This is a genomic window from Marinicella rhabdoformis, assembly GCF_009671245.1.
Taxonomy (GTDB): domain Bacteria; phylum Pseudomonadota; class Gammaproteobacteria; order Xanthomonadales; family Marinicellaceae; genus Marinicella; species Marinicella rhabdoformis.
Genome location: NZ_VTFS01000001.1, coordinates 403,699 through 461,369 on the forward strand (window position 1 = coordinate 403,699; position 57,671 = coordinate 461,369).

Genomic DNA, 57,671 nt, shown 5'->3' on the forward strand with positions numbered 1-57,671 from the left:
TCACGACCATCTGTTGCCGTTACCCTGCATTTAATTTGGCTGGGCAATTGAACACCTTGTGTAGCTTGACCTGGCCAATTGGGTAACCATTGACCTGAAAAGTCTTTGTATTCGCATCGCCAGTATTTGACTTCCTGCATGGCTTGTTGCTGCCAGGCTTGACTGTTTTGCTTTTGAACCAATGGCCTTTGTGCTCTAAACATTTGGCCATTTCGAACATACCATGCCACTTGAATGACATCACCCAAAGCTTCGGTTTCATTGTCAGTTACTGAAGGCAACAAAGCTTGCTCAAACCGAATCAATTCAAAACGCAAACCATCACCAGTAAAATCGCTGTCAGTAACTGCTAAACCTGTTGATCTGCTGCTAACAGCTAAGGAAACATCTCTACTGATTTGGGTCAACACCAAATTAACCTGCTGAAGTTGACGAGACTTTTCAGTGACACGCGTTGAGGCTTCTGTCATTGCTTTGGTGCCTACAAAACCCATGCCTGCCATGATGGAAAGTATGGCTGTCGCAATCAGCAGTTCTAACAATGTCATGCCAAATTGGTTATTCCAACGTTTCATAAGGATTTAAATCCCACCAACTGAGCCAAAGCATGGCTCACTTTATTATCATCACCGACTTTGAGTGTTATTTTGGCTATGCGTGGATTTTCTGTGTTTTCAACATCAGCCAACCAATACCAACGTTGGTCATTGAATAATTGCTCCCCTTGATGCCGGCCTGTGGTTAATCCATTCGCCTGATACAATCCCATCAAGGCTTGATCCGCCACGTGATACGCAGCGCTTCGTTGTTCGAGTTGTGTGACTGTTTCGGCACTGACCTGCCCCGTTCTTACCAATGCAGCCAATGCAATACCAAGAACCAGTAATGCAATCAGCACTTCAAGTAAAGTAAACCCTTGACTACGATTCATCCAACCACCCTGCTTTAATCTGATTGGGTTGAGCGCTTGTTATTTGGTACTGTGAAGTAGAGTCGGATGCTGAATCTGCTTTTAACAGCAGCTCGAAAGCAGTTATCTGTCCGGTGTTATAACAAATAACATGCGGTTCTGCCGCTAATTCGTTTGCCATTTTTTGTGGCTTTCCAGCAATAAACAACTCCCACATAAAGTCTTCATCTAAGGCTTTATATGGCCATTGTTTGTCGTTGACCACGAACCACTGTTGTTTCCTGTAAGTCAATAGCTGGTGAGCATTTTGACTGAACGCCATCGCAAAAGGCCTGTTTTCAAACACCGCTTTTTCGCACATGTAATGCAATTGCTTAATTAAGTCTTGGGATTGGTCTTTCATCCTATTTTCATAAGATTGACCGCCTAATAGCTGTACTCCCGTGGCTGTCAAAACTGCCAGTATCACTACAACCAACAACAATTCTAACAAAGTAAAACCAGATGTTTTTTTAAGTTCAGCTGACATTTCTTGCTTAATCAGGTTTATTACCAGTTTCCAATGTCGGCATCAATGCCTTCACCACCCGGTTGACCATCTTGCCCAAGTGAATAGATATCAATGGCTGCCCTGTTGCCCGGGTTAAGGTATTGATAGTCGTTACCCCAAGGATCTTTAGGCAGCTTCTGAATATAACCATTGGGGTTCCAGTTTTTAGCTTCTGGTGTACCGGATGGCTTTTGTACCAAAGCTTGTAATCCTTGCGATGATGACGGGTATGAAAAATTATCCATTTTATAAATACTCAACGCTGTATTCAAAGATGACACATCTGTTTTCGCTTTAGCAATTCTGGCTTGATCAGGCTTATCCATGAATTGGGGTACCACAGCAACGGCTAAAATACTTAAAATGACCACCACAATCAAGATTTCCATCAAAGTGAAGCCGGCTTGTTGTTTTTTGTTTTTTTGCATATCTATTTGTTTTAATGAATGAGATTGATTATATTCTTATTTTTATTTGAACACCAAACAAGCTTTGAGAATTTCCAGAATACATTTACCTGTCCTGTCTTCTACTGTTGATGACACCTTAACCATCTCAGGAGAAAAAGCCCATTACTTACGCAATGTTTTACGCATAAAAAAGGGTCATCAATTGGTTTTCTTTACACATGATGGTGTTGAATACCATGCTGAAGTGAGTGAAATTCAACGCCATGATGTTTTCATCTCAAATATCAAGCAAAATAAAAACCCAACTCAGCCTTCAACAATCAATGCCACCATTATTCAAGGCATCAGTTCAGGGGACAGAATGGATTATACGGTTCAAAAATCCGCAGAACTTGGGGCATCTGTATTAATCCCGGTTTTAACCACCTATTGCAGCCAAAAGATTCCAAATAACAAACACCAAAAAAAACAAGCACATTGGCAGTCAGTAGCCAACAGCGCCTGTGAACAATCAGGCCGTTGTGACTTATTAGAAATCAAGCCGATTGCTCGTTTGCAAGATGTCATTACTGCGCATGCCGATAACGGTATTTTTCTGGAGCCAACGACCCCAACCACTTTAAGTAATTTACCCGCAAAGCTTCAAAAGCATTTTTCCGTATTTATTGGACCAGAAGGCGGATTTTCTGATGAAGAGATTAAACTTTTCCAAAACAATGGCTTGACTGGCATACAACTTGGAAAAAGAATTTTAAGAACTGAAACGGCTGCTCCAGTGATATTGGCAGCCTTTCATACTTTATTTGGTGACTTCACATAACTGATTATTGTGTAACAACAATCAAACTTTGCTCTAAGTAGTTCATATTAGGTATATCTGCAGTCTCTTCATGAATTGAAACCAAAGACGCAATGGCGTTATGGTTTATGGTTTTGTCCTCATGTAACTGCATATCGCCTCGAGATACCACTTGTAACTTAGGAATACCGCGAGATAACACAGCGAAATATGCCAGTTTTTCTGGTGTATTTATACACTTCAAAACGGCAACATTGAAACTTTTATCTAAACGCTCAATTTTCTTTCCACCCGTCAAAACAGCAAAATCAACAACCGGTAAATCCCAACCACGCCAAGTGACTTTACCCAAGACCCATTCATCAACATTTTCGTATGGCTCAAGATCACGCAAACTCATGACTTCCGCAACCATGGCATTTGGTAACAACAATTTTCTGTCTTCTTCTACCGGCACCAAAACCGCTCTGATCTCATTTTCCATAACTCATTTACCTATAAATTCTGTTTAATATATTTTGCCATTGCTTCTGGGTCACCGTCAAATTGTGAATAATTTTTCTGACGAACCTCTTCGGCTATTGCTGAAACCACACAGCTCTCTTCAGATTGAGTAATCACAATACCACCGTTCTCATGGATGTTTATTGCACCTTTGACCCCATCGCTGGCCATTCCACTAAAAACAGCCATATTCAATTGTTTAAGCTGATCTATCATATCCATACAGGCGTCATCAATGCAGGGCGTTGTTAACCTGTTAGGGTTAAAATCTTTCACACCTATTGTCCCATCACTTTCAATCACCAAGCTTTCATCAACTGGCATCAAAATGGCGTGACCTGGTTTAATCATTTCACCAATTTGTGGAACCTGAACGGGTATTTGACCATTTTTATTCAATTGATTTTCCATCATATGAACAAATTCAGAATCCATATGCTGCACAATAACAAACAATAAGGGTTCACTACCGTCAAACGATTTCAAAAACCGCACCAAAGATTCCGGTCCACCAATTGATGCTGCCAAAATCCAAATTTTTTTAATACCTAAAGCATTCAAATTAAGCTGTTTTTCATCAACTGTATCTGAAGTCCTGCTTTCTGGCAAAATATTGTTTTTGCTATCTATCTTATGCAGTAAGTGTCTGATCCATCGATTCTTATTCCAGCCCACCAATTCATTAGAAATTAAAGTGTCATTGATAATGATGTCAGCATCATTCTCCGCAAGATAGTCTAATAATTGCCCCACTTCATCATCATTTTGATTACTGTGGATGTTAACAACCAACTTTATATCATCCACTTCTTGAGCCAACACATCAGCTGGCTCAAGATTTATGACATCATATCCTGCACGCTCTAATTGTTTGGCCAAAAACATAACGGAAGGCTGTTGCAATCCGAAATGTACCAAACCCACTTTGTCATTTTTCGACATCTTCTAAATCAAGTAAGTCATTGATGTTTTCTATCAATTCAATTTCTTGATACGGCTTACCTAAGTACCTTTCAACACCGATCTCCTTCGCACGATCTTTGTGTTTTTGACCTGTACGAGAGGTAATCATAATAATTGGAATGTCCTTAAACTTATCTGACTGCTTCATTTGAGTGGCTAATTCAAATCCATCCATTCTTGGCATTTCAATATCTAATAGCATCAAATCAGGCACCTGTTCTTGTAGTTTGTTTAAAGCATCTAATCCATCTTTCGCGGTCATGACTTCAAAGTCATTTCTTGTCAACATCCTTTCACCAGCGCGGCGCATGGTAATAGAGTCATCTACCACCATGACAGTAATGGTTTCATCAACCTCCGCCTCTTCAACAAGTTCAATTCCTTGCTCTTCCATCGATTTGATTTTTTGAACGTACGATCTGTGCATTGGAATGATGTCAAGAATCAACACAACTGCACCATCTCCAAGAATCGTTGCGCCAAAAATACCTGGCACACTGGCCACTTGGGTTCCTACACCCTTCACTACGATTTCTCTACCACCATAAGTTTGATCAACTCGCAATGCCACACCTTGATCACCCGATTTAATCATAACCAAGGGGACCTGACCACCTTCTACAACTGCCTCAGAATCAACTGACAACAATTTATTCAACTCTTGAATGCGGTATTGGTCACCAGCATAATCATAATCTAAATCACCCTCTTCTAAGCGGCGTTTGAATTCGTCGAAATTCATACGAATCAAACCTTCTACACCAGAAGCTGGGATGGCATACCTGTGATCTGCTACTTGTACTACGATAGCTTGAGTCAATGCCAAGGTATAAGGCAATCTAATGACAAATGTCGTGCCTACGCCTGGTTTCGAAATGATTTCAATACCACCCCCCAACCTTTTGATTTCATTGCTGACCACGTCCATTCCAACACCACGGCCTGCAAGCTTGGTAACTTCATCCGCGGCTGAAAGACCTGAATGTGTGATTAACTCAGCCACTTCTTGATCAGAAATTTCTGAATTAGGATCAATAATTCCACGTTCAATTGCTTTTGCTTTAACGACTGCCGTATTGATACCCGCACCGTCATCAGAAACGGTCACAACCACCTCAGTTGCCTCTCGGCTTAATGCAATTTCAATATTTCCTTGTTCTGGTTTTCCAGCTTTCTTACGGTCTTTTTCAATGCCATGCGCCATTGAATTTCTAATCATATGCTCTAACGGTGCTTGCATACCTTCAAGCACTGTTTTATCCATTTCACCTTCGGCACCTTTTACTGACAATTTAGCTTTAATACCTAAATCAGTTGATGCCGTTCTTAGTACACGCCTTAGTCTAGGTATCAATGAGTTAAAGGTAACCAAACGTGTTTCCATCAATCCTTCTTGTAACTCTGTGTTTACACGCGATTGCTGTAATAACAATGTTTCTGACGATCTAGCAGATTCTTGCAGATAGTTTTGAATGTTACTTAAATCCGAAACTGATTCGGCCAAAGAACGAGACAATTGTTGAATGGTTGAAAATTGGTCTAATTCAAGTGGGTCAAAATCCTCTTCTAGTTCATCACCTTCATGTTGGTATGTAGAAATAATTTGCGCTTCAGTTTCATGTTCTAGCTCACGTAGTAAGCGTCGAACCCTTTCAACTGTATTCTCAAGCTCATCAATATTCAGTTTAAGCTCTGCAGACTGCTGTTCCATTCGTGATCGGTAAATACTTACCTCACCAGCAAAATTCACCAATTTATCAAGCAACTCTGAATTAACTTTAATTTGCCCACCTGAAAGCACATTTGATTTCTTCTTAGGCGCTTGATCAACTGATTCACTGTCCTCTGAATCTGGTGTTGATTCAATAGGGGTAACATTTTGATTCAATGGATCAAAAAACTCTTTATCTAATTGAGACTCTTCTTTAATTGCTGTACCTTCATCTGAAAGAATTTTTTCTAACATTTCAGATTCTTTCTCGATACTCGTTAATTGTCCATAGTCTTCAGAGGTTACCATGCCATGTAATTTGTCCATTACTGATGACATCATTTCATGCTGTGGTGTTGTAACAGCAATTTCTTTTTCAGCAATAGACTCAAATAATGATTCTAATTGATGAGATAAATCACCAATTTGATTCAAACCAGCCATCCTCGCACCACCCTTTAGGGTATGCAAGTCACGCTGCAATGCTTGAATTACACCCATATCTTCTGGTTTTTCTTCAAGCTCCGTTAACAAGTGTTCTGCGCGATCAAATATTTCAGTTGCTTCTTCAGTCAAGATTTCTAACAATTCATAATCAAAATCTGACTGCTGTACCTCCTCTTCCTGCCTGTCTTCATAAGGGGATACGGACTTTTCTTCTTCAACTGTCTTGGCTTCTTCTGCTATTTCTTCAACAGCATTGTCTTCTGGCTCAACCACACCTTCAGAAGCTTCTAAATCAGATTCTTGTACATCATCAATGACACTTTCTTCTAATGAATCTACAACCTCTTCTGTTGTTGGTTGTGCCTTGAGCTCTATAATCCGCTCAGCAAAATAATCACCTATGCTTTGATCAGCTACAAATTCTCCAGTCGCTAAATCTGACATGACTTTCTTGGCTTGTTCAGTTGCCAGTTCAACCTGAACCATATCATCTTCTGAAAACGGCTTGTCTTTTTCACTCAAGATAATGGCCATTTTTTCCAATGGCGTCGCCATGTGTGTAATGGCATTGACTTCAGCCATACTTGCCGCGCCGTTCAGGGTGTGAACCACTCGAATCAAATCTTCAGTAACTTCAGGATTTTTGGAATCTACAAATTCTTGTAGTAAAGTCAGATGTCCACCTACTTCATTTTGTAAAATTTCAACAAATACTGGATCTACTTTTAAATCATCAGATTCCTGGTCAATTTCAATCTCTTTAAGTGGCATTGCGGTAGCAGATTCATCAGCTGACTCAAGCTCTTCAGAAGTGGTTTCTTCTGTAATCAAATTATCAGATTCATCACCTTCTACTAAAAACTCTTCTAGATCCAATGACAGCTCTTCATCTTCTGAATCGTCTTCAGCAACAGGTTCTTCAACTTGCTCTGCCTCTTCAGCGTCCAATGTGAACTCTTCTAAATCTAATGACAGCTCTTCATCTTCTGAATCGTCTTCAGCAACAGGTTCTTCAACTTGCTCTGCCTCTTCAGCATCCAATGTGAACTCTTCTAAATCCAATGACAGCTCTTCATCTTCTGAATCGTCTTCAGCAACAGGTTCTTCTGCTTCCTCTGCTTTTTCTTCTGCATCCAATGAGAACTCTTCTAGATCCAATGACAGCTCTTCATCTTCTGAATCGTCTTCAGCAACAGGTTCTTCAACTTCCTCTGCTTTTTCTTCAGCATCCAATGAGAACTCTTCTAAATCCAATGACAGCTCTTCATCTTCTGAATCAACTTCAGCAGCAGGTTCTTCAACTTCCTCTGCTTTTTCTTCAGCATCCAATGAGAACTCTTCTAAATCCAATGACAGCTCCTCATCTTCTGAATCGTCTTCAGCAACAGGTTCTTCAACTTGCTCTGCCTCTTCAGCATCCAATGAGAACTCTTCTAGATCCAATGACAGCTCTTCATCTTCTGAATCATCTTCAGCAACAGATTCTTCAACTTGCTCTGCCTCTTCAGCATCCAATGTGAACTCTTCTAGATCCAATGACAGTTCCTCATCTTCTGAATCGTTTTCAGCAACAGGTTCTTCAACTTGCTCTGCCTCTTCAGCATCCAATGAGAACTCTTCTAAATCCAATGACAGCTCTTCATCTTCTGAATCGTCTTCAGCAACAGGTTCTTCAACTTGCTCTGCCTCTTCAGCATCCAATGAGAACTCTTCTAGATCCAATGACAGCTCTTCATCTTCTGAATCGTCTTCAGCAACAGAGTCTTCTGTTTCCTCTGCTTTTTCTTCTGCATCCAATGAGAACTCTTCTAAATCCAATGACAGCTCCTCATCTTCTGAAGATTCATCAGACCTTTCTTCCAAATTAGCAGCTACGCTTTCTTCTGAAACTTCTGACTCACCTTCATCTAAAACAGCATCTTCAGGAGTAACCACATCATCTGTCATTTCATCTGTAGCTGGTTGTTCCACTGGTCTTGCTACATATTCTGGTACTTCAGTAGCTCCACCCGCAACTTTATTTGCATTTTCTAATACATAATCATATTGAGCTGGAATTGCAGATTCTGATTTCAAAGCTTCAAACATGTCAGCTGCCAAAACCACACCAGCTTCCATCATTGAAGTTAATCCAGCACTTTCTGCTATTCCGCCTTCAATAAATCGATTGCACATATTCTCCAGTTGCCAGCCAAATTCACCAACTAATTCGGCGCCTACCATTCGACCACTGCCTTTCAAAGTATGGAAAATACGTCTCATCTCCCCTAATTCATCAGTATGACTTTCAGGATCTAATTTCCAAGATTTGTATTTACCTTGTAGGTTTGACAACTCCTCCTCAAACTCTTCTAAAAAGATTTCTTTAAACTCTTCATCTACGTCATCGCCAAACAAAACTTTGCGCTCATCTGAAACTGACTGTGCAGCCTCATTTATTTGCGCTTCACTTTCTTCTTCAGCTTGGCTGTCTTCAGAAGTAGCCTTGTTTTCTTTATGGTCTTCAGTTACTTCATCAACTAATTTGGAATCTGTTGTATCAGTTTCATTTGTACCAGATTCTGTATCATCAGCTTTGATTGTTTCTTCTGTTTCATGACCTTCAGTAGCAAATGCTTGTAATTTCTCAACTTGTTGCGCTACCTTCTCTAATAAATTAGTTTGAATAGAGTTACCTTGGTCAAGGTTTTCCAAATAATATTCAAATGTTGAAATTGTTGTTGCCAACTGATCCAGCTCAACTGCGGAAGGTGTGGCTTTCTTTTGAATGATTTGTGTTTTTACAAACTCTATTAGTTTGTACAACTGATTGCTTGCTTCATCGAGCTGAAGTATTTTCAATGCACCGGCTATATCTTGTAAAAGCTTAGGATTGTCATTGATTTGAACTTTATCCCATGGCGACTCAATATAGGCGACAAAGTTAGCTTTAATTTGTTGTAAATTAACAATCGACTCTTTAGCCAATTGTTTTAAGATGGCCATTTGCTCTGTTTTAGGAACACTGTGATCACCTTCCTCATCACCAGAAACTGAAGGCGTGCCTCCTAACGACTGAATGTGGTCACCTAGTTGAGACTCAAGCATCAACAATGATTTGGCCACATCTAACAACTGCTCGTCTGTAGGCCTGGTATTTTCATCTACTGCAGTTTTCAGTGTTGATTGATGTAACAGGACGCTTTCTCTGGCCACACCCAATCCAAGAATACCTAAAGTATCAGCAATTTTTTGCAATGTATCCTGTAATGGAACCAACTGCTCTGAACTGGCAGATTTGTTTCTTATGTATAAGTCTAATGACTCTTGTACTACAAGTATGTCGTCATTGATGGCTTCAGAAACGGTTTGAAGCAAATCTTTATTTTTGCCAGACAAACTGCCTTCTGCATGTTTAATTTCTTCTTCATCAGGAATAAACTGCTCTAATTCAAAGAAATTTTTCACTTCACTGATTAACCGACCTTGACCACTACCTGAAGCAATAAAGTACAAAAGGTTTTTAGTGATGGGGTTAGTTTTTGATGGCGACAGGTTGGGTTGAACAATCAAATCATGAAGCATTGAGTCAACTTGTCCAGCCACTTGCTTAACTGAAATAGAATCTTCAACCACCCTTGCACGCAAACCTTCTATAACTGCTGAGTAAACCCAGAACAATTGTTTTAAGTGCAGCGGACTGACCACCGTCTGTAATTTCGTTATCAGTAACTGAATGTTAGATAAGGCTTTATCCCCGTTGATCTGCTTTATCCAATTAAGTAGCGATATTTGATAAACAGTCCTGATTTTTGTCAAGGCAGCTTTCAATTGACTCCCTGTCATTGAGAAATCACCTTCCATCAGTCGATCAGGCACACCTAAGGTCAAATTGGGGTTAAACAACGCGCTTTCTGATAAAAGCTTTTTACTTCTCACAGCCCGCAAATCATTGACCAAAGGAAGCAAAACAATAGGGACATCTTTATGACCTAATTCTATACGCTCCAAATAATCTGGCAGCCGTAGTATACTTTGTAACAGAATATCGTATGCAGCATCTTTGTCCTTGATGTTTCCATCAATCAAGTCCTTTGCTACAAATTCCATTTCTTCTGCAACCATCGCGGCACCGTACAATTCAACCATTTTCAATGTACCTTGCACTTGGTGCAAATAGGTCACACAAAACTGTAATTGATTGGTGTCCTCAGAATCTTCCACATAAGCTTTAAGCGCTTCTTTGGCACGATTCAAGGTTTCGTCGAGTTCTGATTTAACCCAGGTTAATGTTGAAAAATCTATTTGATCTGTACTACTCATATTTATTTTAGTCTAAATGCTAATGTTCTGCTTTTGTTGACACGTGCCATTTTTTTGTGTGCCCAAGCATTGATTTCAGTTTGCCCTATGACCAACAAACCATCTTTATGTAAATAATTCACCAAACCATCTAAAATTTGCTCTCTGACTGCTTTGTCAAAATACATCAATACATTCTGACAATAAATCACATCGTATTTTATATTTGAGGGTTTGTTCACATCTAATAAATTAAATACCCCAAATGCCATCCTTTTCTTTATATGATCTTTTATCACAAACATTTCATCACTTAACTCCGTGATGTGTTTGTGGTATTTTTCATCGACATTAGAAAGCTTGTCTTTGGTATAAATGGCTTGATTGGCGATGGCAACAGCAGGACTGCTGACATCAGTTCCAGTCACGCCAAAATGCGCTTCTTTCACACTCTCTGAGCAAATATTCTGCGCCATCATTGCCAATGAATAAGCTTCTTCACCGGTGGCACAACTGACACTCCAAATTTTATACCTTAATGGCTTGGTACTTTTATTGATTTTATTTTTCAGGTCTTCACTGACCAAGTCAAACGAAGGTTTATGACGGTAAAACGACGTTTCGTGTACTGTGAGTCGGTCTACCAATTGTGACCATTCCAAGTTACCTTCGATACCAGAATTGATAAAGTTCCAGTAGGCGTCATACTCTGTGTAGCCTACTTCACGCATTCTTGACCATATTTTGGACTGTAAAAACAACTTTCTTTGCTCAGGAACAATGATGCCTAAACGGTGTTCCAACAAATCCGCCCAACGCCGATATTCAGCAGCCGACAAAGGCGGAATTTTAAGAAATGGTTTGTTGCTATACATTTTATACACGTGGGCTCAAAGTCACCTAATTAAAAGAATTCATCATCTGGCAACTTAAAGTCTTCTACTGATTTACGCAGCTCCGTTGCCAATTCTACCAAGTTACCAATAGATTCAGCTGTTTGTTGTGTACCAGCAGATGTCTGAGTTGTAATTTCTTGAATCACGTTCATGGTTCCAGAAATGTTGGTAGCCGCAACTGACTGTTGTCGCGCTGCTTCTGAAATGTTTTGAATCAATTCAGCCAAATCGTTAGATACCGTTTCAATCTCAATCAAAGCCTCACCGGCATCCTCTGCTTTTCGTGCACCACCCACCACTTCTGACGTGGTTTGTTCCATTGACTTAACGGCCTCATTTGTATCGGTTTGAATCGTTTGTACAATACCCTCAATTTGTCTTGTCGCACTTGAGGCACGCTCTGCAAGCTGTTGTACCTCATCGGCAACAACCGCAAAACCACGTCCAGACTCACCTGACGATGCCGCTTGAATCGCAGCATTCAATGCCAGGATGTTCGTTTGCTCCGCAATGTCGTTAATCAATTCAACGATATTACCAATTTCTTGAGATGACTCACCCAGTCGTTTAATACGCTTAGATGTGTCTTGAATTTGTGAACGAATGTTGTTCATGCCTTTAATTGTGTCACGTACAACCTCTGCACCGTTATGTGCAATCAATACCGATCTTTGTGCTACGTCGGCAGATTCTAAAGAGTTCTTTGATACTTCATCAATAGAAACGGCGATTTCATTAATTGCAGCTGAAGCATTGGTAATCTGTGTTGCTTGGTGCTCAGAGGCTTCAGCCAAATGCATCGCGGTTGCCTGCGCTTCTTGAGCCGCAGACGCCACACCAACTGATGCATCATTAATCGTTTTCACCAATGAACGAAGCGCTTCAATCGCGAAGTTAACCGAGTCAGCGATGGCACCCGTAATATCTTCCGAAACCGTCGCGTTTACTGTCAAGTCACCATCGGCCAAGTCAGCCATCTCATCAAGTAATCGCAAAATCGCTTGTTGATTACGTTCATTTTGATCTTGTGCAATCGCGGCACGAACCCTGTCATTCTTAGACAATGTACGGAAAATCCAAATCAACCATAAAAAGAGTGCCAAAGCGATGGCGTAGCCAACATTCTCTGATGGCAAATTAGGTCTATTGTCTTCAGAAGCCAGTTGTTCACGCAACACTTCAGTGTCTTCAACAAATGTTTCAATATCTACTTCAATGTCATCCGCTGCTGTTTGTGCATCAAACAACTCCATAGCATTCAGTACCGAAGCAATATCTGCTTGAATGCTGTCAAATGCATTAAAAACACGACCCAAGGCTTCCAATGCCTGTTCATCTGTTACTGCATCAATCTGTTCTGAACCATTAAACATGCCATTCATGACATTTTCAAACATGCGTGCATCCCTGTCCAGAGCATCAGCTGCTTGAATAGAGGCGGCACCACCTTTCAAAATTTCACTCATGCGTCGCAACATTCTATCGGCCAACACCAACTGTTGCGAAGCCAAATATATTTGACTTCTGTCGCCTCTGATGGCAACCAACCTTTTAACCACCGCATCTGAACTGGCTTGTAGCAAAGGTATTTCTTTAGCAAACTTATCTGAAATTGCAGTCAACTCTTGAATTCGGTCTCGCTGTTCCAAAATGGTCAAAGCATTGGTGTTAATTTCACTCCAACGCGTTCTCATGTCATCCAACCTTGGGTTCAAATCTGTTGGAATGGCTGGAAAATCAGAGTTGCCGTTCGTCAAGTCATTAATTGCACCATCAACAATCCGTCGGTCTGTTGAAAGTGAGTCAAACGCGTCAACATCACCAATAGAAGCACTTTTAGCATATTGTGCCAGTTGCTGTGCTTTAATTGTTATGCGGTCTGTGACCTGTATATGTCCTGATCGGTTTGAATCTACGATATTCAGCCAAGCAGAATGACCAAAAAACGCAAAGACCAAAACCACCAGAACAATCAGCTGCCACATGGGCAGCGTCCGGGTTCTTTGGTCCATATCCACTGAAGAACTGCTCATAAAAATCTACCTCTTTATATTTATCTTACCTGATGCATTTTGGAAATTCGCATCATGAACCAAGCGATTAACCAAAAATACATTCCAATTTACGTCTTCTACATTGAAGAATTTCTCACAATAAGTCAGCAAGTTTTGCTTATTGCTGTCCTCTTGAGCAATGTCTTGCCACATTTTTTGCTGAAAATGTCTTTGGCCAAACACTTCATCTACCACCAAACCTGCCTGTCCACCTGGTTGATCTATAATCAACATTCGGCTGTGCTTTGTGATGCGCGAAGGCTCCCCAAACAAATATTGTTTTAAGTCAATCGCAGGAATCAAGTTACTCCTGATATTAACCAAGCCCAAAACCCAAGCATCAATTCCAGGAATTCTGATGAGTTCGGGTAAAATAACAACCTCGTTGATGTAATCAACTTCAGAAACCAACAGGTCATTTCCTACTTTGAATCCAATCCCAGACCAATCTTCAACTGACTCATCATTCGAACTGCCACCCAAAGCGTGCGCCACACTGCGTCGCTCGTATTCAAGTAACAATTCAAATGGTTTAATGATTTGCTTACTCATGGCATTCAATCTCGTTTGACGTGAGCCTCAATGGCTTCAATCAACTCTTCTTTGGTGAAAGGCTTTGTTAAATACTCTTCAGCACCTACCACCCGACCTTTTGCTTTATCAAACAATCCATCTTTACTTGATAACATGATTACAGGCGTGTTTTTATGCTCACTATTCATTTTAATTAATGCACATGTTTTATAACCATCTAAACGAGGCATCATGATGTCAACAAAAATAATATTGGGCTCAAGATCTGATATTTGAGAAAGGGCTTCATATCCATTGTCTACTGTAATGACTTCGCACCCCTCTTTTTTAAGCAAAGTTTCAGCGGTTCGGCGGATGGTTTTACTATCGTCTATCACCATCACTTTTAAACCTTCTAAATTCATAATTTCTCCACGTGAATTTGTTATTCCGGTGTTAATTGCTATTCACAACATTCATTAAATTACACTCCTAAGTGTGTCATTATCAAGAAAATAACTCATTTTTAACATGAATACAAACTTAAATTGAAAAATAAGCGAAATTTATAAATAAATCACTCATTCAGACCAAAGCACACATCGGGATTAATGCAGCATGACCCTCACACCTAACCCCTTTAAGTTAGGCCTTTACGGGTCAATTGTCAATTATTAAAATACCTCCATTCACATATCACTTCTAACAAACAGACAATTAAATCAAAAGACATGGTTTATTTGCTACCACTGTCTGCATATAATAACCCCAATCCCTTAGCCACCAAACATATGACTAAAAGCGCCTTTATCATGGATCCAATCGACTCCATTAACACAAGCAAAGACTCAACTTTTGCCATGATGCTTGAAGCACAAAAAAGGCAGCATGAAATCCACTACATCACCCAAACTGACCTTTTTTGTCAGCAAGGCTTAGCTCAAGCCTTCAGCACAACAATAAAAATCACAGATAACAAACATGATTATTATGAAGTATTGAATAAGCAGCGTGTCAACTTAGGTGAAATGGATTATATTTTCATGAGAAAAGACCCGCCATTTGACATGGAGTATGTCATGGACACATATGTGCTTGATTTGGCTGAGCGCCAAGGTGCCAGAGTCATTAATAGACCTCAAGCTTTACGTGATGCCAATGAAAAATTTTTTACTGAAATGTTCCCCGATGTTACACCAGATAACATCATATCTAGAAACAGCAATCTACTCAAATCAGCCATCATGGAACTCGGAGAAGTGATTGTCAAACCCATGGATGGCATGGGTGGCAACTCCATTTTCAAAACATCCAAAGATGATAAAAACCTGAATGTTATTTTGGAAACAGTCACACAAAACAATAGCCGAACCACCATGGTCCAAAGGTACATCAAAGAGATTGCCGCCGGCGACAAGCGCATATTGATGATTAATGGAGAGGCCGTCCCTTATGCTTTAGCACGCATTCCATCCGATCAGGATTTCAGAGGCAACTTGGCTAAAGGCGGTACAGGCAAGGGCCTGACCTTATCTGAAGGCGACATTAAAATATGTCAAACTGTCGGTCCACTTTTAAAAAACATGGGCATCATGTTCGCTGGCATTGATGTGATAGGTAACTACCTTACAGAAGTTAATGTAACCAGTCCCACTTGTATCCGAGAACTTGATGCACTTTATGACCTCAACATTGCAGGTCAATTATTCGACTGTCTGGAAGAAACCAATAAATGACTGCTAACATCAGCACAAAAGACCGTAATGTAATGACCTTTACATTTGCCTGCATGCTGTTGGCCGTGATTATTTTGGGCATCACCTTTCGACACAACCAAGGTCAACAAGAAATTTTGCACAGTATGGATGTCATCTTGACCAAAAAAGCCAACACGCTTACACCAGAAGAAGCGGATTTTTTGGCCCAAGATAATCAAATGGGCGGAGGCACCGAAGATGAAAAAGTTCGCCCCCAAAATATTGCCACAGCAACCTCACCTACAGAAACAGGGCTTTCACAACAAGAAACCCCTGAGTTAAAGAAACATAAAAAAAGTCAAGAACAGCAAGCATTGATTACTCAACAACAATCTGAAATCAAGATCAAAGCACCCACAGAATCATCAGAAAAGAAAGAACAGAAAAAAGACGACACCAAAGAATCGCCTGCGCAACGCTTAGCTCGGATTGAAAATGAACTGGCAAAAAAACTGGAAAAATATGCCAAAAAACCCCGCAGCAAATACATTTCAAGTAATACAAAAGCTTATGAGTATGCGCCTTACATTTCAAAATGGGTTAAAAAAATTGAACGAACTGGTGACTTAAATTATCCAGAACAAGCCAAAAAAGCCAACTTTCAAGGCAGTGTTATGCTCTCAGTAGGCATCAAAAAAGATGGCACCATTCATGAAATCAAAGTCATCAAAGCTTCACCCCATCAATTCCTAAACGAAGCCGCCAAACACATTGTCGAAATGGCACAACCTTTTGACCCACTCCCCAAGACCAAAGAGCGCGTAGACATACTATACATCACCAGAACTTGGCAATTTTTACCTGGACACCTGCTGCGCCACAAATAAATACATTTGATCAGCGCTGTCAGACACTTATCATTTAAAATCAGTTAAAATTTGGCCATGAACTTGATCAACCAATTTTTAATAGCCACCCCCGACATGGCTGACGAACGCTTCAAAAATGCAGTCATCTTGATTTGTGACCACAATGAAGATGGTGCCATGGGCCTCAACATCAACCAACCCAGCGACGTCACTTTTGAAGACATATTAAGCAGTTTAAGCATAGAGAACTTAAGCCATCAGAAGTTTCCAAAGGTCCATGAAGGTGGCCCGGTCAACTCTGAATGTGGCTTCATACTCCATAAAAACCAGTCGATGTATACCAGCTCCATTTCAGTCAGTGACCAGCTGGCACTCACCACATCTAAGGACGTCATTCGAGCCATTGCCAATAAAATGGTTTCTGAACAATGGCTGATGGCATTGGGCTGTGCCACTTGGACTGCCGGACAGTTGGAACAAGAAATCGCAGACAATGCATGGCTTACTTGCCCTGCAGATGAACGCATAATCTTTAACCAATCTGATAATAAATGGGCAAGTGCATTAGACATCCTTGGTATCAAGGCACACCAATTGACTTCCGAGGTGGGCCATGCCTGAAGTTTATTTGGGCATAGATTTCGGTAGCAAAAGAATTGGCTTGGCTTTGGGTAACTCGTTCACTGGAGCCGCCAGGGCATTGTCCGTTTTACCTAATAATGGTGACTTATATAATGCATTAGCAAAAACAATCAAAGAATGGCAAGTCACCCAGATAATCTTGGGTCTGCCTTTAGATATGGACGGTGAAGAACAAGAAATTACACGCCAAGTCAAAAACTTTGCCCGAAAAATTAAACACCACACCCAGCTGCCTTTGAACTTTGTAGATGAAAGACTGACTTCCTTTGAAGCTGAAAGGCAATTCAAATCACTCCGACAAAACAGCCAAGCCAAAGCCAAAAACAAAGACCAAATAGATGCCATGGCAGCTCAAATTATCTTGCAGTCCTTTTTAGACCAAAACTGATACCAATTCATGAAACATTTATTCGACATCAAACAGCTCAACACAAAAGCATTAGAAGCACTTTTTGAAACCGCTGACAAAATTAAAAACACACCCATCACCGAGACAAAAAAGTGGCTGACGGGTAAAACTGCTATGGCTTTATTTTTTGAAAACTCTACAAGAACTTTGGTGTCTTTTCAATTGGCAGCACAAAGGCTGGGCATGGATTTTTGCGCCTTAAACTTAGCCCAATCATCTACTCAAAAAGGAGAAACACTGAAAGACACGCTTTTGACGCTTGATGCCATGCAAACTGATGCCTTTATTATTCGCCACAGCGAAAATAACACACAAAAAAAAGCAGCAGGGTGGTTAGATAACCACTCTCAAGCCAGCGTCATCAATGCCGGCGACGGAACGAACCAGCACCCCACTCAAGGCCTGCTTGACCTGTACACCATTCGCCACCACAAAGGTGAATTTAATAAACTTAAAGTCAGCGTCATAGGCGACATCAAACATTCAAGGGTGGCAGGCTCATTGGTGGACGGCCTCCATATCCTTGGCAACCGAAACACATGGATTTATGCCCCCGATGCTTTGCTACCAGAGTCAAGCCCTGCAAATAAAGCCGCATCCATGAATCAGGCACTGCAAGATGCTGATGTGGTGGTTATGCTGCGCATTCAAAAGGAGCGCATCAGACAATTGGACAGTGACACTTTAGACAATTGGCACGATAATTTTGGCCTCAATGCCAGCAACATCAAACTGGCTAAAAGAGACGTCATGGTCATGCACCCAGGCCCCATGAATCGCGGGGTAGAAATCAGCTCTGAAGTGGCGGATGGGCCACAATCTGTTATTTTAGAACAGGTCCAAAACGGTGTTTTGATGCGGTCGGCATTGCTTTATCATTTACTCAACTCGCAGCAATAAGTAACTGGATCCACATCACCAACAACAATAAGCAAGACAACACAAATACCATAAAACGGTGGTTTACATTGTTATATGTGATATGAATGACACTGTGTATCAACCGCATACCCACATACACCCATGCCAAGTTCAGCAACAGGTCATCTTGGATTTGCAACACCATAATCACCAAACACCACAAATAAAATAAAACAGGTATTTCCAGCAAATTACTGAAATTACGGTCCATTTGCTGCAAACGCGGTGACAACTGTGCTTTGCCTTCCATCAATACAAAAGATTTGATGGAAACCTGCCGCCCCTTGATTGCACGCACACGACCTATACCCATCGCAAACAAAACCACAAAGGTCAAAATGACCAAAGTCACCATTGGATATATCAATTCAATCATCAATCAGCCCACCAAAATAAATCATGCTATCAAAACTCTAATCCCTTGTCCAAAACCTTGCTACAATAAAAATGCTAATAAAGACGTTAAATATCAAATCACGGAGTTAATTATGAATTACAAAATCATCACATTGTGCTTGGCAGCGACCACCATTTCCGCTTGTAGCAGCACATGTACAGAAGAAGACTTACAAGCCAAAGCCATGGAGTTGGCTGAAAAAGTACAAAAGATTGCAGCTTCAGGTGACATGAATAAGTTGATGGCCTTCTCACAAAAATCCATGAAAATCTCAAAAGCAGCTGAAGCAGGTGATGACATCCAAGCCGCTTGTGAAGCCGCCGACGAATTACTTTCCGAATTAGACTAAAAACTCAGCCACAATCTGTTTTTAGGTTGTGGCAAATCTTCTATTCAACACACACTTTATAAGCTGCCAACTGCTCATAAAAGGGTAAACAAGCATCAGCAATCGCCTGTTCTTCAGCCGTCAATGTGTTTTCTTTGGGCTTGTACTCTGAAAAACCCGTTGATTCAATCACACGGTTATACCAATGTGATGCCCAAACGCCATCAGAATCTCGATAGCCTTTTGGCCAAGCCAGCATGTTATTATCAAATGGAACACCCAACAACCCGCACAGCTTTTTCATCATAACTTCCGGTTGCATCAATATGTCTTTTGACTCCATCACTGGTGCCACCACCCCCATATTATTTTTGATCCAGTTGAACAACTTGACTTGCTGTGGATAACCCAAATCTTCAGGCGTCGCCCTGGGATGCTTACGCAAATAGGAAGACAGCACATCATTGGGATGGCGTATTAAAAAAGCATGTCGCATACCCGCCAAAAAATCCAACTCAATCTCTGGCATCAAATGATGACTCATGTGCTTTTGATAATAAATACCCACACCTTCAAATTCCTCTTCGCTCAAGGACTTGGCCACAGGCTGCCAATCTGCACCTTGGTCTGCAATGATCTCTTTCCAAGCGGCATGTTTTTTGCCCGTTGTTGCCAAATAAGGTCCATAAAACGGCTCATCAACCACCACTGTATCTTTGCGGTTTTCCCACGAACGCATCATGGCTGTTGAAATATTCCTTGGCCCCGACCACATGGCAATCCGAATCATGCGCCAGCCTCTGATTTAATCAATGCCAAATACAAATCCTGCAATCGAACAATCATGTCACGTGAACCCGTACCAATGATGCGCCCATCAACCTCATTCACCGGCGTCACACCCGCAAAAGTACCGGTAACAAAACATTCATCCGCACCATAGACATCGAACAAAGAAAAATTCTTTTGTTTCACTGTGATGCCGTTGTCTTCACACACTTCAATGATTTTTGACCGCGTGATGCCGCCCAAACAAAAATCGCCAGTTGAAGTCCACACCTCACCTTGGGTTACGATGAAAAAGTGGGTTGAATTACAGGTAGCAACAAAACCATGCGGATCGAGCATCAGCGCCTCATCGGCTCCCGCTTTGGCCGCTTGTATACAGCCCTGAATGCAATTAATCTTAGAATGTGAGTTCATCTTCTGATCCTGCACATCAGGATAACCGCGACGCACATGGGTGGTGAATAATTTGATACCACCTTCAATTTTCCTCGGCGACGGGTTCTTGTACTCAGGAATGATAACAATGGTGCTGCCAGGGATGGTACAACGCGGGTCTTGGTAAGGCGTGATTTTTTCACCACGAGTTACCATCAAACGAATGTGCACGCCATCTGTCATGTCATTGGCTTGCAAAGTAGTCATCAAACGCTCAGTCAAAGCCGCTGGTGTCAAACCAATATCCAAATCCAAAGACTTGGCACCTTGAAACAAACGTCGCAAGTGGTCTTTCAAAAACACTACCACGCCATGGTGCAAACGCAAACCTTCCCAAACACCATCACCCAAAATAAAACCACTGTCGAAAACAGAAACCACCGCCTTCTCACGCGGAAATAATTCACCATTGATGTTAATTAAGATGTTCCTGTTGCGCTCATCTTCAATGTATTCGTGTGTGCCTTTGGCCATATCATTCACCACAAAAGCAGTGATTGTATCAATTTTCTCACGGCTATCTTAAATTCAATTCATTAAAATTATAACTCAATATGACAATTGTAAAGAATGAGCAATTCCCTTGAATCCAAGAATCTCTATATAAAAAATATATAATCTTTAGGTTTCAAATGTTCAGCATGCAAATAATACAGACATAAATACTTTTTGCAGGAAACAAAGATGCCCACACCGTTTGAAATTTTAAAAGACCCAGTGTCACTGGGGCTCATCACTGTTTTTTTTGCATTAGTTTTGATTGAGTCTATATCGCCAGCCCGCTCATTACCTAAGGTTAAACACTGGCGAACAAAGTGCTTGCTCGGCTTTGTTTGCTACTTCTTTCTGGCAAGCTACTTACCTTTACTTTGGGACCATCATTTATCTTTTTTACAGATTTTTGATTTAAGTGATATGAATCAGTGGTTGATGCTCATGTCATCCATTTTGGTGTTTGAATTGTTTATTTATGTTTGGCATCGATTCATGCATAAAAGCAATCGTCTTTGGTTAAGTTTTCATCAATTACACCACAGTGCCGAACGCGTTGATACATTTGGGGCATATTTTTTCAGTCCGCTTGACATGGCAGGCTTCACTTTTATTGGTAGCTTAAGCTTGTCAGTATTTGTTGGTCTTGACCCGCAAGTCATCACTTTATTCCTTTTTATCACTACATTTCTGGCTATCTTTCAGCACACCAATATAAATACACCTGTGTGGCTGGGTTACATCATCCAACGCCCAGAAAGCCATTCAGTTCATCACCAAAAAGGTGTCCATGCACACAATTATTCAGACTTGCCAATATTTGACATTTTGTTTGGAACATTTAAAAACCCTAAAGACTTTCAATCTGAAAATGGCTTTTATCCAGGGGCATCTACCCGTATTGGTGATATGCTGACAGGTAAAGACATCAGCCGACCCTCACAAAAGACTTAAGGGATGATGGATCGCCAAGTTCTGAGCAAAGAACATATGACTTTTAAATTGAGTCAATTTCATTTACCACTCAATAAAAAAGCGCGCAAGATTGGAAGACCTCAATTTGACCGCAAGATTTATTGCTCCAAGGCAATTTTCTGGGTAGAATGCTTGTTTTTAAAACAAACGTTTGAATTATGGCCAATATACTTTTCCCCATTAAAGAAGTTCAATTTGTTGCAGACGAGGTTTTGGATTTAACCCGCCATTACCAAAAATTAGGCGTTCATGAAGAAATTGACGCCGAGACTTTTGTAACCATTGTTGAAGAAGCTTCTAAATTCTTGCATGAAAATGCAGGTCCTTTGAACCGCAATGCAGATGAGCAAGGCTGTACCCATGAGGGCAACACAGTCACCGCACCTGACGGTTTCAAACAATTATACAAAGACTATTGTGAATCAGGCTGGGCCTCTTTAGATGGCGATCCAGAATATGGCGGTCAAGGCTTGAGCTATTGGTTGCAATTGATCTTGGGTGAGATGAACACCTATTACTGCCCTGGCTGGTCTAACTACCCAGGTTTGACCCATGGTGTTCGCGAATTGGTAGAAAAATTCTCAAACGATGACCAACGCGCCATGTTCTTACCTAAATTAACTACTGGTCAATGGTCTGGCACCATGTGCTTGACGGAGCCACATTGTGGTACCGATTTAGGCTTGGTCAATACCGCTGCACAACCCAATGGTGATGGCTCTTATGATGTTACTGGCACAAAAATATTCATCACATCGGGTGAACATGACCTGTGTGACAACATCGTTCATTTGGTTTTAGCACGCTTACCTGATGCACCGAAAGGCACCAAAGGCATTTCACTGTTCTTGGTACCTAAATTCATGGTCAATGAAGACCAATCTTTAGGCGAACGCAATACCCTAGGGGCTGCCAGCATTGAGCATAAAATGGGCTTGAATGGTTCGGCCACCTGTGTAATGAACTTCGATGCCGCCAAAGGATTTTTGATTGGTAATGCCAACGAAGGTTTGAAACTGATGTTCACCATGATGAATGGTGCCCGTTTGAACACCGGCATCCAAGGTTTGGCCGCGACACAAGCGTCATACTTAAATGCTTTGGACTATGCCAATGAGCGTTTGCAAATGCGCGCAGCCACAGGCCCTGCCTACCCAAATAAAGCCGCTGACCCCATCATTGTCCACCCTGATGTGCGCCGCATGTTGTTGACCCAAAAATCTTTTGCTGAAGGCAACCGTGCCATGGCTTATTTTGTTGCGCAACAGATTGAGATCATCAAACACAGCAAAGACGAAGGTGAACAAAAGAAAGCCGAAGCCTTGCTGGCCTTCATGACGCCCATCATCAAAGCGTTTTTGACTGAAGTGGCATTAGAAGCAACCAACCACGGCATCCAAGTATTCGGAGGCCACGGTTACATTCGTGAACACGGTCAAGAACAGTGGGCACGTGATGCCAAAATTTTCACATTGTATGAAGGCACCACAGGCATCCAAGCACTGGATTTAACTGGCCGTAAATTGTTGATGATGCAAAAAGGCCAAATCGGCCCTGTATTGGACATGATTCAAGATTTTATCGATAATTCAGGTGCTGAATTGGCACCGCAATTACAGGTATATATTGACCTTTGGAAAGAAACCACTGAAGGCATCGTGGCTGCTGCCATGAAAAACCCAAATGAAGTAGGCGCTGCATCTGTGGATTACCTGATGATGTCCGGCTATGTGATTCTTGCATTTTTCCAAGCCCAATTGCATAATGCTGCTAAGCAAGCCAAAGGTCAACTGGGTGCAGATTTCTATCAAGGCAAGGTCAAATCAGCCGAATTTTACTTTGCTAAAATCCTGCCCAGATGCCACAGTCACAAAGCAAGCATTGAGACTGGCGCAGCACCTTTGATGGACATCAATGCGGCAGAATTTTAATGATATAATTTGAATATAAATACAAGAAATATCAGCGGGAAATTTAAAGCCTTGAGCACATGGCTCTTGGCTTTGCTCATTTTGGCTTTGTGGACACATTTTATTTTGTTTCCACAAGGTCAAAGCAGCGGATTTGAACCTGCCATCGCACCCACCACCCGCAGCAATTCAGCACTTAATCGGCCAAAACCTTCGACTTATCATTTATTTGGTTCATCAGAAATCACAGAAACGTCACTGAATTACCTTGACACTGAAAGTCAGTTAAATTTGATCCTCACGGGCATCATGTCCAGCGAGGATAAAAATTCAGGCATGGCCTATATCAAAACGACCAAAGGTGAAGAAAAGAAATTTAAAGTGGGCGATGATGTTTTTGGACTTGCCAAATTAACAGAAGTACACGAAGGTTATTTGATTTTAAGCCGTGGTGCTAAGAAAGAGCGTTTGTCACTGCATAAAGGTGTCGGCATCAATACCGACCGCAGACCAGCCAGCAGAAAGAATAAGCCTGAAACCGCTGATGAAATCAAAGCCAACAACATCAGAAATTTTGTCAAAAATTCAGGTGACTGGCAACAAACACTCAACCAACAAAAATTCGACCCAAACAAAATCAACAACATTGTTAAAAACCTCAATGTGATGCAAAACAACCAAGGCCAAATCACTGGACTTCGAGTTGCATCAATGAGTCAAAATAGCGCCTTATTGAAACAAGGCCTGAAAAAAAATGACCAAATTGTAGCGGTCAACGGCACTGCCATAAGCAGTCAAAATTTACTTAATTTGCGCAGCCAATTAGAACAAGCGGGCAATGCACAAGTGACAGTGATGCGAAATGGTCGTAAAATAAACCTCAACGTCAACTTATCTGAGCTTCAATAATGAGAACCACCACCTCGATTAAAGTCAGGCTGGCCATGTGCCTGTGCCTTTTCTTCAGCTTGTCACTTCAAGCTGACAATCACATGCACACGCTGAATTTACAAGACACTGACATCCGTTTATTGGTAGAAACCGTCAGTGACATCACAGGCAAAAACTTTGTTTTGGATCCAGAAGTTGATGGCAAAATCACAGTCATTTCAGGACAGCCTGTTCCAGAAGATAAAATTTATGATTTGTTCCTGTCGATACTCAGTGTCAATGGTTTCACAACAGAAACACAAGGCGACACCATAAAAATCATACCGGTTGGTAAGAGTAATCCACTTGCTGGCTTGAGCGGAAACCATCCTGATCAATTGATGACCAAAATATTCCGCATCAAGCACATCCCAGTGACTGAAGTGGAACAAATGCTCAAGTCAATGAACAACAAAGCCAAATTAATTGCCAACAAAGACGCCAACTTACTGATCGTTTCAGACAAAGCGGCCAGCGTTTCTAAAATGGAGCAATTGATTCAAAGTTTAGACAAGAAGTCTGACACCTCGATTGAACTGATTCCATTGCAATATGCCGATGCCCAAGATGTGGCTGAAACCTTGACTGGCTTATTGGAAAGCAGTAATGGCCTCGGACCACAGTCTAAAATTGTTCCAGATGCCAGAACCAATTCAGTCATCATCAATGCCAACCCGTCGTTAAAAAGCCGCATCATGACCATCATTGCGCAATTAGATAAGCCATTAGATACCAACACCCAGTCGCAAGTGATTTACTTGAAATATGCTTCTGCAGAAAAATTGGTGCCTATCATGGAAACCTTGGCTAAACGTGGCGAGTCCGCTGAAAAAGATGAAGTCAGCATCCAAGCCCATGCTGAAACCAATTCTCTCGTCATCAACGCCCCCCCTGCCGTATTTCGAAACATCCAAAGTGCCATTGATCAATTAGACATCAGACGACAACAGGTGTTGATTGAAGCCATCATTGCTGAGGTATCTGTGGACAATTCAAAAGAACTCGGCGTAGATTGGTATGCACCGATTGGTGGAGACGGTGACAACGGTATCGTTGGTGGTTCTTTTACAGGCAGTACCGCACCGAACTTAACTTCTGACGATCCCTTGAATGTTTTTGGCAGCTTACTGGCTGGTGGTTTAAATTTAGGTTATTTGAATTTTGGCACCAACAGTGATGGAGAACAAACCCTTAATTTTGGAGGCTTGCTTAAAGCCATAAGCACCAACGGTAACAGCAACGTTTTATCAACACCTTCAGTGGTCACACTAAACCATCAAGAAGCCAGTTTATCAGTAGGTCAAGAAGTGCCTTTTGTTACCGGTTCTTATTCACAAGGTGGTAACTCAGACTCAAACGGCTCCCCCAACCCTTTCACAACAATCCAGCGTGAAGATGTGGGACTGTCATTGACTGTGACACCACACATCAATGACGGTGGACAAATTGTGGTAGATATTGCTCAAGAAATTTCTAGCATTGATCCTAACGCGGTATCTGCTGTTGACTTGGTGACAAAGAAAAGAACTTTGGACACCACTGTTATGATTCCAGACAATCAAATTTTGGTACTCGGTGGCTTGATCGATGACGAAGTGCAAGAAACCATCAAGAAAGTTCCCATGTTAGGCGACATTCCACTGATTAAAAACTTATTCCGTACCAAAAAACGCACCCGGGTCAAGCGCAATTTGATGATCTTCATACACCCGCGCATTTTAAAAACTGACATTGAGCAAGCTGAGATCAGTCGCCAACGATATCGTGACATCCGCCAAGAACAGTTAAAAGAGTTGAAGCCAGAAACATTCCGACGTGGATCTCCTGTGTTAAAAGAAGACCCAACACAACAAGAAACCACAGAGGTTGACGGGCAATAACATGGCGGTCAAACTTCCGGCATACAGTTTTGCTAAGAAACGTGGCGCCACCATTTTAGAACAAAGTGATGACGCTGTGGTGTTGGCTGTTTCAAAAGCAGCCAAGCCGCAGGCCATTGCTGAATTACAAAGGCAATGTGACTTACCGGTTAAACTCGAATTCTTTGAGCCACAATCATACCAACAGGTGATTCAAAAAATTTACCACCACCAACAGTCTATGACAGACGATGTGGTGGCCGGTCTTGGTGACTCAGAAGCTGAACTGGCCCAGGTCGCAGAGGTTTTATCTGAACCTGATGACTTGTTAGAAAGTAACGATGATGCACCCATCATCCGCTTGATCAATGCCCTCTTGGCTGATGCCGTTAAAGTCAGCGCATCAGACATTCACATTGAGCCCGGTGAATATCAATTGTCTATTCGGTACCGTGTGGACGGCCATTTACAAGAAGTATTAACACCCGACCAATCTTTGGCTTCTTTGATCGCTTCGCGCATCAAAATCATGTCAAAACTCGACATTGCCGAAAAAAGACTGCCACAAGATGGTCGCATTTCATTGAAGATTGCTGACCATCCGATTGATGTCCGTGTTTCAACGATACCTGGTGCTTTTGGTGAGCGCATAGTGATGCGTTTATTGGACAAAAAAGCCGGCCAATTAAACTTGGCACAATTGGGCATGAACAACAGTCATTTAGACATGATGAATGACTTGGTTAAAATGCCACATGGTATCATTTTGGTCACCGGGCCAACCGGTTCTGGTAAAACCACCAGCTTGTACGCGGCTTTGGAAGCCATCAATAAGCGTTCTCGAAACATCATGACGATTGAGAATCCCATTGAATACCACTTGTCAGGTATCAGCCAAACTCAAGTCAATGACAAGGTTGACATGTCTTTTGCCCGTGGTTTGCGTGCCATTTTGCGCCAAGACCCTGATGTCATCATGATTGGTGAAATACGAGATTTAGAAACCGCAGAAATAGCCATTCAAGCCAGTTTAACCGGCCACTTGGTTTTTTCAACCTTGCACACCAACACGGCAATAGGTGCAGTCACTCGATTGATTGACATGGGTGTACCACCCTTTTTATTGGCCACATCCATCAAAGCCGTGATAGCCCAGCGCTTGGTAAAACGCTTGAATCCAGCCCATCGCATAGCACAAGCAGTGACTCCCCAGTTACGTGAAACCCTTGGCATATTGGAAGCAGTGGAAACCATTTATCAAGCCGATGAATCATTACCTATTAATGAAGCCTATGCAGGTCGGTTGGGGGTGTTTGAAGTCATACGGTTGAATGACCAATTGCGCACCATGATTCACGAAGGGGCTTCAGAACAAGCATTGGCATCTGTAGCTCACAAGTCGTTTGCCAGCATGAAACAAGATGCGGTAAACAAACTCTGTGCCGGTGAAACCACAGCAGATGAAATTTTCAGGGTCATGTACGATTCATAGTCATGGAAGCATTTGAATACAGTTCATTAGATTCTCAAGGCAAGTCACGCAAAGGCGTGATTCAAGCCGACAACGAAAAACAAGCACGACAATTACTTCGTGCTCAGGATTTGGTCCCTGTTCAAATTGACAAAGTACTGATTTCAAATAACAAAGAACAAAAAACATCAGTGCAACGCTTGCGACTCAAGTCGAATGAGTTGCCACTGCTGATCCGACAACTGGCCACTTTGGTCAAAGCAGGCTTACCGATTGATGACGCTTTAAAAACATTAATTGAACAAAGTGACCACAGAAATACAGAAAAAATCCTGTCTACATTACATGCGAAAATCATGGAAGGACAACCACTGGCCACAGCCATGCGCTTGTTCCCTAAAGCATTTGATGAGCTGATTACCACCAGTATTGAAGCGGGCGAACAATCAGGTCATTTAGAACAAATTCTGGGTCAACTGGCAGATTATCTGGAAACACGCGATCAAATGGGCAAACAATCCTTAATGGCTTTGATTTACCCGATCATCTTGATTCTGACATCCATTGCCGTTGTCACTGGCATGATGGTCTATATCGTGCCCAAAGTGACACAAGTCTTCGCTAATTCACAAGTTGAATTACCAGCCATGACTCAAACTTTGATTGCTATCAGTGATTTTTTGACTCAATATGGACTCTGGGTTTTGATTGGTATGACAGCTTTGAGCGCAGGCTTTTGGGCCCTGCTACAAAAACCTGACTTTAAAATCAAATGGCATCGCATGGTTCTTAAATGGCCAGGTATAGGTAGCTTAATTCGCACATCACAAGCTGCTAAATTTACGCGCACACTGGGCATTCTGAGTAAAAGTGCTGTACCCATTGTCCCTGCATTAAGTTTGTCATCTCAAGTGGTTTCCAATGCCAGTTTTAAAAAGGCCTGTGAAGAAACTGCTGCTGCAGTCCGTGAAGGCGCTGGTCTGGCAAAAGCCATGGGCAACGCCAAAGAATTTCCACCATTAACAGTCAAATTGGTCCATGCTGGTGAACAAAGCGGCAACTTAAGTGAAATGTTAGAACGCGCTGCAGAAGTACAAGAAAAGAATGTTGAAAACAAGCTGTCTACTTTGATTGGTGCAATTCAACCACTGGCGATTTTGTTTGTTGGTATGATTGTCCTATTTATAGTTTTGGCCATGTTGCTGCCCATTTTCCAATTGAATTCGGTGCTGCAATGAGCAAGAATATCATTGAATTCAAGCGCGTCAGCAAATCCTATGGCAAACACAACAAAGCCCTGAGTGATGTCAGCTTTGACATTGAGCAAGGAGAGATGCTGTTTTTAACTGGACATTCAGGTGCTGGTAAAACATCTATACTTAAGCTGATCATGTGTATGGAGTCCATCAGTTACGGACAAGCCAAAGTCAACGGCTTTGCTTTGCGCGAGCTTAACAACCAAAGCTTGCCCAAATACCGCCAAACATTGGGTATGATTTTTCAAGACCACCAATTGTTAGAAAACCGCACCATCATAGACAACATTGCTTTGTCTCTGTGGTTGCGTGGTTATTCTAAACCTGACAGCTTGAAACAAGCCCGGGTGACTTTGAGCCAAGTTGGCATAGCCGATAAAGCCAACTTTTACCCCAATGAACTGTCCAGTGGTCAACAACAGCGCGTTGGCATAGCGCGTGCCATCATCGCCCAACCTGACATATTATTAGCAGATGAGCCTACGGGTAATTTAGATCCTGATTTGTCGTTGGAATTGATGGAACTGTTCATGGAAATCAACAAAAAAGGCACAACGGTCATCATTGCGACCCATGATTTATTTTTAATCAAACGTTTAAGAAAACGTGTATTGGTGATGGATTCTGGCCAATTGATTGATGACTATAGGCCGGATTTATGAATCAATCTGTAGCTAAAAAACCTCACCCGTTTGCACGTTGGTATCGTGGACATGTTCGAGCCATTCGTGAAGGTTTTTTGATGCCATTACAAACACCTTGGTCAAGTCTATTTACCATCATCACCCTGGGCATTTGTTTTTATTTACCCTTGATGATGTGGACAGTGTGGCAAAATTTTGATGAATTAGAAGCACAATGGCAAAGCAAAGGCAGTATGGCTGTCTTCCTCAAACCGGGCATCAATGCCGATGAAATGACCGCCATACAGTTAGATTTAAACGAACGCAATTTAATCAGCAAGAGTCAAGTGGTGCAAAGCAATGAAATTAAAAGCCAACTCAATAAAGACCCGCAACTGAATAAAGTCATTGCCATCATTGAAGATCAGCAGCTTCCTGATCAAATCCTCATCACACCGCACCCTGAGGCCACCAATGAACAGTTATTGGAGTTGAGTCAAAAATTACAACTCAACCCGAGCATAGACTATGTCAGCTTTGATGCCGATTGGTTTAATCAACTGCAAACACTCACTCGGGCATTCTTTTATATGATGCAGGCCAGTGTTGTGGTGTTTTTAATCATTGTATTGGTCTTCCTCAGTCACTCTATAGGTAACGAAATTGCAAACCACAAAAAAGAAATTGCTTTGAATAAACTGCTGGGTGCTTTTCCTGGCCAAATTCGAAGGCGCTTTTTATACGGTGGTATTTATTATGGCATCGCTGCATCAATATTTGCACTGCTGTTGTTGAACAGCACACTCTGGTGGATTTCTAAACCGATTCAAGAATTGTCAGCATCGTTTGGTCAACAAATTAACATACACAGCTTAGACTTCTCAACTGCTGTTTTATTCCTTTTTATGGCAACAACCATCACATGGCTAGGCGCACGATTCAGCGCATCAAGTCACATCAGAAACCTATAACAAACTTCCATCACATTTTTTTTTACGTTTTTGTGTTTTCATGGCATGATGATTTAGTTCTTGAGGTACAATGCATAATATGACAGATACAGCTAAAGTTTTGATTGCCGATGGTTCTAAATTGGCGAGGTCTATGACCGAGCGGTTGGTTAAAAAAATCCAACCATATACAGAGGTCATAGCTGTAGATTCTGTTGCCAAAGCCATCGAAAAATTACAAAACAATCGAATAGATATCATCTTATCAGCCTTACGCCTACCAGATGATGATGGTACAAAAATCTGCGAATATGCACGCGAAAACCACCATTATTTGCCTGTCATAATCATTTCAGGCAGTGTTGATGCACGGCTTAAAGACCGGATGCTCAGCAGTGATGTAACTGACTACATCGACAAAGCTGCGGGGCAAAAAGGTTTAGAAATATTCCTGAGCGGCTTATTGCGCCCAGATGATGAAATCAACGGCAAGATTTTATATATTGAAGACTCTATGGTGGTGGCTCATGCAACCAAAAAACTATTGCAAAACCACAACTTAGAAATCACCCACAAACTGTCTGTTACCGATGCCAAAGAAGTGATGCCCGACCGAGAAACGTCATATAATGACTTTGATTTGGTTCTGACTGATTACTACCTAAAAAACAATGAAACGGCCAGAGGAATACTCAGCTATGCCCGTGACGAGTTGCATTTAAACAAATTAGAGATGCCATTTGTGATTATGACCGGTGATGAAAATACTGAAAACCAAAAGCAAATTCTTAACGAAGGTGCCAACGACTTGGTGGGTAAACCGGTAAACCAAGAAGCTTTGGTCAAAAAACTTAAATTTCAAATCCGCTTTACCCAATTTCACCGCCAAAAAGACACCAGTTAAAACACATGCATCGACAGTTAGAAGCAAGCTGGTTGCAGGCATTGTCTGACACGTTTGAGCAAGAATATATGCGCAAACTCAATTCATTTTTACAACATGAAAAAGCGCAAGGCAAGATCATTTACCCACCAAATCAGTTGATATTTAACGCCTTCAACAGTACGCCCCTAAATCATGTTAAAGTTGTTATTCTAGGCCAAGACCCCTACCACGGGCCAGGACAAGCACACGGCTTGTCATTTTCTGTACCTCATGGTATGCCAATCCCTCCTTCTTTAAAAAACATCTTTAAGGAACAGGCTGCTGACTTGAGAGTATATAACACTACTGGCAATTTATCATCTTGGGCCGCACAAGGCGTTTTGTTACTTAACAGTGTGTTAACTGTAGAAAAAGCCCAAGCTGCCAGCCACCAAAAACAAGGCTGGGAACAGTTTACAGATCGAGTTATTTCCATCATCAATGAAACAAACCAAGGTGTGGTTTTTATGCTTTGGGGCGCATATGCTCAAAAAAAAGGCAATCAAATTAACACAAAAAAACACTTAATACTGAAAGCGCCACACCCTTCTCCATTATCTGCTCATCGTGGTTTTTTAGGTTGTAGACACTTTTCTCAAGCGAATGATTACCTTATAAAACAACAAAAAACGCCAATTGATTGGCAGTTAGCTGAAAATTAACTGTTTTTTATCTGACACTTTTTTATAATGATTGGAACACAAACTGTCCATACATTATGAACCTGATTAAAATTTGCCTTCTCCTTTTGCTGCTCAACAATCCGGTTATCGCGGTTTCGCCATGGTTAGAAAATTTCAACCACCCTTTGAGGCAACAACAAATTGATTTACGTTGGCATGCCGATGGTGGTGAATTTGTCATCAACTTTGAAGACCGTTTGTTGAACGAGTTAGGGATTCAAGTGATTGACCTACCCACTCAAACTAAAACCATAGACAGCCAGCCACATGCCGTATTTCAAATCAATGACACCACCTCACTAGAGGTTCAAGCTCCTTTTGGTATTTTAGAATCTATTACCGCTGGTCAACTGCATGTCAAAGGCCAGTTCAAATGGCAAATTCAAAACGCCACCATGACGTTCAATGATTTAATTATCAGAGCAACCAGCAAAGGAAAAGGTGCTGGTGAAATTGTCAGTGCAGAAATCATCGACCAACAGGGAAATGCCTTGTTCTTGTTAGACCACATCCATACAGAACTCGACATCAAGCAACAGCAACTGCGCATGTTGCGCATGGATGTGAGAATAACCAGTTGGTTGGCCAATAAAATCAACATGCCACAGATAGCTCACTGGGTTGTGGCTGAAGCGCACATGTACAATCACCTGGTCATCCCTCCAGAATATGCCATGGTTAGAGGGACACCCACATGCCCCAAAGACAGGCCTCTATGGCCGAGCCCAACAGCTGATGCTGATGTGGCATTGATTGACATGTCTTGGGTATATCGCAGGCGAATTGACGACGATCTTGTGGTTCTCACTCCCAACGCCAGATTAAAAAATGTTGGCGAAGCTGATGTGGTCTGGCAAGGCAAGTTTACGGGTCCCGTTCCTCCTTATAACAATGAACAACATCCTTTTCTGAACTGGGCCATGTACAGAGAAATTGATAACCGGTTTGAACAAGTGGCCATTTCAGACATTAAACATGCATTCTTTGCACAGAACCAAAACTGCACATATAACTGTGGTAACAATTTTATTTTATACAAAGGCTGTGAAGACACTTACACAGTCAGCAACAATGATGGCGGCAGTTATTTAGGGCCTCGAGAAGAACTAGAAGCGTTCACAGGACTGTGGGAACAACAATGTTCATTTTTTGACCCTGATTGCAACAACACCCAAAACAACACTTCGAACTCTACGGATGAAAACCGTCTGGTTGTCAATGAGTCACAATTTTCAGATCCTGCATTAAGTTATTATTTTTCATCTTGGTATTTGGTACGTGAAGATGTCAATATATTCAATGGCATGGGTTGGATGTCATATGAATTCAGTCAAAACCAACAAAATCTGACTTGGAATATGCACTCACCGTCATCCTTTCAAAACGGTCCAGCTTCCGATGCTTATTTACCACCGAATACCACTGCCAACGATTTAATGAGCGCATCACACCGCACTTTGCAAGTTGGAGAAGGCCACCTCACTGTTGCCGTTAAAGTCATTGATTTAGGTGGCGGTAATTTTCGTTATAACTACATGATAGAAAACCATGATTATGACCCCCAGGTTGAACAAATCATCGTTCCCCTAGATGACGACGCCAGTTATACTGATTTTGTGTGGTCTGATAAGGATTTAATCCTTAGCAATAACTGGTCTACCACTCGTCAAGATAATTTATTATCCTTAACTCAAACCAATGACAACCTCATCGATTGGGGCATGTTATTCAGCTTTTCTTTCACTTCAGACAGGCCCCCAGAACTTGGCTTAATACGCTTAGTTGGTCATGAAAACAACCAGAACCAATTCTCTGTCATGAGTCTCCGGCCGCAATTAGATGATTTGATTTTTGAGAACGGCTTTGAACAGGTCACTGTAGACTGAATCACCGCTACTTTTTGAAACTGAACGCAAACCAAACAATGTGGTGACGGCTGGTTTTATCTGGTAGAATACCCTTTTTTTTGGAAATACCACACTTTATGGCAAAAGAAGACGTCATTGAATTAGAAGGCAAAGTAATCGACACTTTACCTAACACCATGTTCCGTGTTGAATTGGAAAATGGTCACATTGTGACTGCACACATCTCTGGTCGCATGAGAAAACATTACATCAGAATTTTGACTGGTGATACCGTAACGGTTGAATTGACACCTTACGACTTGAGCAAAGGACGCATCACGTTCCGTTCAAAATAAACCTGCGCCCATTGAGCCTTAAAAGGCTCAATGAACAGCATTTCATCATGGCGTGGTTTCTTCTACTGATAACAAACGCGTATTTGATAAAATATCAAACTGCAGAGCATCGTTTAACAGCTTGATTTTCACTGTACCGCCTTGTTTCAACTCTCCAAACAAAATGTCATCAATCAATGGTTTTTTAACGAATTGATCGATTGCCCTGTGCATGGGTCTTGCCCCCATTTCAGGGTTATATCCTTGATTGACTAACCAAGTACGGGCTTCTGGACTGAGGCTGAATGTGATCTGATTTTCTGACAATTGCTGTTCTAATTCTATCATCAGCTTATCAACGATTTTTTCAACATGCTCGTGTTGTAAAGCTGCAAAGGGCACGATGGCATCCAGTCTGTTTCTGAACTCAGGCGAGAACAAACGGTTGATATCTAGCATCGCATCACTGGAATGGTCTTGTTCAGTGAAACCAAAACTGCTCTTTCCGTGTGCTTGTGCACCTGCATTGGTGGTCATTACCACCAGTACATTTCTGAAATCAGTTTCACGGCCATTTGAGTCCGTCAATTTCCCGTTGTCCATCACTTGTAACAATATATTCAAGACATCAGGATGTGCTTTCTCAATTTCATCTAATAGCACAACACAATGCGGCGTTTGATTGACCCTTTCAGTCAACTGGCCACCTTGCTCATGTCCCACATAACCTGGTGGCGAACCGATCAATTTTGAAACGGTATGCGCCTCCATATATTCTGACATATCAAAACGCAGTAATTTCAATCCCAAATGATGCGAAAGCTGACGAACCACTTCTGTTTTACCGACACCTGTAGGACCTGCAAACATCAGATTAGCAACGGTACGATGATCACGTACCATGCCGGCACGCGACATTTTGATCGCCGTTGCTAAAATATCTATTGCTTCATCTTGGCCAAAAATCACATGGCGTAGGCTGCGGCCAATTGACTTCAGCTTCAAAGCCTCATCTTGTGCCACATCTTCCAATGGCACCTTGGCAATACTGGCAACCACACGTTTAATATCACTGCTGTCTATCTGTTCAGCATTCTTGCCATGGATATTTTGCCAAGCACCGGCTTCATCTATAGCATCTATGGCTTTGTCTGGCAAAAACTTATCTGTGATGTGCTTGCTGGACAATTCCACTGCATCAAAGAGTGCCTGATCACTATAAGTCACTTTATGAAAACCCTCAAAGTTGGCTTTTAAACCTTTTAGGATTTCTACTGTTTCTTGTTTGCTTGGTTCTGCAATGGTTATTTTTTGGAACCGCCTGGCCAATGCCCGGTCTTTATCAAAAATCTGTCTTGATTCATCTTGGGTGGTAGCACCAATACAGCGCATGTTTCCTGAGGCCAAAACAGGCTTCAATAAATTAGAAGTATCCAAAGAACCACCTGACACCGCCCCTGCACCAATTATGGTGTGTATTTCATCAATAAACATCACCGCATGAGGTATTTTCTTGATGTATTGAATAACCAGTTTCAAACGCTTCTCAAAGTCACCCCGATATTTTGTTCCTGCCATCAAACTGCCCATGTCGAGTGCAAAAACTCGAGTATCTTTCATCACATCTGGCACTTCATGGTTTACAATTTTCAAGGCCAAGCCTTCAGCCATGGCGGTTTTACCTACTCCAGGCTCACCGACTAACAAAGGGTTATTTTTAGATCGACGCATCAAAACTTGAATCATACGCTCAATTTCTGAATCGCGACCAATCAATGGATCAACACCACCTTTTTTGGCTTTTGCGTTGAGGTCAGTTAAGAATTCTTTGACGCTGGTAGTCTTTTGTGATTCAGCCTCTTTTTCTGTACTTGTGGGTACCGCTTTATCACCTGCCTCTTCAGACTCATTGACACCATGGGCTATACAACGCACCACATCAAATCTGGTGATGCCTTGTTTGTTCAGCAAGTACACAGGATGTGCATCAACTTCATCAAACATTGCCACCAAAACACGATCACCTTTCACTTGCTTCAGTTCAGCTGACTGTGCAGAATATATGGCACGTTGAATGACCCGCCTGAATGCCAAAGTGGGTTGTGTATCTTGATCCACATCAGCTGGAATGATTGTCACATGCTGCGTAATTAAATCTTCCAACTCTTGTTTTAACAACGCCACATCTGCACCCACTGCATCCAAAACTTTGAGTGCATGCTTGTTTTTAAGCAACCCCAACATCAAATGCTCCATGGTTAACATTTCATGGCGGTGGTGGCGTGCGTATTTATATATTTGATTGACTGTATTGTCTAAATGTAAATCTAACATCACATCACCTCTGTTACACACAATAATGGGTGCTCATTTTCACGAGCAAATTCATTCACTATGGTCGATTTGGTTTCAGCCACTTCATGGGTAAATACACCGCACAATCCTTTGCCTCTTGTGTGTACGTGAAGCATAATTTGCGTCGCCTTTTGTTCGTCCATTCTAAAAAATCGCATCAATACTTCTATGACGAAATCCATGGGTGTGTAGTCATCATTCAACAGCACCACTTTATACATTTGAGGTTCTTTGAATTCATGCTCAACCTGTTCTAACAGTTCGGCATCTATATTGTATGGGTTGTTTTCGTTGCTCATTGCTATTTTTATTGAAATATAACTGCTATTTAAGGTGCTTCCACCTGAATTTCAAGTAGGCAATCTTTCAGTGTTAAAACACACTGCTTTTTGCAACCATAATCTGTTTAATTATAATTATAAAGCTTTTCGTGTTTTAATTGCTTCAAGCAATTGTTGTAATTGATGAATATAGGCTTTGTTGTTTTGTTGCCCAGGACCAAATCGGGCTTTCAAATACAACCTTTCAAATTGTGTCAACAAAGGGCTTAAATCTTCTCTTGTAGCGATGATCAGTCGATTATTCGTACGTAAACCACGTTGTAAAGCCACGTCCCATTCTGATTTAGGCCATAATAAATGAACATACTGGCGGTATATTTTTTGATAGTCAGAATATACTGGACGGCCTCTATACCACAACCAGGCAGCAACCAAAAGACTCAACAGCAATAGCATACTTGCCATGACCAATGCAATTTCAGTACTGTCATGGTGTTTAAAACCCATCAATTCAAACATCGCATTTTGTTTTGACACATTAAAATCACGTACCCAACGGTTCCATTTATACCTCATCGTATCCAAACTTTCTCTAGAGTCACGTAACCACTCAAAATCAAACCAATGACGGGGTTGTTCAATGATAGATTGGGCACCTGTTGAAAGCCTTTCAGGTGACACCACGGATGTGGGATCAACACGATGCCATGATCCAACACCTGGCTGTGATTCGATAAACACTTCAGCCCAGGCATGTGCATCAGATTGCTTTATCAGCAAATAATCTCCCATATCCACACCGCCCTGATACCCGGTAACCACACGAGATGGGATTCCTGCCATCCTCATCATGATGACAAAAGTTGATGCATAATGCTCACAAAAACCACGCTTTGTTTCAAATAAGAATTGGTCAATAACATGCCCTGAAAGTGACGGTGGTGTGTATGAATAAAAAAAACCTTGTTGATTAAAGTGCGCCAGTGCTTTATTTACAATTGTGGTTGTAGGTTGTTGATTTTGATCAGCGACCCACGAACGCATCATCTCCAATGTTTTGGGGTTCATTTCCTTAGGATAATTGAGCAAACTTGCTCTTTCATTGGCAGTTAGTTCTTGATCTAAAGCATCCAATAAAATTGACTTCACATCATAATGCTTTATTTGATTAATTTTTGTCGGTGAATACATACTTGAATCTGACAGAAGGAATGCACCTTGAAAACCACTCAACACATAATCCAAACCAAACATATAATGTTGACCTGTGGCTTCTTGCTCAATTTGATAGCTCACCACGTTGTCAGGGTTGAATTTTTTTATAGCAGGCCTTAATTGTGCCCTCTGTCTCGTCCAAGTTTCTCCGTCATAATTGCTTAAAACAGGCCCGCGCCAATACAAATCTTTGCTTTCAGGCATTTTACCAGAATCAAAAGTCGCTCTAAAAGCGGGTGAATCATCCATAAAAAGTTCAACAATAGAACCTGGGCTCATGCTATCTGATATCCCAGTCTTACCTTCCCCAAATATATCTGGAGAACCCCATATTGGAGAACCCAAACGCGGAAAAAACAGAAAAAACACAATCGCAAAAGGTATACCTGCGGCCATCAGGCCAGCAGTCTTTTTTAACTGCCTCTTATCTAACCAGCCTCCTACTTTATCAAACTGCAATAAGAATAAAGCATGACTGCTGGCGAATGTTGCCAACAACAAATAAAAAATCAATATCAAATCTTGCGAATAAAGGAACCGAGTCATGATAACAAAATAGCACAACATGGCGACCAAATAGGCATCACGCCTTCGGTACAACTCCAATAATTTCATGACCGTCATCGTCAGCAAGATGCTGACACTCACCTCCCTTGAAATACCAAAGCCTTGCGAATAAGCCAAAAAAATCACTGCAGCGACGGCCAACAAACTCAAGACCAAAGCATGCCCTTTTTTAATATGGTTTATCTGTGCATATACACGATAACCCACAACCACAAAAGTCATAGGCAAAAACCAAATCGGCAACCGGCCAATTTGTGGCAATACCGAAATCAAAACGGCCAAAATCAACCACAATAATTGCTTGTCACTCAGCTCTGATTTGATGCTCGCTTTTAATTTGGCGATGACTCACCTCCACCAAAGAGTGCCAATTGCTTTAAACACAAAGCCATTTGTGCTGCTCCATGCGTCATCTCACTGGAAAATCCCGGTAAAACCAATTGATAATCTATGTTTTCATGTTCAGCCTGTATCACCCAAGCAGCCAAACGAGACAATTTGGCTTCCGTATGGGCCATGTGCATTTGTTCAAAGTCAAACATCATATGTTTTCCTTGTGTTGACTCATATTGTTTCACCCAAGTTTTGTCACTTTGGGCTGTTTTTTTCCAGGCGATGTCACGCAGCGGGTCTCCTACTTGGTATTCTCTCACACTGGCCAATTCATCACCTTTTATGGGCAAGTCTTTTTCACCATCAACGCCACCATGACTTGGATAAGCCGGAACAGGCCTTTCCGGTTTGGGGTATACCAACGCACTTGTATCAGGCGTACAATACACCCAAACTGTAAACAAACCCATTGGATATCGCGTGAATAATTTAATCCTGGGTACCGGCTCATAACCGCGTTTGATGGTTTCAAAGTGAAAAGGCAACAGCCCCACACCATGCTCAATATGAGCCACCTTTTCTTTGCCCAATGATGAACTCACCACTTGCCATTTATCTTGGGAGTGACACAGCTCTAATTGTGCTTCTGCTACATCACCTAAAAATACTGGCTCAACTTTGATTCGCCTCAATGTGATATTTCGCATATTGAAAAATGTCTGCAACAACATCACTTGTGTCATACCAAATAACAAAAAAACCAACATCAAGCCCATGTTGTTATTGAAATTCAACGCCGCCATCAACATGACCACCCAAATGACTGCAAAAAATAAGCCGGGTTTACTGGGCAGCACATAAATCCGCCGCCAATTAAATTCCACAGGCAACGGCTCAACACCTCGACGATTGATAAAACCATCAATAAATGTCTTGATTTTAACCATCAAGTAAACGGTGTGTCTGCTGCAATCTGATGAATGATTTTTTTAACTACATCGAAGCCCTGGCTCGACACCAAACGGTGTCTACAAACAGGATAAAAAGCATCGGCAACATCTTCTGGAATTAAAAAATCACGACCTGCCATAAAAGCCATAGCTTGAGACAGTTTAAAAAAAGACAAGCCAGCCCTGGGAGATAAACCGTGAGCTAAATCAGGATGTTGTCGTGTTTGCGCAATCAACTGCTGTAAATGATCTAACACCTCTTCACTGGCATGGACTTCTGAAACTTGTTGTTGCCATTTTTTAAGTTGGCTGACATCAGCTAAAGGCTTTAAAGGTTCATATAAGCCTTTCAAATAAGCTTGACTGTAGAGCGCACGTTCACTTTCTCGACTGGGATAACCCAAAGACAAGCTGATAATGAACCGGTCCAATTGTGAATGTGGGAGGTGATAAGTGCCGGCATCATCCATGGGATTTTGTGTCGCCATCACAAAAAACACCTCTTCTAAATCATAGGTTGTGCCATCCATGCTGACTTGATTTTCAGCCATGGCCTCAAGCAATGCGCTTTGTGTTTTCGGTGTCGCACGATTAAGCTCATCTGCTAATAGGAACTGGGTGAATATGGGCCCCTTGTGGTAAGTAAAGCTTTGTTCTTTTCCATCATATATACTGACACCCAAAACATCACTGGGCATCATGTCAGAGGTTAATTGAACACGTGTATAGTCCATGCCGAAAGTTTGTGCTAAAGCTGCCGCCAAGGTCGTTTTTCCAAGTCCCGGCCTGTCCTCAAGTAAAACATGACCACCGGCTAACAAGGCAGCAATGACCAACTTAATCTGAGGTTCTTTGTCTAAAATTTTAGCACCAATGGCGTCAACCATATGCTTCATAGGGTTCGTATCCAAATTTTTTTTGCTCCTAGTCAATGACTCAATAGACCGTAAATGGCCAATATAATTTCATTGATTCTAACTGAGGTTTGTCAATTTTTAAACCACGCCCTCAAAGAGACTGAGGCGTTACTGGTTTTATTGTAGGTGCTGTGGGATGAATTTTTTGTCGAAATGTACAACAAAGGCAGCTGTAACATCAGTTTGAACATAAATCAGAAGCTCCCAACCAAGGTGTAAGAAGCTTCCCTTTTCAATTAATCACAAAGTTTCAACGCGGATTAAATTAGTTGTGCCTGACTGACCAAAAGGTACACCAGCAGTGATGATGAACTGGTCATTGGGCTTGGCTTCTTTGTGATCAACAATCACTTGTTTGGCAATTTCAACCATCTCATCAGAGTTGGTCGCATCTTCACTCAACACTGGCTGAATACCCCAAGAAAGTGTGAGTTGATGGCATGATTTGATTGAAGGTGAAACGGCTAATACGGTTGTTGGCACCCTATTTCTTGCTACACGAAGCGCTGTTGCACCTGAGCTTGAAAAACAACACATCACTTTAAGCCCAAGTGTTGATGCCATATGACAGGCTGCAGAAGAAACCGCATCCGGTGTATTTTTTTCAGCCCTGACTTTACGTTCAACCATGCGTTCTTTGTAATCACCATCAGCTTCTACTGTTTTGGCAATCGTGTCCATAGTTTCTACAGCTTTTACAGGAAAGTCACCGGTGGCAGTTTCAGCAGACAACATCACGGCATCAGTCCCATCGAAAATGGCATTCGCCACATCATTGGCCTCAGCTCGAGTGGGTATTGGGCTGTGAATCATAGACTCCAGCATCTGCGTTGCAGTTACCACTGGTTTTCCTTTTTCTCTGGCCTTTCTGATTAACCGTTTTTGTAACATGGGCACTTTTTCAGCTGACAACTCAACACCCAAGTCACCACGAGCTACCATGATGCCATCGGCCGTTTTTAATATTTCTTTGTAATTTCGAATGGCACCCGGCTTTTCAATTTTTGCCATTAACTTGGCATTTGATTCATTCAGCGAAAGGTAATGCTTGGCCAACAACAAATCATCCCGGTTTCTAACAAAACTCAAAGCCACCCAATCCACGTCCAAAGCCGCACCAGTGGCGATGTCTTCAATGTCTTTTTTTGTTACAGCTGCCAAGGATAAATCTGCAGATGGAATGTTAATGCCTTTGTTGTTACTCAGCACACCACCTCGCACCACTTCAGAATGAATGGTACCGGCTTTCACTTCAACCACTTTCAATGACAACCGCCCATCATCCAACAAAATCACATCATTGGCTTTAACGTCCTTATACAAGCCACTGTAACTGATTCCAACACCATGTTCATCTCCAGCTTTCGTCTTGTCCGCATACAACTTGAACCGCTGACTTTCGGTTAAAGTCACCCTGTCATTTTTGAATCGACCTACCCTGATTTTTGGCCCTTGTAAGTCCTGTAAAATACCCACAATGACACCCAAACTTTTGGCCACTTGACGAATGTTTTTTACATTGTTTTCATGGTCTTCTGCAGTACCATGTGAGAAATTAAGGCGGAACACATTCACACCAGTTTGAATGAGTGTTTTGATTTGATCTGGGGAAGAACTTGCTGGGCCCAAAGTTGCTACAATCTTGGTTTTCCTTTTCATGAATAAGACAGAGAAGTAAAAAACTTTATGATAAACTTTTTTTATCAAACTTTCATGTCAATTTGATGGTCAATAGATATAATATTCTTTGCTTTTAATTAAAAATACCATGGCCTTAATCAATTGCCCATCTTGTAGAACCAAAATATCAACCATAGCAGAGGCTTGTCCCAATTGCGGCTTTGCCATGAAAAAGGACGGCAAAGCCAACCCTGAAGAAATCAAACTCTTCCTCAAAAGACAACTGAGAGATCGCATGTACATCTTGAGGATGTTCAGTTACGTTGCCATGAGTATTACCATGATTGGTGCACTGCCCATGCTTTGGGATTACATCAAAGGGTTAGAAATTGGTGAAGCTGTTGTGCTGAAAGAACATTGGGGCATTTATGTTGTTGCGATTGGATTTTTTTGCTACCTCATCATTCGAGGCACCATGATTTATGTTAAATCAGAGCATCGAAAAAAGTGGAAAGAAGCCAATAACTTGATTAATTAATCAGTATTCAATGATCATTGCACTTAGCCTTGATTAATTACCAAGTTCCTGCCTGAAGATTTTGCCATATACAGTCGCCTGTCCGCTTCAGCATGTAACGCTTTGAAAGAAATGTGCTTATCATCACTGACTGAGACTCCACAACTCACCGAGTAAGTCAAAGCCTCACCATCAACTTCAATCTTTTGTGCAGAAACCTGGGTCCTGATAGATTCAGCCAAAATAGAAGCCTGTTCTAAACTGGTATTAGCACAAATCAAACAGAACTCTTCACCTCCTATTCGGAATGCATGGTTTGGATGATTGACACAATCATTAATGACTTTTGAAAAGTTTTTTAAAATCAAATCACCAATATCATGACCATGCGTATCATTGATGACTTTAAAGTGATCTAAATCCAAAACAACCACAGCCAACTGCTTATATTTGAACTGTGTTTGACTTTGGGCTGCTTCAAAATAGGTTTGAAGCAAGCTTCTATTATTCAAGCCCGTTAAGTGATCGGTACTTGCCATTTTCTTTAGCTTGGCTTGAGAATCAACTGTAGCTTTTTCATAAGCATGAGATAGACCCCAAGTAAGCAATGTCCCAAAAACAATATTGGCCACAGAAGCCGCCTCCTTTAATTCAACGGGCAAATCAATGAAAACCAAGAAAGACAGCACGAACAACGTCAAAAAAAATAACGTCATTAGGAAACCACGTTTTAATCCGAGTAACAGATACGAAATTAAAGGAATGACTTGAACCCAAATATAAATGTTGCTACTGACATTGCTTCTGGTTAATGCAAACAACATCAGAGCATAAAAAATCAACACATAAGTCATCGTCAATTGTCGAAATTTTGCCAACGGCAATTTTCGATAAACTTGAAAAAACAACCACAAAGATATGCCACCTGCAACCAACTCTAAACTGGCAAGCAGGAATAAACCTCTATTGAAATTGATCAGAAAAAAAATCAAACCACCCAATGCCGTAATAAACAAGAGGGCTTTAAATACCCGTCTCTTATAAGGGTTGACTTGAGATTCAATCATGTATTTTGGGGGTTTGTGGTGGTGGATAACGCCCTACATGATAACTAAAAACAAAAATGAACACAAATTCAGTTTTAATGAACGGTAAATTATCCGAATTGATTCATGACGAATTGTTCGACTTGATCAAGAATCAATTGCTTGTCTGTATCTGGGTATTCAGCACGAACACGTTCCAATTCTTCAAACCACCACTCAAAGCCGTCACCATACCTTTGGTTCAGACGTTCAGATACTGACTGTTGCCAATCGGTTTGTTCCTCAGCAGTGAGTAATTCTGGGAAGTTTCTCGCTTTATAACGTTTCAACAGCTCATCTGCACGCGCATCTTTTAATCCAGAATCACCCCAAGGTAAGGTTTGTGGATCGGCGGCCTGCCAAGCTGATAACTCCGCTTTGTCTTGGTAGCTGAAAAAGCCTGAGTAGATCATTTCATCAACATCATCAGAGGCGTTTTCATACTTTTGATTGAACACCTCAGCCGCTTTTTTAGCCACGCTGGGGTCCGCTTTGATTAATTCCAAATGTGCTTTACAGGCAGGGTAATCCAAATTCAATCGTTCTAAGTCCACACCCTTTAAGACGGACAGCGGCGCAACAAAAGGCACCTTATTGATGTGTACCGTTTTCAATGGGACTCGCTCAACGCCTTCTGGCAAATCTGCAGTAGGCGTATATATCCTGTCTCTGATGTCATTCACAGACAATGACAACAAATCTTGCGGTGCAGCTGCCAAATCATAACAGACCACACCATTTTTATTGGTCGGGTGCATGGCCAAAGGGACAAACACGGACAAACAACCCCGAGATGCTGGAATCTTGCCACTGACATGAACAAATGGTTGCATCAACTGCCAGTTCAATAAAGTCCTGACCGTGTCTTTGTTGCGTAAACCCAATGCAAATTCAAACAATTTGGGCTGTTTTTGTTTGACCAAGCGTGCCATTTGTATGGTGGCTTCCACATCAGATAAGGCATCATGAGCCGCCTCATGCTTCAAACCATTGGCTTCGGTCAACATTTCCAAACGAAAACTGGGCATACCGTCTTCTCGATTTGGCCATGTGATGCCTTCAGGGCGCAAGGCATAACAAGCGCGCATCAAGTCCAGCACATCCCAACGCGAATTACCGTTCATGTATTCGCGTTGATAAGGGTCAAATAAGTTGCGGTAAAACAATGACCTGACACACTCGTCATCAAATCGAATGCTGTTATAACCCACCGCACAGTTATTTTCTTGTGACAAAATGTCATGAATTTTAGCGGCAAAATCAACCTCCTTCATGCCCTTTTCTTGGCATTCTTGCGGCGTGATGCCAGTTATCATGCAACTTTCTGGCGAGGGCAAATAATCCAAAGTGGGCTGACAATAAAACATGTCAGGATCACCAATAGGATTCAAGTCCTCATCTGTCCTGATGCCAGCAAATTGCGCAATCCGATCAAACCTCGGGTTGATGCCAAAAGTTTCCAAGTCATACCAATAGAATGTTTTCATTTCATCGCTCCATTTTTTTGCGGACAACTTTCTTGCTGTCAAATTTTGCCAACAGCCAAACCACTGTGGCCGCCAGCACCATCATTGAAATTGCCATCGCCAATTGTGGCTGCTCAGTTGCCATTGGCATGACATTAGTGGCAGCTACTTTCCAAGGCCAAACTTTAATCAACGTGCCCAACATCAGTCCTGACAAAAAGAAAATCATGGCCCGATAAAAATTCGACATCAACCACTTCAATACTTTTGAAAAAACCAATAAGCCAATCAAACAACCGAAAGCAAACACCAAAAGCACCATATAGTTTTTGTCAGATACGGCTTGAAGCAACACTTCATACTTGCCCAATAGCAACAAAATCAAAGAGCCAGACAAGCCAGGTAATATCATGGCACAAATCGCTATGGCACCTGCCATGAACACACCCAGTAATCCACTGGGTAACACTTCACCCACTTGCGTGCTGAGCAGGTAACTCAAAGCAATGCCCAACAACAAAAACAACAAATGGAAAATAGGCCCTTTCTTTTGCTGTGACAGCAACAAGACCGCAGAGGCCACTATCAAACCAAAGAAAAAGGACCACGTTGGAATGGCTTGACTGGCCAATAAGTATTTAATCAAAGAGGCAAACACCAAAATCGAAGTAACCATGCCTGCAAATACAGACAACAAGAACCAACCATCAATTTGTCGCCAAAATGCTTTGAACTGCCCGGTAAACAGTTGTTTAAAGGTCTCTCCATTGACTGAAGCCAAAGCCGTAATCAATCGCTGATAAATTCCAACAATCAAAGCAATCGTACCGCCAGACACACCCGGCACCAAATCGGCCACGCCCATCATCATGCCTTTTAAATAGGTAAACAGGTAGATCATATGTTGCCCTCTTTATTTTTTATATCTCGGTGATTCTTCCAAGCCACCAACAAGCCCAAAGCAAAGAAAGCCCCCGGCGGCAAGATGGCAATGAGAAAGCCGCCATAATCCGCTACCAATGTCACTTCTAAGTATCGACCTAAATCACCAAACAGTAAATGTGCTCCTTGAAATACAGTACCCTGTCCAATCACTTCACGCATCACGCCGATCAATATCAACACCAAGGCAAAGCCCAGACCAACAAAAAAACCATCTTTAAGTGCCAAACCCAAATCATTTTTTGATGCAAAAGCCTCAGCTCGAGCCATGATGACGCAGTTGGTCACGATCAATGGTATAAATATGCCTAAGGCCAAATACAGCTCATGAAAGTAAGCATTCATCATCATTTCCAAAGCTGTGACCACTGAAGCAATCAACAACACAAACAGCGGAATGCGGATTTCTTTGTGCGTAATAGGACGAATCACAGAAACCAAAACATTGGTCACCAATAAGACAAAAATGGTCGCCAGACCCATGCCTAAAGCATTGATGGCTGTATTGGATACGGCCAAAAGCGGACACAAACCCAACATCTGCACCAAGGCGGCATTGTTATCCCACAACCGTGTTTTGATGAACTTTTTATTTGCTTCATTCATCTTTTTTTCCTACTCGCGCCGATATTGCCGGCTCAGCTTCATGGGTTCTCATTCGCCAACCTTGCTTTTGCCATAGCTCTTGATGATTTTCAAAATATTTCAGCGCTTTTTTCACCGCCGAAACCACAGCCCTTGGTGTGATAGTGGCACCTGTGATTTGATCAAATTTTCCACCGTCTTTTTTTACTGACCATTCGGCTTGTGTTACTTTATTGAGCTGTTGACCTTCAAATTGTAGCAACCAATCGCCTTTGCGTCGCTCGATTAAATCACCCAATCCCGGTGTTTCTTTATGTCCCAACACTTCAACAGCCGTGATGCGGCCATCTGCCCTGACACCCACCATCAGTTCGATGTCACCTGAGTATCCATTTTGTGCGATGACTGGAATCGCAGCGACTGAAAACTCGCCTTTTAAATAGCCTAAATATACATCTGCGGCTTTTCTGTGCCCCAAAATAACAGGCTCATTAACCGTTAATTTTTCTGCCAACACATCATTATCGTAACTGCCTTCTGGCATCAGCAAAGCCAGTGACCTCATCAAGGCACGCTCTTTTTGTTCAGCAATGGGTGCGGCTGTAAAAGCATCAGATCCCATCAGTAATGCACTGGCCAACGCTGTCATCACAGCCAATATCAAAGGCAATAAATACTTCTTATTCATTCTCCGCCTTGCCCCTTTTTCTTGTTCTCATAAGAGTCTTTATGTCCATAGGCTTGGGGAATGGTCAATTGATCAATCAAAGGTGCTGCCATGTTCATCAGTAATACGGCAAAAGCCACACCATCAGGAAAAGAACCAAATTGTCGAATCAACACGGTCAAAATGGCCACACCCGCAGCAAATATCAACTTACCTTTCATGGATGAGCAGCCTGAAGTCGGATCAGTAGCAATAAAAAATGCCGCCAGCATCAAACCACCAGAAAAGACATGCTGCATCGGTGACATGAACGTATCAGAATCATAGGCATAAAACAGATAGGAAAAAACACAAGTCACTACCAACAACGTCACAGGCACATGCCAAGTGATGATTTTTTTATACAGCAAAACCAAGCCGCCGATGAACAACCAATTGGCCACCCATTCCCAACCCAACCCGCCAAAATCACCAAAGATTTTTTGCGTCACCACTTCACTGTAGGCCAAACCTTGTTGCTGACCTGTTTGTAATGCAGACAAAGGTGTGGCTGCAGTTACGGCATCAACTGTTGCGCCATCATGACCGCGAAATACCCAAGAAAGTATCTCTGTAACTGACAACGAAGCCTGATCCATGCCCCAAGGCGACAGCCACAAGGCCATGCTTTGAGGAAACGAAATCAAGATCACCGCAAAACCCACCATCGCTGGATTAAAAATATTGTGCCCTAAACCCCCATACAGGTGTTTGGCAACCACAATGGCAAAGAACATCCCAACAACAGCCACATACCAAGGCGCAATCGGCGAAATACACAGCGCAAACAATACCGCCGTCACTGGTACTGACAGGTCGCTCAGAAAAGGTTTGATGCGATGCGTGTTTGTTGCGTATCTTTTCCTTAAACACAAAAACTCAAATAACATGCCTGCACTGGTGGCAATGACAATTTGTACCAACAAACCGACCCCAAAATAAACCACATGGGCAACGGTGGCCGGCAACAAGGCAATCAACACCCAGGCCATGACTTTTTGCACACTGACTTTGGCGCGTTGGTGCGGTGCTGATGAAAGTTTTTTACCTGCAGGTATTTTAGTGGCTTGATTGTTAGCCTGGTCATTCATCACTTTGGCCCTCCTCTTTTTTGTCCTTCATTTGCTTGATGCGGGCTAAAACGTCTGAAATTTCTTTCTTCGCCACTTTCTTGTCTTTTAATTGACTGGTTTTGGCTCTCCTTTTCGCTTGCCTTTCTTGTTTTAATCTAATCAAACGCGCTTCCCTGGCTTCAAAACGTTCTTTGGCCTGCTCAGCTTTTGTTTTTTTGAAGTCTAAATAGCGCAGCTCGGCTTTACCATAGCGGTAAAAGTCTACCAAATCAATTTGGCTCGGACACACATAGGCACAAGCACCACATTCAATGCAGTCGAATAAATTGTGATCACGCGCCTTTTCTAAATCATTACCGTCTTCGTTGCCATTGATATACCAAAACAGCTGTTGTGGCAGCAGGTCTTGAGGGCAAACCTTGACACAATCGCCGCAACGAATGCACGGCATGTCATTATTTGGCATACCTAGATCTGGTAGCACTTGGTTTTCGGCTTTCATCAACAGCAAGCAGTTACTGGTTTTATCGATGCCAATGTCATCATCAGGCATAGCAAAACCCATCATTGGCCCACCGACAACCAAACGGCTTTGTTGTATTTCTTGCGCGCCCGCATCAGTCAGTAGGTCACGCATCGGCGTGCCAATTCGTGCCAAATAATTACAAGGTTTGGCAACCTGCTCTCCAGTAACCGTGATTACACGCTCAATCAAAGGTTGCCCCATATACACGGCATCATGTAAAGCTTTGGCTGTTGCAACATTCTGCATTAATACACCCAAAGCCAAAGGCGTTTCACCTGCTGGCACCTGCTTTCCAGTCAACACTTCTATCAACTGCTTTTCGCCACCTGTCGGATAAATACTCGGTACTTTGATAACAGAAAAGTGCTCAATATTTAACTCATTAATGGCAGCCTCTAATGCCGATTGCACACCACCCAAGCTGTCCTCAATGGCTATGATGGTTTGGAATGCATCAGCTGCTTGCATCATCAAAGCAGAGCCTTTGACCACTTCGATGGCCTGCTCCAACATCAAGCGCTCATCGCAGGCGATGTAAGGTTCACATTCGGCACCATTGATGACCAGTGTTTCAACTGCTCTTTGACCCGTTTTGTATTTAAGGTGCGTTGGAAAACCGGCGCCACCCATGCCCAAGATGCCCGCTGGTTTCATCACTTTTTGAATGTTATGTGCTGTGATTTCAGCCGGGTACAAAGGTGTTAAGTCACACCACTGGTCTTTACCATCTGTCTCAATTTCAATCACTGTTGCCAGCGCGGCATCAGGTGCGCTGCTTGGCCTTTGTTGAATCGAAACCACCGTTCCTGAACTGGAGGCATGTACATCTGATGCCATAGCGTACTCAGCTTTCGCAATACATTGGCCTTTAAAGACATAATCGCCCACTATGACAACAGGTACTGCTTCAAATCCACGATTGACCCGCAAAGAGATCAATAAACGTTGAGGAATAGGGGCTGTCTTGATTGTCTGTTGGTTGACTTGGGTTTTGTGGTGATCCAACACCAAGCCGCCGTGAAATTGTGCTAAATGAATGTCACCCATTACATGCTCGCCTCACAATATGGACTCATAGTTTAGCCTCACAATCTTGCCTCTCTGGCACTTTGCCACAAAGCCGGTTGCTGCTGCCTTTGAACCGTCACTGGCAAGGGTGTATCAATTTTAATGATGCAATCAACAGGACAGGCGGGAATACACAAATCACATCCAGTGCACTCAGCAGCAATCACTGTGTGCATCAATTTGGCCGCACCCACAATGGCATCAACGGGACAAACCTGAATACACTTGGTGCAGCCTATACAGTCAGGTTCTACAATTTCAACAATGGTATCTACTGTTTCTTGACCGTTTTCAGGGTTCAGTTCCAGCACTTCTAAATCCAACAACTCTGCCAGTTTTTTGATGCCTTCTTCACCACCAGGCGGGCATTGGTTAATCGGTGCATCACCTTTAGCAATCGCTTCGGCATAAGGCTTACAGCCAGGGTAGTCACATTGACCACACTGGGTTTGTGGCAAAATGGCATTGATTTGTTCTACCACTGGATTGCCTTCAACTTTGAATTTACGAGACACCCAGATAATCAAGATACCGAAAGCCAAAGCCAAAACGAACAAGGCAATTAAGGCACCAAAGTTATTCAGTAATCCGCTGTCCATTATGGCGTCTTCTTCATTGTGTCACCCTTCACTGTGTCATTCCTGAAAACCCCATAAAAGCCAAAGACATGATGCCTGCGGTCATTAATGCGATGGGTAAACCTCGAAATGCGGCGGGGACATTGGCCATTTCCAATCGTTCTCGGATGGCGGAAAACAACACCAACACCAAACCAAAACCGAATGAAGCACCCAAACCAAAGAATGCCGACTCCATTAAAGAATGCTGTTGTTGCACATTCAACAAGGCCACGCCCAAAACGGCGCAGTTGGTGGTGATCAATGGCAAGAACAAACCCAATACTTGGTAAAGTAAGGGAGAAGATTTGTGCAGAATCATTTCAGTGATTTGAACCGTCACGGCAATCACCAAAATAAAACTCAAAGTTTTGAGGTAGGCCAAATCCAATGGCACCAACAGATAAGTATTGACCAAATAACTGACAATTGACGATAAGGTCAAAACAAAAGCGGTGGCAAAACTCATGCCCAAAGCCGACTTAAACTGACTGGAAACACCCATGAAAGGACACAAACCCAAAAAGCGAACCAACACAAAGTTGTTCACAAAGGCCGCTCCCACAAATACCAGTAACCAATCAGTCATTTAACCTCTATTATTCCAATCTTAAATATTCCAATCTTAAATATTCCAATCTTAAATATTCCAATCTTAATTAACCCAACCGTCATTCCCGCGAAGGCGGGAATCTCATTGGCGAAACCAATGCGCGAAGCGCCCTCACCACTAGCTAACCACTGCCCACTCTAGGCCCAATTATTTAACACGCATCCCAGGAACAGCACCTTCATGCGGCTCTAAGATATACAAATCATCACCACCAGGACCTGCGGCCAAAACCATCCCTTCAGACAAGCCAAAGCGCATTTTTCTCGGTGCCAAATTCGCCACCATCACAGTGTGTTTACCTATTAAGTCCTCTGCTTTATAAGCTGACTTGATGCCAGCAAAAACATTCTTGGTGACACCACCCAAATCTAAGGTCAGCTGCAATAATTTATCCGCTTTCTCTACGGCTTTGGCATCGACAATTTTGACAATGCGCAAATCAATTTTAGCAAAGTCATCAAAAGCGATTTCGTCGCTGATAGGATCTTTGTCCAATTGACCATTGTTTTCAACTTGAATCACAGACGTTTCCTTGGCTTCCAAATCTTGTTTAGATGCTTCCATCACTTTCTCTAAGGTTTCAGCCTCAATTCGCGCCATCAATGGCTTGAACTTGTTGATTTCATGGTTAAACAAAGGTGAGTTAATCGCGTACCAATCATTCAAATCCACATTCAAAAAAGCTTCAGCTTTACGCGCTGTGAACGGAATCACAGGAGCCAACCAAGTCATCAACACCCTGAACAGGTTGATGCCCGTTGAGCACACTTGATGTACTTCTTCCATGCGTGACTCATCTTTGACAGCCACCCACGGTGCCATGTCCGCAATGTATTGGTTGGCTTTATCAGCCAATGCCATGATCTGGCGCACTGCCGCGTTGTATTTTCTCGCTTCGAACAGTTGGGCGATTTCATCCGAATGGCTCATGAACTCATCGTACAAAGCTTGATTGTGAAGTTCAGCTGACAATTTTGAATCAAATTTCTTTTTAATGAAGCCGGCACAACGTGAAGCAATGTTCACCACCTTACCCACCAAGTCTGAATTCACACGCTGACGGAAATCATCCATGCTCAAATCGATGTCCACCACGCCATCAGATAATTTGGCAGCAAAGTAATAACGCAAGTAATCTGGATTCAAATGATCTAAATATGTCGAAGCTTTGATAAAAGTACCACGTGATTTACTCATTTTGGTGCCATTGACCGTCAAGAAACCATGGACATATACCGCATTCGGTAATTTCATGCCAGCTCCTGACAGCATCGCAGGCCAGAACAAAGAGTGAAAATACAAAATGTCTTTACCAATGAAATGCACCATCTCATGGTCAGTGTTTGGATTTATCCAAGGCTCAAAAGCTTCACCTGTTTTGTCACAGATGTGTTTCAAACAAGCCAAATAACCGACTGGTGCATCCATCCAAACGTAAAAATACTTGTTCTCTTCACCAGGAATTTGAAATCCGAAATAAGGCGAGTCCCGAGAAATGTCCCAAGATTGCAATCCGGCCTCAAACCATTCGGCCAATTTATTACTCACTTCAGTTTGTAAGGTGCCCGAGTTCACCCAATCTTTCAACATGCCTTCGAATTGCTTCAAGTTGACAAACAAATGCTTCGATTCTTTCAGAATAGGCGTCGCACCAGAGACCGCAGATTTGGGGTTCTTCACTTCAGATGAGTCGTAAGTGGCACCACAAACCTCACAGTTATCACCATATTGGTCATCAGCGCCACATTTGGGGCAAGTACCTTTGACAAAACGATCTGGCAAGAACATTTCTTTTTCCGGATCGAAATACTGTTCAATCACTTTTGACTCAATGTGACCTGCACCTTTCAACTTCAAATAAATTTCTGAAACCAAGTTTTTGTTTTCTTCAGTGTGGGTCGAATGGTAGTGGTCATAAGAGATACCAAAACCCTGTAAATCTGCCCAATGCTCATCACGGATACCGTCTACCAAAGCTTCTGGTGTCATGCCCTGCTTTTCCGCATTCAGCATAATGGGCGTTCCGTGTGCATCATCGGCACAAAGGTATTTTACCTCATGCCCCAAAGAACGCATCAACCGCGCCCAAATATCTGATTGAGAATGCTCGACCAAATGGCCTAAATGCAAGGAACCACTGGCATAAGGCAAAGCCGACGTGACCAAGATTTTTCTGTTTTTATTGTTTTTATTTTCGTTGACTAGGGACATGAAATGACGCAAGTTTAAGTAAACCGCGTATTATCCCACGTATGACAAGCATTTAACAAGCCATCAAACCTGCTTTAAAAACATCTTTCACCCCCCATGGTCGCTGCCAAAAACAATCACGCTGGCCACCACAAAAAAAGGGCCGCTGATAATAGCCGCCCTTTCTGTTTAAAACTGAACCCAATGATTCAATCCATTTTAAACTCCATTACTTGAGTGCCATGAGTATCTTGGGCCAAAGGCTCAAAAGTCCATTGTTTGATTGCTGCTATCGCTGCTTTATCGAACACCCCTGCCGGTTCTGATGCAGTCACTTTCACCTCCTTAACCTGGCCTGATTGAGTGACCAAAAAATTTAATTCCACAACACCATTCAGCTTTTTCTGATAAGCACTGAGGGGGTAGCGCGGCGCCACCCGTTCAAGCACCTCCAGTTGAGCACCAGATTCACGGCTTGGCTCCGGCATGCCTGCCACTGCACCCAAGGCCACAGCAGTTAAACAAAAAATGCCTGCGAAAATGCTTTTATGGCGTTGTTGTTTGATTTGATTGATATTCATGATCCTCTCTTTTAATTTTAAAGTATAAGAACACATCATCGAAGAACCCCTGTTTTGCGGGCTCCTCACCCCCAGATTCAACAACAAATGTGCATATGCAGGTGCATCTTGTGTGTTGTTTATCACCTTTTCATCACAGGACATCTCTTGGTCTTCTACCAATAATTGACCCCAGATTCGATGCAAAGGCAAAAACCAAAACACACAACACACGCCTTCTAGACACAGACGCCAAAATGGGTCTGCCCGCTGGCAATGAATTTTTTCATGCATCACCAATAACTTTATGTCATTGCCTGACAATTCTTTAAACACAAAGCCCGGCAAAAATATTTTGGGCTTGATGAATCCAAATGCCATGGGAGGCCAGCCAGATGGACTGACAAAAACACCATCAGAAAAAAGTTTGTACTCATCGGCTATGCGCTGCTTAATTTTGTTGTACTGCTTCCTTAATCGCCACATTTTCCATAAAGCAACCGCACCCCAGGTCAACACCAAGAGTTTTTTCCAATCAAAACCTGGCGTTAAATCACCCAATTGCTCGACAGGTGCCTTAACTGCGATCACCATGGGTGCCAAGTCAACAACTGGCACCCCGTTATTGGAAAAAACAAAGCAACTTGCCAAGCCAACAGGCAGTGCCAACCAAACCTTCAAAACCGTTGATCTGGAAGTGTTTTTCTTTATCAAATATTGCCTGAATACAAAAACCATCATCAGCAAAGTGAGCACAACCATGCTGCTGTAAATCACAAAACCCAACATGCCATCCCATGTAACACTCATGGTTGTTGCTCCATTTTTTCAATCATGGCTTTGATTTCTGCAATTTCTTCAGCACTTAATTTTTCATGACTGGTGAATGCTGCCACCATATTACTCAACTTACCATCATATAAATCACCAATAAAAGTTTGGTTTTGAGTCACCAAATAATCGGCCTTGGCCACCACAGGTAAGTAAAAGTATGCCCTGCCTTGTTGCTCAAATTTAATAAACCCTTTTTTTAATAAACGGTTGATCAGTGATTTCACTGTGGCAGTGGTCCAATTTTGGCTTTTAACTAAACCATCAATTTGATGCGCAGATAAAGGCGACTCTTTCCACAATTCTTTCATGACGACCAATTCTGCTTGACTGATATTTTGATTATTCATTTCCGATTACACTTGTAAACATAATACAATGATTACAGATGTAATCTTATAAGTCAAGTCTATTTATGAATTGATTGACTAAGCAATCCAGGCACAAACGAATGATTACAAAAAATTAAGACATCAAAAAAACGTGAACTGAATAGCCCACAGAAACACCAACGACCAGCCAAAAGAATATTTTTAAATCTGCCCAAAAGTCATCAATGAACCTGCCCCGAAAAATATTAATGACATCTGGTGTAAACCACAACATCAGACAATCTTTAAAATCTTCTATGTCATCAAAGAACCAGTAAAAAGTGGCACGCATTACTGCGAACGCAGCAACTATAGAGAGTATGATTTCCATGCAATGATTGTATTCATAACGAATATAAAATACAAAGGCTGAAGGTCATTGAATTTCAAGAGATAGATTTCAAAGGTATAATGGCGGTAATAAGGATTAATGAAATACGTCCTGTATTTCACCCTGCGGGCGCCTTTGGTGTTCATAATTGTTCCTGATAATTATGTCGAACCACTCGGGATCTTACCTTCTTTCATTGCCATTATAAAACCTACACAAAAAGACGTGTGATTAAAAAAAATGAGATGGGGTACGTGAATGTTTGTAGAGGGATTAGTGAAATACGTCCTGTATTTCACCCTGCGGGCGCCTTTGGCGTTCATAATTGTTCCTGACAATTATGTCGAACCACTCGGGATCTTACCTTCTTTCATTGCCATTATAAAACCCACACAAAAAGACGTGTGCTTAAAAAAAATGAGATGGGGTACGTGAATGTTTGTAGAGGGATTAATGAAATACGTCCTGTATTTCACCCTGCGGGCGCCTGTGGCGTTCATAATTGTTCCTGACAATTATGTCGAACCACTCGGGATCTTACCTTCTTTCATTGCCATTATAAAACCCACACAAAAAGACGTGTGATTTTTATAATGGCGGTGAGAGAGGGATTCGAACCCTCGATACGCTTTCACGTATACACGCTTTCCAGGCGTGCTCCTTCAACCACTCGGACACCTCACCGCATAAGGGTTGCGGATTTTACTTGTTTTTGTGATAAAAAGAAATGATTTTACTGGCTACTTTGTTCACAACAGCAATGACTTGATTTGATTAGAATGTAACGAAACTTAATTTGAATAAAAATCATTTGAGAGCGGGGTGGATAAAATACGTCCTAATATAACCTAGGGATCAATTGTAATCGTGTAGAAATTACTGATCACAGCTAATTGCCTTTTGAAAGCTCAAACGATATTTTACCCAAAACACCCAACCAAGACAGCCCTCCTTTTGCCAATCAGCACGCCCATTCACTGTTATCAGAAAAACTTCTTCTTTATTTAATGTTATGAAGCAATACCTTGTATATAAGTCGACCTAAGCTCGATTTTTAAAGTTCGAAACAGCCGATTCGGACGATAACACCTAACCTTTACAGCACAATGGCATTTTTTACTCAGATTCATTATGCCTATTTATATCAAATACTTCATATTTTGTCTTTACG

At 42.0% G+C, this 57,671-nt stretch carries 53 protein-coding genes, 1 tRNA gene and 1 pseudogene (2 of these 55 only partly in view); 21 read left to right on the forward strand and 34 right to left on the reverse strand.

Going from position 1 to position 57,671, the window contains the following annotated elements:
- The 4 genes in view from FET73_RS01805 to gspG are tightly spaced (at most 20 nt apart) and all read right to left on the reverse strand, a layout consistent with a single transcriptional unit that may run on beyond the window.
- Window positions 1-575, reverse strand: partial view of a PulJ/GspJ family protein gene (locus FET73_RS01805; protein WP_154222197.1) — the 5' portion only. Its footprint begins 37 nt before the window's first position; 575 of the gene's 612 nt are visible here — the first part of the coding sequence; the start codon lies at window positions 573-575; the stop codon falls past the left edge of the window.
- Entirely contained in the window at window positions 572-931 is a 360-nt protein-coding gene (gspI, locus tag FET73_RS01810) for a type II secretion system minor pseudopilin GspI (protein ID WP_154222198.1), read from the reverse strand. Before gspI ends, FET73_RS01805 begins: the two co-directional genes overlap by 4 nt.
- The gene (locus tag FET73_RS01815; protein ID WP_154222199.1) at window positions 921-1,439 is read right to left on the reverse strand and encodes a prepilin-type N-terminal cleavage/methylation domain-containing protein; all 519 of its coding nucleotides are present in this window, start codon (window positions 1,437-1,439) and stop codon (window positions 921-923) included. The genes gspI and FET73_RS01815 overlap by 11 nt, the downstream gene beginning before the upstream one ends.
- A gap of 20 nt (window positions 1,440-1,459) precedes the next feature.
- A complete protein-coding gene (gspG, locus tag FET73_RS01820) occupies window positions 1,460-1,888 on the reverse strand; it encodes a type II secretion system major pseudopilin GspG (RefSeq protein WP_154222200.1) in 429 nt (142 codons plus the stop codon).
- Window positions 1,889-1,934: 46 nt separating this feature from the next.
- On the opposite strand from gspG, the gene FET73_RS01825 reads away from it, so the two are divergent.
- Window positions 1,935-2,690 (forward strand): 16S rRNA (uracil(1498)-N(3))-methyltransferase, encoded by a 756-nt coding sequence (locus tag FET73_RS01825; RefSeq protein ID WP_154222201.1) that lies wholly within the window; start codon window positions 1,935-1,937, stop codon window positions 2,688-2,690.
- Between the two features lie 4 nt (window positions 2,691-2,694).
- On the opposite strand, the gene FET73_RS01830 is transcribed toward FET73_RS01825, so the two are convergent.
- The 7 genes and pseudogenes from FET73_RS01830 to pilG form a co-directional block, all read right to left on the reverse strand.
- Entirely contained in the window at window positions 2,695-3,153 is a 459-nt protein-coding gene (locus FET73_RS01830) for a chemotaxis protein CheW (protein WP_154222202.1), read from the reverse strand.
- An 11-nt stretch (window positions 3,154-3,164) separates the two neighbouring features.
- Window positions 3,165-4,115: a chemotaxis protein CheB gene (locus FET73_RS01835; RefSeq protein WP_154222203.1), complete on the reverse strand. Its 951-nt coding sequence runs from the start codon at window positions 4,113-4,115 to the stop codon at window positions 3,165-3,167.
- The gene (locus FET73_RS01840) at window positions 4,102-10,596 is read right to left on the reverse strand and encodes an Hpt domain-containing protein (RefSeq protein WP_154222204.1); all 6,495 of its coding nucleotides are present in this window, start codon (window positions 10,594-10,596) and stop codon (window positions 4,102-4,104) included. The genes FET73_RS01835 and FET73_RS01840 overlap by 14 nt, the downstream gene beginning before the upstream one ends.
- A 2-nt stretch (window positions 10,597-10,598) precedes the next feature.
- Window positions 10,599-11,450 (reverse strand): CheR family methyltransferase, encoded by an 852-nt coding sequence (locus tag FET73_RS01845; RefSeq protein WP_246172658.1) that lies wholly within the window; start codon window positions 11,448-11,450, stop codon window positions 10,599-10,601.
- 29 nt (window positions 11,451-11,479) lie between these two features.
- Window positions 11,480-12,490, reverse strand: a pseudogene (locus FET73_RS15555) (methyl-accepting chemotaxis protein); the annotation flags it as partial.
- 1,020 nt (window positions 12,491-13,510) lie between these two features.
- Window positions 13,511-14,077: a chemotaxis protein CheW gene (locus FET73_RS01855; protein ID WP_154222207.1), complete on the reverse strand. Its 567-nt coding sequence runs from the start codon at window positions 14,075-14,077 to the stop codon at window positions 13,511-13,513.
- A gap of 5 nt (window positions 14,078-14,082) precedes the next feature.
- A complete protein-coding gene (pilG, locus tag FET73_RS01860) occupies window positions 14,083-14,463 on the reverse strand; it encodes a twitching motility response regulator PilG (protein ID WP_154222208.1) in 381 nt (126 codons plus the stop codon).
- A 366-nt stretch (window positions 14,464-14,829) separates the two neighbouring features.
- Between pilG and gshB the strand changes: the two genes are divergently transcribed.
- From gshB to FET73_RS01885, 5 genes are read left to right on the forward strand one after another with little or no spacing between them, the layout of a single operon-like run.
- Entirely contained in the window at window positions 14,830-15,774 is a 945-nt protein-coding gene (gene gshB, locus FET73_RS01865; protein ID WP_154222209.1) for a glutathione synthase, read from the forward strand.
- Window positions 15,771-16,622: an energy transducer TonB gene (locus FET73_RS01870; protein WP_154222210.1), complete on the forward strand. Its 852-nt coding sequence runs from the start codon at window positions 15,771-15,773 to the stop codon at window positions 16,620-16,622. Before gshB ends, FET73_RS01870 begins: the two co-directional genes overlap by 4 nt.
- Before the next feature lie 57 nt (window positions 16,623-16,679).
- Window positions 16,680-17,225, forward strand: coding sequence for a YqgE/AlgH family protein (locus tag FET73_RS01875; RefSeq protein WP_154222211.1), 546 nt, complete (start codon window positions 16,680-16,682; stop codon window positions 17,223-17,225).
- Window positions 17,218-17,634 carry a Holliday junction resolvase RuvX gene (ruvX, locus tag FET73_RS01880; protein WP_154222212.1) on the forward strand — a complete coding sequence of 139 codons (417 nt, stop codon included), beginning with the start codon at window positions 17,218-17,220 and terminating at the stop codon, window positions 17,632-17,634. Before FET73_RS01875 ends, ruvX begins: the two co-directional genes overlap by 8 nt.
- A gap of 9 nt (window positions 17,635-17,643) precedes the next feature.
- Window positions 17,644-18,555, forward strand: a complete 912-nt coding sequence (locus tag FET73_RS01885; RefSeq protein WP_154222213.1) for an aspartate carbamoyltransferase catalytic subunit — start codon at window positions 17,644-17,646, stop codon at window positions 18,553-18,555.
- On the opposite strand, the gene FET73_RS01890 is transcribed toward FET73_RS01885, so the two are convergent.
- Window positions 18,539-18,952 (reverse strand): MAPEG family protein, encoded by a 414-nt coding sequence (locus FET73_RS01890; RefSeq protein ID WP_154222214.1) that lies wholly within the window; start codon window positions 18,950-18,952, stop codon window positions 18,539-18,541. The genes FET73_RS01885 and FET73_RS01890 overlap by 17 nt on opposite strands.
- Before the next feature lie 112 nt (window positions 18,953-19,064).
- Between FET73_RS01890 and FET73_RS01895 the strand changes: the two genes are divergently transcribed.
- Window positions 19,065-19,322, forward strand: a complete 258-nt coding sequence (locus tag FET73_RS01895) for a hypothetical protein (RefSeq protein WP_154222215.1) — start codon at window positions 19,065-19,067, stop codon at window positions 19,320-19,322.
- A 40-nt stretch (window positions 19,323-19,362) separates the two neighbouring features.
- Here FET73_RS01895 and FET73_RS01900 read toward each other — a convergent pair whose 3' ends face one another.
- The gene (locus FET73_RS01900; protein WP_154222216.1) at window positions 19,363-20,091 is read right to left on the reverse strand and encodes a sulfotransferase-like domain-containing protein; all 729 of its coding nucleotides are present in this window, start codon (window positions 20,089-20,091) and stop codon (window positions 19,363-19,365) included.
- Window positions 20,088-20,999 carry an aminotransferase class IV gene (locus tag FET73_RS01905; RefSeq protein ID WP_154222217.1) on the reverse strand — a complete coding sequence of 304 codons (912 nt, stop codon included), beginning with the start codon at window positions 20,997-20,999 and terminating at the stop codon, window positions 20,088-20,090. The genes FET73_RS01900 and FET73_RS01905 overlap by 4 nt, the downstream gene beginning before the upstream one ends.
- Before the next feature lie 441 nt (window positions 21,000-21,440).
- On the opposite strand from FET73_RS01905, the gene FET73_RS01910 reads away from it, so the two are divergent.
- From FET73_RS01910 to infA, 12 genes are all read left to right on the forward strand, one after another.
- Window positions 21,441-21,971 (forward strand): sterol desaturase family protein, encoded by a 531-nt coding sequence (locus FET73_RS01910; RefSeq protein WP_218944244.1) that lies wholly within the window; start codon window positions 21,441-21,443, stop codon window positions 21,969-21,971.
- A gap of 179 nt (window positions 21,972-22,150) precedes the next feature.
- Complete coding sequence (locus tag FET73_RS01915; RefSeq protein WP_154222219.1) at window positions 22,151-23,923, forward strand: acyl-CoA dehydrogenase C-terminal domain-containing protein; 1,773 nt, start codon at window positions 22,151-22,153, stop codon at window positions 23,921-23,923.
- A 51-nt stretch (window positions 23,924-23,974) separates the two neighbouring features.
- Window positions 23,975-24,811 (forward strand): type II secretion system protein N, encoded by an 837-nt coding sequence (locus FET73_RS01920; protein WP_179952054.1) that lies wholly within the window; start codon window positions 23,975-23,977, stop codon window positions 24,809-24,811.
- Window positions 24,811-26,712, forward strand: a complete 1,902-nt coding sequence (gene gspD / locus FET73_RS01925; protein WP_154222221.1) for a type II secretion system secretin GspD — start codon at window positions 24,811-24,813, stop codon at window positions 26,710-26,712. Before FET73_RS01920 ends, gspD begins: the two co-directional genes overlap by 1 nt.
- Before the next feature lies 1 nt (window position 26,713).
- Complete coding sequence (locus FET73_RS01930; RefSeq protein ID WP_154222222.1) at window positions 26,714-28,183, forward strand: GspE/PulE family protein; 1,470 nt, start codon at window positions 26,714-26,716, stop codon at window positions 28,181-28,183.
- A gap of 2 nt (window positions 28,184-28,185) precedes the next feature.
- Window positions 28,186-29,400 carry a type II secretion system inner membrane protein GspF gene (gene gspF / locus FET73_RS01935; RefSeq protein WP_154222223.1) on the forward strand — a complete coding sequence of 405 codons (1,215 nt, stop codon included), beginning with the start codon at window positions 28,186-28,188 and terminating at the stop codon, window positions 29,398-29,400.
- Complete coding sequence (ftsE, locus tag FET73_RS01940) at window positions 29,397-30,080, forward strand: cell division ATP-binding protein FtsE (protein ID WP_154222224.1); 684 nt, start codon at window positions 29,397-29,399, stop codon at window positions 30,078-30,080. Before gspF ends, ftsE begins: the two co-directional genes overlap by 4 nt.
- Entirely contained in the window at window positions 30,077-31,012 is a 936-nt protein-coding gene (locus FET73_RS01945) for a cell division protein FtsX (RefSeq protein ID WP_154222225.1), read from the forward strand. Before ftsE ends, FET73_RS01945 begins: the two co-directional genes overlap by 4 nt.
- Before the next feature lie 70 nt (window positions 31,013-31,082).
- On the forward strand, window positions 31,083-31,895 hold the full coding sequence (locus FET73_RS01950) for a response regulator (RefSeq protein WP_154222226.1): 813 nt from the start codon (window positions 31,083-31,085) through the stop codon (window positions 31,893-31,895).
- A 5-nt stretch (window positions 31,896-31,900) separates the two neighbouring features.
- On the forward strand, window positions 31,901-32,578 hold the full coding sequence (gene ung, locus FET73_RS01955) for a uracil-DNA glycosylase (RefSeq protein WP_154222227.1): 678 nt from the start codon (window positions 31,901-31,903) through the stop codon (window positions 32,576-32,578).
- A gap of 56 nt (window positions 32,579-32,634) precedes the next feature.
- Window positions 32,635-34,485 (forward strand): hypothetical protein, encoded by a 1,851-nt coding sequence (locus FET73_RS01960; protein WP_154222228.1) that lies wholly within the window; start codon window positions 32,635-32,637, stop codon window positions 34,483-34,485.
- Window positions 34,486-34,583: 98 nt separating this feature from the next.
- Complete coding sequence (infA, locus tag FET73_RS01965) at window positions 34,584-34,802, forward strand: translation initiation factor IF-1 (protein WP_099019321.1); 219 nt, start codon at window positions 34,584-34,586, stop codon at window positions 34,800-34,802.
- 45 nt (window positions 34,803-34,847) lie between these two features.
- Here infA and clpA read toward each other — a convergent pair whose 3' ends face one another.
- From clpA to pyk, 6 genes are all read right to left on the reverse strand, one after another.
- Complete coding sequence (gene clpA, locus FET73_RS01970) at window positions 34,848-37,115, reverse strand: ATP-dependent Clp protease ATP-binding subunit ClpA (RefSeq protein WP_154223062.1); 2,268 nt, start codon at window positions 37,113-37,115, stop codon at window positions 34,848-34,850.
- Window positions 37,115-37,435 (reverse strand): ATP-dependent Clp protease adapter ClpS, encoded by a 321-nt coding sequence (gene clpS / locus FET73_RS01975; RefSeq protein ID WP_154222229.1) that lies wholly within the window; start codon window positions 37,433-37,435, stop codon window positions 37,115-37,117. Before clpS ends, clpA begins: the two co-directional genes overlap by 1 nt.
- Before the next feature lie 117 nt (window positions 37,436-37,552).
- Complete coding sequence (locus tag FET73_RS01980) at window positions 37,553-39,493, reverse strand: transglutaminase TgpA family protein (RefSeq protein ID WP_179952056.1); 1,941 nt, start codon at window positions 39,491-39,493, stop codon at window positions 37,553-37,555.
- Window positions 39,494-39,531: 38 nt separating this feature from the next.
- On the reverse strand, window positions 39,532-40,479 hold the full coding sequence (locus FET73_RS01985) for a DUF58 domain-containing protein (RefSeq protein ID WP_154222231.1): 948 nt from the start codon (window positions 40,477-40,479) through the stop codon (window positions 39,532-39,534).
- On the reverse strand, window positions 40,479-41,378 hold the full coding sequence (locus tag FET73_RS01990) for an AAA family ATPase (protein WP_154222232.1): 900 nt from the start codon (window positions 41,376-41,378) through the stop codon (window positions 40,479-40,481). Before FET73_RS01990 ends, FET73_RS01985 begins: the two co-directional genes overlap by 1 nt.
- Before the next feature lie 261 nt (window positions 41,379-41,639).
- Complete coding sequence (gene pyk / locus FET73_RS01995; RefSeq protein ID WP_154222233.1) at window positions 41,640-43,058, reverse strand: pyruvate kinase; 1,419 nt, start codon at window positions 43,056-43,058, stop codon at window positions 41,640-41,642.
- A 109-nt stretch (window positions 43,059-43,167) separates the two neighbouring features.
- Here pyk and FET73_RS02000 point away from each other — a divergent pair, with 109 nt between their 5' ends.
- Window positions 43,168-43,557, forward strand: coding sequence for a hypothetical protein (locus tag FET73_RS02000; RefSeq protein ID WP_154222234.1), 390 nt, complete (start codon window positions 43,168-43,170; stop codon window positions 43,555-43,557).
- 23 nt (window positions 43,558-43,580) lie between these two features.
- Here the strand turns inward: FET73_RS02000 and FET73_RS02005 are convergent, their stop codons facing one another.
- The 14 genes from FET73_RS02005 to FET73_RS02070 form a co-directional block, all read right to left on the reverse strand.
- Window positions 43,581-44,603, reverse strand: a complete 1,023-nt coding sequence (locus FET73_RS02005; protein WP_154222235.1) for a GGDEF domain-containing protein — start codon at window positions 44,601-44,603, stop codon at window positions 43,581-43,583.
- 89 nt (window positions 44,604-44,692) lie between these two features.
- Window positions 44,693-46,108 (reverse strand): exodeoxyribonuclease I, encoded by a 1,416-nt coding sequence (sbcB, locus tag FET73_RS02010; RefSeq protein WP_154222236.1) that lies wholly within the window; start codon window positions 46,106-46,108, stop codon window positions 44,693-44,695.
- A gap of 1 nt (window position 46,109) precedes the next feature.
- Complete coding sequence (locus tag FET73_RS02015; RefSeq protein ID WP_154222237.1) at window positions 46,110-46,988, reverse strand: DUF368 domain-containing protein; 879 nt, start codon at window positions 46,986-46,988, stop codon at window positions 46,110-46,112.
- Complete coding sequence (locus FET73_RS02020; RefSeq protein WP_154222238.1) at window positions 46,985-47,635, reverse strand: electron transport complex subunit E; 651 nt, start codon at window positions 47,633-47,635, stop codon at window positions 46,985-46,987. The genes FET73_RS02015 and FET73_RS02020 overlap by 4 nt, the downstream gene beginning before the upstream one ends.
- Complete coding sequence (rsxG, locus tag FET73_RS02025) at window positions 47,628-48,302, reverse strand: electron transport complex subunit RsxG (RefSeq protein WP_154222239.1); 675 nt, start codon at window positions 48,300-48,302, stop codon at window positions 47,628-47,630. Before rsxG ends, FET73_RS02020 begins: the two co-directional genes overlap by 8 nt.
- A complete protein-coding gene (locus tag FET73_RS02030; RefSeq protein ID WP_154222240.1) occupies window positions 48,299-49,411 on the reverse strand; it encodes an RnfABCDGE type electron transport complex subunit D in 1,113 nt (370 codons plus the stop codon). The genes rsxG and FET73_RS02030 overlap by 4 nt, the downstream gene beginning before the upstream one ends.
- Complete coding sequence (rsxC, locus tag FET73_RS02035) at window positions 49,404-50,966, reverse strand: electron transport complex subunit RsxC (RefSeq protein WP_154222241.1); 1,563 nt, start codon at window positions 50,964-50,966, stop codon at window positions 49,404-49,406. The genes FET73_RS02030 and rsxC overlap by 8 nt, the downstream gene beginning before the upstream one ends.
- 38 nt (window positions 50,967-51,004) lie before the next feature.
- Entirely contained in the window at window positions 51,005-51,586 is a 582-nt protein-coding gene (rsxB, locus tag FET73_RS02040; RefSeq protein WP_154222242.1) for an electron transport complex subunit RsxB, read from the reverse strand.
- 28 nt (window positions 51,587-51,614) lie between these two features.
- Window positions 51,615-52,193, reverse strand: coding sequence for an electron transport complex subunit RsxA (rsxA, locus tag FET73_RS02045; RefSeq protein ID WP_154222243.1), 579 nt, complete (start codon window positions 52,191-52,193; stop codon window positions 51,615-51,617).
- 171 nt (window positions 52,194-52,364) lie between these two features.
- Window positions 52,365-54,428, reverse strand: coding sequence for a methionine--tRNA ligase (gene metG, locus FET73_RS02050; RefSeq protein ID WP_154222244.1), 2,064 nt, complete (start codon window positions 54,426-54,428; stop codon window positions 52,365-52,367).
- A 188-nt stretch (window positions 54,429-54,616) separates the two neighbouring features.
- A complete protein-coding gene (locus FET73_RS02055) occupies window positions 54,617-55,777 on the reverse strand; it encodes a M56 family metallopeptidase (protein WP_154222245.1) in 1,161 nt (386 codons plus the stop codon).
- Window positions 55,774-56,148, reverse strand: coding sequence for a BlaI/MecI/CopY family transcriptional regulator (locus FET73_RS02060; protein ID WP_154222246.1), 375 nt, complete (start codon window positions 56,146-56,148; stop codon window positions 55,774-55,776). Before FET73_RS02060 ends, FET73_RS02055 begins: the two co-directional genes overlap by 4 nt.
- A gap of 115 nt (window positions 56,149-56,263) precedes the next feature.
- On the reverse strand, window positions 56,264-56,500 hold the full coding sequence (locus FET73_RS02065; protein ID WP_154222247.1) for a patatin-like phospholipase domain-containing protein: 237 nt from the start codon (window positions 56,498-56,500) through the stop codon (window positions 56,264-56,266).
- A 594-nt stretch (window positions 56,501-57,094) separates the two neighbouring features.
- A tRNA-Ser gene (locus FET73_RS02070) sits at window positions 57,095-57,184 on the reverse strand.
- 447 nt (window positions 57,185-57,631) lie between these two features.
- On the opposite strand from FET73_RS02070, the gene FET73_RS02075 reads away from it, so the two are divergent.
- Window positions 57,632-57,671: the beginning of a DUF2306 domain-containing protein gene (locus FET73_RS02075; protein WP_154222248.1), read on the forward strand. The gene runs 593 nt beyond the window's last position; only the first 40 of its 633 coding nucleotides appear in the window; it begins with the start codon at window positions 57,632-57,634; its stop codon lies beyond the right edge, outside the window.

Excerpts from the sequence above, each read along its gene's own strand:
- rsxG (WP_154222239.1), bottom strand. The coding sequence starts at position 48,302 with ATGAATAAGAAGTATTTATTGCCTTTGATATTGGCTGTGATGACAGCG.
- rsxA (WP_154222243.1), bottom strand. The coding sequence starts at position 52,193 with ATGACTGATTGGTTACTGGTATTTGTGGGAGCGGCCTTTGTGAACAAC.
- pyk (WP_154222233.1), bottom strand. The coding sequence starts at position 43,058 with ATGAAAAGGAAAACCAAGATTGTAGCAACTTTGGGCCCAGCAAGTTCT.
- FET73_RS01945 (WP_154222225.1), top strand. The coding sequence starts at position 30,077 with ATGAATCAATCTGTAGCTAAAAAACCTCACCCGTTTGCACGTTGGTAT.
- FET73_RS01885 (WP_154222213.1), top strand. The coding sequence starts at position 17,644 with ATGAAACATTTATTCGACATCAAACAGCTCAACACAAAAGCATTAGAA.
- FET73_RS01990 (WP_154222232.1), bottom strand. The coding sequence starts at position 41,378 with ATGAAGCATATGGTTGACGCCATTGGTGCTAAAATTTTAGACAAAGAA.
- gspD (WP_154222221.1), top strand. The coding sequence starts at position 24,811 with ATGAGAACCACCACCTCGATTAAAGTCAGGCTGGCCATGTGCCTGTGC.
- clpS (WP_154222229.1), bottom strand. The coding sequence starts at position 37,435 with ATGAGCAACGAAAACAACCCATACAATATAGATGCCGAACTGTTAGAA.
- FET73_RS01830 (WP_154222202.1), bottom strand. The coding sequence starts at position 3,153 with ATGGAAAATGAGATCAGAGCGGTTTTGGTGCCGGTAGAAGAAGACAGA.
- FET73_RS02000 (WP_154222234.1), top strand. The coding sequence starts at position 43,168 with ATGGCCTTAATCAATTGCCCATCTTGTAGAACCAAAATATCAACCATA.
- FET73_RS01870 (WP_154222210.1), top strand. The coding sequence starts at position 15,771 with ATGACTGCTAACATCAGCACAAAAGACCGTAATGTAATGACCTTTACA.
- gshB (WP_154222209.1), top strand. The coding sequence starts at position 14,830 with ATGACTAAAAGCGCCTTTATCATGGATCCAATCGACTCCATTAACACA.
- FET73_RS02020 (WP_154222238.1), bottom strand. The coding sequence starts at position 47,635 with ATGAATGAAGCAAATAAAAAGTTCATCAAAACACGGTTGTGGGATAAC.
- FET73_RS01890 (WP_154222214.1), bottom strand. The coding sequence starts at position 18,952 with ATGATTGAATTGATATATCCAATGGTGACTTTGGTCATTTTGACCTTT.
- ung (WP_154222227.1), top strand. The coding sequence starts at position 31,901 with ATGCATCGACAGTTAGAAGCAAGCTGGTTGCAGGCATTGTCTGACACG.
- gspF (WP_154222223.1), top strand. The coding sequence starts at position 28,186 with ATGGAAGCATTTGAATACAGTTCATTAGATTCTCAAGGCAAGTCACGC.
- FET73_RS01930 (WP_154222222.1), top strand. The coding sequence starts at position 26,714 with ATGGCGGTCAAACTTCCGGCATACAGTTTTGCTAAGAAACGTGGCGCC.
- FET73_RS01815 (WP_154222199.1), bottom strand. The coding sequence starts at position 1,439 with ATGTCAGCTGAACTTAAAAAAACATCTGGTTTTACTTTGTTAGAATTG.
- FET73_RS02065 (WP_154222247.1), bottom strand. The coding sequence starts at position 56,500 with ATGGAAATCATACTCTCTATAGTTGCTGCGTTCGCAGTAATGCGTGCC.
- FET73_RS01895 (WP_154222215.1), top strand. The coding sequence starts at position 19,065 with ATGAATTACAAAATCATCACATTGTGCTTGGCAGCGACCACCATTTCC.
- FET73_RS01905 (WP_154222217.1), bottom strand. The coding sequence starts at position 20,999 with ATGGCCAAAGGCACACACGAATACATTGAAGATGAGCGCAACAGGAAC.
- rsxB (WP_154222242.1), bottom strand. The coding sequence starts at position 51,586 with ATGGACAGCGGATTACTGAATAACTTTGGTGCCTTAATTGCCTTGTTC.
- FET73_RS02060 (WP_154222246.1), bottom strand. The coding sequence starts at position 56,148 with ATGAATAATCAAAATATCAGTCAAGCAGAATTGGTCGTCATGAAAGAA.
- clpA (WP_154223062.1), bottom strand. The coding sequence starts at position 37,115 with ATGTTAGATTTACATTTAGACAATACAGTCAATCAAATATATAAATAC.
- gspI (WP_154222198.1), bottom strand. The coding sequence starts at position 931 with ATGAATCGTAGTCAAGGGTTTACTTTACTTGAAGTGCTGATTGCATTA.
- FET73_RS01950 (WP_154222226.1), top strand. The coding sequence starts at position 31,083 with ATGCATAATATGACAGATACAGCTAAAGTTTTGATTGCCGATGGTTCT.
- FET73_RS01960 (WP_154222228.1), top strand. The coding sequence starts at position 32,635 with ATGAACCTGATTAAAATTTGCCTTCTCCTTTTGCTGCTCAACAATCCG.
- pilG (WP_154222208.1), bottom strand. The coding sequence starts at position 14,463 with ATGAATTTAGAAGGTTTAAAAGTGATGGTGATAGACGATAGTAAAACC.
- FET73_RS01875 (WP_154222211.1), top strand. The coding sequence starts at position 16,680 with ATGAACTTGATCAACCAATTTTTAATAGCCACCCCCGACATGGCTGAC.
- FET73_RS01910 (WP_218944244.1), top strand. The coding sequence starts at position 21,441 with ATGAATCAGTGGTTGATGCTCATGTCATCCATTTTGGTGTTTGAATTG.
- FET73_RS01855 (WP_154222207.1), bottom strand. The coding sequence starts at position 14,077 with ATGAGTAAGCAAATCATTAAACCATTTGAATTGTTACTTGAATACGAG.
- ftsE (WP_154222224.1), top strand. The coding sequence starts at position 29,397 with ATGAGCAAGAATATCATTGAATTCAAGCGCGTCAGCAAATCCTATGGC.
- FET73_RS01915 (WP_154222219.1), top strand. The coding sequence starts at position 22,151 with ATGGCCAATATACTTTTCCCCATTAAAGAAGTTCAATTTGTTGCAGAC.
- metG (WP_154222244.1), bottom strand. The coding sequence starts at position 54,428 with ATGTCCCTAGTCAACGAAAATAAAAACAATAAAAACAGAAAAATCTTG.
- FET73_RS01985 (WP_154222231.1), bottom strand. The coding sequence starts at position 40,479 with ATGGTTAAAATCAAGACATTTATTGATGGTTTTATCAATCGTCGAGGT.
- infA (WP_099019321.1), top strand. The coding sequence starts at position 34,584 with ATGGCAAAAGAAGACGTCATTGAATTAGAAGGCAAAGTAATCGACACT.
- FET73_RS01840 (WP_154222204.1), bottom strand. The coding sequence starts at position 10,596 with ATGAGTAGTACAGATCAAATAGATTTTTCAACATTAACCTGGGTTAAA.
- FET73_RS02005 (WP_154222235.1), bottom strand. The coding sequence starts at position 44,603 with ATGATTGAATCTCAAGTCAACCCTTATAAGAGACGGGTATTTAAAGCC.
- FET73_RS02015 (WP_154222237.1), bottom strand. The coding sequence starts at position 46,988 with ATGATCTACCTGTTTACCTATTTAAAAGGCATGATGATGGGCGTGGCC.
- gspG (WP_154222200.1), bottom strand. The coding sequence starts at position 1,888 with ATGCAAAAAAACAAAAAACAACAAGCCGGCTTCACTTTGATGGAAATC.
- ruvX (WP_154222212.1), top strand. The coding sequence starts at position 17,218 with ATGCCTGAAGTTTATTTGGGCATAGATTTCGGTAGCAAAAGAATTGGC.
- FET73_RS01835 (WP_154222203.1), bottom strand. The coding sequence starts at position 4,115 with ATGTCGAAAAATGACAAAGTGGGTTTGGTACATTTCGGATTGCAACAG.
- FET73_RS01900 (WP_154222216.1), bottom strand. The coding sequence starts at position 20,091 with ATGATTCGGATTGCCATGTGGTCGGGGCCAAGGAATATTTCAACAGCC.
- FET73_RS02030 (WP_154222240.1), bottom strand. The coding sequence starts at position 49,411 with ATGAATGACCAGGCTAACAATCAAGCCACTAAAATACCTGCAGGTAAA.
- sbcB (WP_154222236.1), bottom strand. The coding sequence starts at position 46,108 with ATGAAAACATTCTATTGGTATGACTTGGAAACTTTTGGCATCAACCCG.
- FET73_RS02055 (WP_154222245.1), bottom strand. The coding sequence starts at position 55,777 with ATGAGTGTTACATGGGATGGCATGTTGGGTTTTGTGATTTACAGCAGC.
- rsxC (WP_154222241.1), bottom strand. The coding sequence starts at position 50,966 with ATGGGTGACATTCATTTAGCACAATTTCACGGCGGCTTGGTGTTGGAT.
- FET73_RS01845 (WP_246172658.1), bottom strand. The coding sequence starts at position 11,450 with ATGTATAGCAACAAACCATTTCTTAAAATTCCGCCTTTGTCGGCTGCT.